The following is a 56776-nucleotide window of genomic DNA, read 5'->3' on the forward strand; positions in this document are numbered from 1 at the left end:
AGGTGTCGGCGCTCCAGCTGACGGCGGACGGCGCCGAGGGACCGCTGCTGCTGGCGGATCTGGGCGAGTTGACGCCGGCGCGGCTGACGCACGGCGCGCCGGGGGTGGCGGGCGACGGCGGGTCGTTGAGCACGACGCGGGAGGCGTGGGCGCCGTTGGCGTGCCATCTGCCGTCGATCGGCGGTGGCGGGGTGCGCGCGGTGAACGCGTGGGAGTTCGCCGAGCAGTCGCTGCCGGGTGACGGCGGCACGGCGCGGTGGGTGTGCGGGCGGGCGGAGACCTGGCGTGGGACGGGCGTGCGGGCGTGGACACACTTCCTCGACCCGTCGCGCGGGGAGGAGGAGCCGGCGGTGGTGACGGCGTCGGCGCAGGACACGGCGTCGTGCGGGGAGCGGCTTCCGGGCGTGGTGAGCGGGGTGTTGTGGCGTGCGCCGGACGCCGGCTGGTATCTGCTGGCGGCCGGCAGCGAGGAGGTCGAGGGGATCGCGGCCGGGGGCGGGGTCACCGGCAGGGGCGAGGGGCGGACGTTGGCGCTGCCGGCCGAGGAGGGGGCGCAGGCGCGGCTGACGGCGACGTTGAAGGACGGGGGCGAGCTGGCGATGCTGGGCGACTGAGGCGGGGCGGCGGTCCGGATCGCCGGGCCGCTTCGCAAACTCTTTCGCAAGTACTTGCGGGCTGCTACGTTGCCCGCGGAGCCCCGACCGGGCGGAGGGCCTTCACGGCCTCACGCGCCCGCCCGGTCGGGGCCGTTCGCTGCCCTGGAAAGCCGTCCGGGCACCGGGGGTTGACGGGGCCTCACGTCCGGTGATGCGCTCAACTACCAACGGATTCAAACGCGTTGGCTAGGCAGGAACGCGATCCTCCGTTACCTTCTGGGGCGTTTCCCCGGTCCTGTCCGGCTCTCGTCCCCGCTTCTCCGGTGTGGGACCACGGGAAGCGCTAGCGATTCTGTGTGACTCTGTCGCCTCGGTCGCCTCCGTTCACGAAGGAGTCGAGCACGGGAAGCCCTCGGGAGACCCCCGGGGTCCGGGCTCGGCCGCTCCCCCCGTCCGCATCCCACACAGGAGTTCACCCATGCCCCTGTCTGTGACCAGAGCCGCCAGACGGCTCGTGGGAGCGCTGCTCGCGCTTCTGCTGCCCGTCTCGTTGGCGGTCGCGCTGGCGCCCTCGGCGTCCGGCGCGCCCGTCTGGGAGCCCAAGGACCCCCCGCTGACCACCCCGTGGACCGACCAGGTCGGCCCGGACAACGCGCTGCCGGAGTACCCGCGCCCGCAGCTGACCCGCCCGGACTGGCTGAACCTCAACGGCGTCTGGGAGTTCACCGGGGCCGAGGACCTCGACGCCCCGCCCGTCGGCGAGACGCTCGACGAGGCGGTGCTGGTGCCCTACCCGATCGAGTCGGCGCTCTCCGGCGTCCAGCGCCACGAGGACACCATGTTCTACCGGCGCGACTTCACCGTCCCCGAGGAGTGGGCGGGCGACCGGGTCAAGCTGAACTTCGGCGCCGTCACCTGGGAGGCCAGGGTCTGGGTCAACGGCACGGAGGTCGGCCGGCACACCGGCGGCTTCGACCCGTTCTCCTTCGACGTCACCGACGCGCTGGTGCCGGGCGGGAACGAGATCGTGGTGGGCGCCCACTCGCCCGTGGACGCCGGCGACTTCCCGATCGGCAAGCAGCGACTGGAGCCGGACGGCATCTTCTACACCGCCAACTCCGGCATCTGGCAGACCGTGTGGCTGGAGCCGGTGCGGGCCGCGCACATCACCCACCTGGACACCACGCCCGACGTGCCGGGCGGCGCGCTGGACCTGGTGGTGCGGGCGGAGGGCGCCGAGGGGCACGGGGTGCGGGCCGAGGTGCTCGACGGGCAGACGGTGGTGGGCAGCGCCACCGGCGAGGTCGGCGGCACGCTGTCGGTGCCGGTGCCCGACGCGCGGCTGTGGTCGCCCGACGACCCGTTCCTCTACGACCTGCGGGTCACGCTCACCGGGCCGGACGGGCAGGCGTCCGGGGACAGCGTCGGCGGCTACTTCGGGATGCGCTCGCTGGGCATGGCCGAGGTCGGCGGGGTGATGCGCCCGCTGCTCAACGGGGAGTTCGTCTTCCAGCTCGGCACCCTCGACCAGGGCTACTGGCCGGACGGGCTGTACACGGCGCCCACGGACGAGGCGCTGGCCTGGGACCTGGAGCGGCAGAAGGAGCTGGGCTTCAACATGGTCCGCAAGCACATCAAGGTGGAGCCGGCGCGCTGGTTCTACCACGCGGACCGGCTGGGCCTGATGGTCTGGCAGGACATGCCCTCGCCCGACACCGTCGACGAGCCGAGCGCCGAGGGCAAGGCCCACTACGAGGCCGAGCTGGACCGGATGGTCGAGAACCTGCGGGGCATCACCTCCATCGTGCAGTGGGTCCCGTTCAACGAGGGCTGGGGCGAGTACGACGCGGGGCGGATCGTGGAACGGGTGCGGGAGCTGGACGACACCCGGCCGATCAACCACAACTCGGGCTCCAACTGCTGCCTGTCGGACCCCGATCCGGGCAACGGCGACGTGATCGACGACCACGCGTACCAGATGTCGCCCGGCACCCGGCCGCCGGACGGGAACCGGATCGCGGTGCTCGGCGAGTACGGGGGCCTGGGCCGGGCCGTCGAGGGCCACGAGTGGGAGCCGGGCGCCGGCTTCGCCTACGGCGAGCTGTACCCGGACGAGGCGTCGTTGACCACCCGCTACGTCACCCTCACCGAGGAGGTCGCGCGGTTCGTCCACTCAAGGGGCCTGTCGGGTTCGGTCTACACCGAGCCCTACGACCTGGAGAACGAGGTCAACGGCCTGTGGACGTATGACCGCCAGGTGCTGAAGGTCGACGCCGAGCGGGTGCGCGCGGTCAACGAGAGCGTGCTGGCGCAGGCCGCCGGCACCGAGGTGCGCACCGGCGAGCCGGTCTCGCTGCGGGTCACGACGGACGGCTTCGACGACCGCTTCCTGCGGCACGCGGACGGGGTGGCGCGCACCGACGCGATCGACGAGGACTCCCCCGACGAGGACCGGCGGGACGCGGTCTTCCTCGGCCGGCCCGGGCTCGCCGACGAGGAGTGCGTCTCGTTCGAGGCGAGCGGCAGGCCGGGCCACTATCTGCGCCACGACGGCGAGGGGCGGGTGCTGCTGGGCGAGGAGTCGGAGGGCGACCTGGCCGGTGCCGCCACGTTCTGCGCCACGGCGGGGCTCGGGGGCGGCGGCGGATCGCTGGAGTCCTTCGACGAACCCGGCTCGTTCCTACGCCACTTCGCGGAGGGCGTCCATCTGGCGCGGGAGGGCGGCGACCGGCCGTGGGACACCCCCGAGTCCTTCGCCGCCGACGCCACCTGGGCCGTCACCCTCCCGCTGTGGCGCAGCGGCGCCGAGCTGCCCGTGGACGAGCGGATCACGCTCGGCGTCACCACGGACGGCTACACCGACCGGGTGCTGCGGCACAGCGAGTCGCTGGCCAGGACCGACGTGATCGGCGCCGGCAGCGGGTCGCCCGACCGGGAGGACGCCACGTTCGTGGTGCGCCGCGGCCTGGCCGACTCGTCCTGCTACTCGCTGGAGGCGGCGAACGAGCCGGGCAGCTATCTGCGCCACTCCTCGTTCCGGGTGCGGCTGGACGCCGACGACGGCAGCGAGCTGTTCGACCGGGACGCCACCTTCTGCGCCCAGCCGGGCGCGGAGGGCGGCAGCGTGCGGCTCGCCTCGGTCAACGAACTCGACGCCAACGTCAGGCACTACGCCGAGGAGGTGTGGGCCGCGGTCGACGGCGGCCCGCACGCCTACGACCGGCCCGAGTCCTACGCGGCGGACGTGAGCTGGCGGGTGCTGCCGGCGCTGGCCCCGTAGGAACGCGCGGAAGCGCACGGGCGGCGCCGCCGGTTCAGCCGACGGTGCCGTCCGGGCGGCGGCGCAGGGCGCGCCCCGGCAGGGCGCCGGTGGGGCGGCCGTCGTCGATCACCGGGACGCCGCCGACCAGCGTGAACGGGATGCCGCTCGGCGGCAGCCTGGGCTCGTCGAAGGTGGCGTTGTCGGCGACCGTGTCCGGGTCGAAGAGCACCAGGTCGGCGCGGTAGCCGACCCGCACCAGGCCCCGGTCGGCCAGCCCAAGCCGCCGCGCCGGGGTGCCGGCCAGGTGCGCCACGCACTCGGCCAGCCCCAGCACCCCCAACTCCCGCACATAGCGCCCCAGATAGCGCGGGAAGGTGCCGTGGCCGCGCGGGTGCGGCCGGGCCGTCGCCAGCAGCCCGTCGCTGCCGCCGGTGTGCGCCGGGTGCCGCATCAGCGCGCGGACGTTCTCCTCGTTGCCGACCAGCTGGAGGATGGCGGTGGAGAGCGCGTCGCCGAGCAGCAGCGCGACACACACCTCGAACGGCTCCCGGCCGCCCCGGGCCGCCAGCTCGGCGACGGTGGCGCCGAGCGCGGAGCGGTCGCGGGAGCCGGCGATCCGGATCGTCTCCCACTCCACGGGCACCCCGTGGCAGCCGTCGGAGCCGACCACCTCCAGGTCGTGGCGCATCCGGGCCAGGGCCGCCGGGTCGCGCAGCCGCGCCAGCGTCGCTTCGGGACCGCCCTCGGCCGCCCAGCTGGGCAGCAGCGCGGCCAGCGTCGTGGAGCCCGGCAGATAGGGGTAGCTGTCCAGCGTCAGGTCGACGCCGTCCCGCTCGGCCGCGGCCAGCAGCGCCAGCAGCTCGCCCGCGCGCCCGGCGTTGACGGAGAAGTTGAGGGTGGCGTGCGCCAGGTGCAGCGGGCAGCCCGAGCGGCGCGCCACGTCGACCATCTCGGCGTAGGCGTCCAACGCGCCCGCGCCGTAGGAGCGGTGGTGCGGGGCGAAGAACCCGCCGTGCGCGGCGACGACCCGGCAGAGCGCGACCAGCTCGTCCGTCGGCGCGTACATCCCGGGCGCGTAGGTCAGCCCGGCCGACAGGCCCACGGCGCCCTGCCGCAGCCCCTCGGCGAGCAGGGCGCGTTGGGCGTCCAGCTCGGCTTCGGTCGCGGGTCTGGCCGCCCAGCCCATGGCCATCATCCGCACCGAGCCGTGCGGCACGAGATAGCAGGCGTTGACCGCGACGCCCCGGTCCAGCCGGTCCAGATAGCCGGCCACGTCGCGCCAGTCGAAGTCGAGGCCGGGCGGGTCGCCGTTCCAGCCGGCGACGGCCTGCCGCACCTGCGGCAGCGTGGTGTCGTCGACCGGCGCGTAGGACAGGCCGTCCTGCCCCAGCACCTCGCAGGTCACGCCCTGCGCGACCTTGGCGGTGTGCGCCGGCTCCGTGAGCAGGGACAGGTCCGAGTGGGCGTGCATGTCGACGAAGCCGGGGGCGAGCGCCAACCCGTCGGCGTCCAGCACCCTCCGGCCGGTCAGCCCCGCGCCGCCGACCGCCGTGATCCGGCCGCCGTCCACGGCGACGTCGGCCCGTTCCGGCGTCCGGCCGCTGCCGTCCACCACCAGCGCGCCCCTGATCAGCAGCTCCGCCATCGTCCGCTCCTCTGCTCGGGCCGCCCCGCCGTTCCACCGGCGGGTCCGCGTGGTCTACCCTGCCGCCGGCACCCACCCCTGCGGAAGGCGACGCGATGTCCGAGACCCCCGAGCAGCACCCCGCGACCGGCACGGCGAAGACGGCGGTGCGCACCGAGGACGCGCCGGCGCCGGCGTGGAACTTCTCGCAGGGCCTGCGGAAGGGCCCGCTGCTCCAGGTCTCGGGCCAGGGCCCGCAGGACCCGGCGACCGGTGCCTACGTGCACGAGGGCGACGTCCACGCCCAGACCGCGCGCACCTTGGAGAACGTGCGCGCGGTCCTCGCGGCGGGCGGCGCGGGCGTGGAGGACGTGCTGATGTTCCGCGTCTACCTCACCCGCCGGGAGGACTTCGCCGCGATGAACGAGGCGTACGGCGCCTTCGTCCGCGCGCACTGCCCCAGCGGGGTGCTGCCCTGCCGCACCACCGTCTTCGTCGAACTCCCGCGCCCCGAGATGCTGGTGGAGATCGACGCGCTGGCCGCCGTCTGAGCGCGGCGACGCACTGACGGGGCGTCAGCCGGGCGCCGCCGCCGTCGAGCCGCGCACCACCAGCTCGGGTTGGAAGACGAACTCGGTGTGCCGCACCGGGTTCCCCTGGACCTCCTCCAGCAGGGCGTGGACGGCGGCGCTGGCCATGGCGGCGACGGGCTGGCGCACCGTGGTCAGCGGCGGGTCGGTGAACGCGATCAGCTGCGAGTCGTCGAAGCCGATCACCGACACGTCGCCCGGCACGGTCAGCCCGCGCTGCCGCACCGCGCGGACCGCGCCCAGCGCCATCATGTCGCTGCCGCAGACCAGCCCGGTGCAGCCGGCGTCCAGCAGCGCGGCGGTGGCGGCCTGCCCGCCCTCCACGCTGAAGAGGGTGTGGCGCACCACGCCCTCCACCGGCCGCGCGCCGTCCTCGGCGACGGCCGCCTCGAACCCGCTGACCTTGCGCCGCACCGGGACGAACCGGTCGGGGCCGACGGCCAGACCGATCCTGCGGTGCCCCAGCTGGCGCAGGTGCGCCACCGCCATCCGGCTGGCCGCCGCGTCGTCGGGCGAGACGAACGGGGCGCCGATCCGCTCGTTGAAGCCGTTGATCAGCACGAACGGCACGCCCCTGCCCGCCAGCCTGGTGTAGCGGGCGGGGTCGGCCGAGGTGTCGGCGTGCAGCCCCGACATGAAGACGATGCCGGTGACGCCGCGCTCCACGAGCTGCTCCACCAGCTCGTCCTCGGTGGCGCCGCCCGGCGTCTGGGTGCACAGCACGGGCGTGTAGCCGTAGCCGGCCAGCGCCTGCTCGATGACCTGGGCGAACGCGGGGAAGATCGGGTTGGTCAACTCCGGGATGACCAGCCCGACCAGCCCCGCGCTGCGTTGCCGCAGCCGCACCGGACGCTCGTAGCCAAGGATGTCCAGCGCGGCCAGCACCCGCTGCCTGGTGGCCGCCGCCACGCCTGACTTGCCGTTGAGCACCCGGCTGACGGTGGCCTCGCTGACGCGGGCCTGCTGCGCGATGTCGGCGAGCCTGGCCGGCTGGGGAAGGGCGGGTCCCCGCTGGCTCACTCCCGCCACCAGGCGGTGGTGTCCGCCGGCAGCGGCCCTTCCGCCCGGCAGGGCCCGCTCGCGAGCAGCAGCCGCGCGCCGGCGCACGCGCCGGGCAACGCGACCGGCGCCTCGGTGGTGTTGGCCACCACGAGGACCGCGCGGCCCTCGGCGTCGGTGCGGCGGAACGCCAGCACGCCCTCCTCCGCCGGCAGCCACTCCACGCCGTCGCCCGCGCCCAGCGCCGGCTGCTCCCGGCGCGTCGCGAGCGCCGCGCGGTACAGCTCCAGCGTGGAGTCGGGGTCACCGCTCTGCGCGGCGACGGACAGCTCGCCCCAGCCGGCCGGCTGCGGCAGCCAGCCGGCCGCGCCGCCGAAGCCGAACGACTCGCCTTCCCTGGTCCACGGCATCGGCACCCGGCAGCCGTCGCGCAGCCCGTCCTGCCCCTCCTGCCCGTCGCCGCCGCTGCCGCGCCGGAAGAACGCCGGGTCCTGGCGCACCTCGTCCGGCAGGTCGGTGACCTCCGGGAGGCCCAGCTCCTCGCCCTGGTAGACGTAGGCGGAGCCGGGCAGGCCCAGCATCAGCAGCGTCGCCGCCCGCGCCCGCGCCAGGCCGCCGCCGAGCCGGGTGCGGTGGCGGACCACGTCGTGGTTGGAGAGCACCCAGGTCGTCGGCGCGCCGACCGGGCGCATCGAGTCGAGCGAGGAGTCGATGACCCGCCGCAGCTCGGCGGCGTTCCACCGGGTGTTGAGGTAGTGGAAGTTGAACGCCTGGTGCAGCTCGTCGGGGCGCACGTACAGCGCGGTCCTGCTCTCGTGCGGCGTCCACGCCTCGGCCACGCCGATCCGGTGGCCCGGGTACTCGTCGAGGATCTGCCGCCAGGCGCGGTAGATCTCGTGGACCCCGTCCTGGTCGAAGAACGGCAGCACCTGGGTGCCGAGCATCCGCAGCTGGCCGGCGTGGCCCATGTCGGGCAGCCCGGCGGCCTTCACCAGGCCGTGGGCCACGTCGATGCGGAAGCCGTCCACGCCCATGTCGAGCCAGAACCGCAGCACGGAGCGGAACTCGTCCCGCACGGCCCGGTTCTCCCAGTTGAAGTCGGGCTGCTCGGGCGCGAAGAGGTGCAGGTACCACTCGCCGTCCGGCTCCGGCAGCCGCGTCCAGGCGGGGCCGCCGAAGATGGACTCCCAGTCGTTGGGCGGCAGTTCGCCGTCCGAGCCGCGTCCGGGGCGGAAGTGGTAGCGGTCCCGCAGCGGTGAGCCGGGGCCCTCGCGCAGCGCGCGGCGGAACCACTCGTGGCGGTCCGACGAGTGGTTGGGCACGAGGTCGACGATGACGCGCAGGCCCAGGTCGTGGGCGTCGCGGATCAGCGCGTCGGCGTCGTGCAGGTCGCCGAACATGGGGTCGATGGCCCGGTAGTCGGCGACGTCGTAGCCGGCGTCGGCCTGGGGTGAGGCGTAGAACGGGCTGAGCCAGACGGCGTCGACGCCGAGCTGCGCCAGATAGGGCAGCCGGGCCCTGACGCCGGCCAGGTCGCCCATGCCGTCGCCGTTTCCGTCGGCGAAGGAACGCGGGTACACCTGGTAGATCACGGCGTCCCGCCACCACTCCGGCGGGCGGGGCGCCTCCGAGGGCGCGGCTTCGGGGCGGGGGGCGCCGGCTTCGCTGGTCGGCCGGGTGCGGTCAGCGAGGTGCTGGGTCATGACATCCCTGGTTTCGGACGGGAGACGGGAGAGGGGCGGCGTGGGGGGCTGGGCTTGGTCGGTCCCGTTGCTTTCAGGACTTGGTGGCGCCGGCGGTCAGTCCGGACTGGAGATGTCGTTGGGCGTAGCCGAAGACCAGCGTCGCCGGCACGGCGATCAGAACGGCGGCGGCGGTCATCAGGTGCCAGTCCTGGGTGTGCTGGTTGACGAAGGTCTGGAGGCCGCCGGCGAGGGTGAGGTTGTCCTCGCCGGTCATGAAGGCGGTCGCGTAGGCCACCTCGGCCCAGGCCGTGACGAAGGTGTAGAAGCCGGTGACGGCCAGCCCGGGCTTGGCCAGCGGCATGATGAGCCGCCAGAAGGTGCCGAACGGGTTGAGCCCGTCGACCCGGCCCGACTCGTCGATGGAGACGGGGATGGTGTCGAAGAAGCCCTTCATCATCCAGGCGCAGAACGGCACCGCGATGGTGAGGTAGGTGACGATCAGCGCGACCGGCTGGTTGAGCAGGCCGTAGCGCGACATCAGGTTGTACAGCGGCACGATCAGCACCGCCATGGGGAACATCTGGGTGATCAGCAGCGTCCACATCAGCGGGCGCATCCCGGGGAACCGGAAGCGGCTGAGGGCGTAGCCGGTCGTCGAGGAGATCAGCACGCCGATCACGGTGGTGACCAGCACGATCAGCACGGAGTTCCCGAACCAGGTCAGGAACGCGGTGTCGTTGACGACGTGGTCGTAGTTGTCGAGCGTGAAGTCGGCGACCAGCGAGAGCGAGAAGGTCTCGCTCTTCGGCTTGAACGAGGTCACCAGCAGCCACAGCGGCGGGAGGAGCGCGATGAACGCCGCCGCGAGCAGCGTGAGGTGGAGCCCGAACGAGGCCAGCGGTCCGCGCTCGCCGCGCCGCCGCACCCGCCGGCGGGGGGACGGCGCGCCGGGGCGCGTGGGGCCGGGGACCGGCAGCGGCTCGGTCCCGTCGACGCGGGTGGTTCCGGTCGCCATGGTCACCACACCTCTCCCTGTCGGCGCAGCGCCCTGCGGTAGGCGATGGCGAACAGCACGAGCAGCAGCAGGATCAGCACGCCCCAGGTCGCCGAGCCGGCGAAGTCGCGGGGGCTGTTGACGAAGGCCAGCCGGAACGCCTCGGTGACCAGGATGTCGGTGGAGCCGGCCGGGCCTCCCCTGGTGAGCAGGAAGATCACCGGGAACATGTTGAACGTCCAGATGGTGGAGAGCAGCACCACCGTCATGCTGACCGAACGCACCCCGGGCAGCGTGATGTTGACGAAGCGCTGCCAGGCGTTGGCACCGTCCATCTCGGCCGCCTCGTACTGCTCGGCGGGGATGGACTGGAGCGCGCCCAGCATGGCGATCAGCATGAAGGGGACGCCGAGCCAGACGTTGACCGCGATCACGGAGACCTTGGCCCAGGTCGGGTCGGAGAGCCAGGCGATCCCCTCGACGCCGCCGGAGTCGAGGACGCCGTTGAGGATGCCGTTGCGCTCGTTGAAGAGCATCCGCCAGGCGAAGATCGACACGAAGGCCGGGATGGCCCAGGGCAGGATCAGTGCCATCCGGTAGAGGGTGCGGCCCCGGAAGACGCGGTTGAGCATGTTGGCCAGGCCGAGGCCGACGAGGAACGTGATGCCGACGCAGGCCACCGTCCACAGCACGGTCCAGCCGAGCCGGTCCCAGAAGACGTCGTCGGTGAGGACGTCGCGGTAGTTCTCCAGGCCGACGAAGTCGTAGGTGGCCTCGATGGTGTTGACGCCGATGGTGCGCTCGACGTTGGCCTCGTCGGCGTCGGTCAGCGACAGGTAGACGCCGCGGACCAGGGGGTAGCCGATGATCACGGTGATGACCGCGACGACGGGCGTGATCATCGCCCAGGCGTACCAGTAGTCGGCGAGCCGCTGCCGCAGCGAGCGGCCTGTGCGGCGGGGGCCCGGCCGCCCGTCCCCGGCGTCGGCCGGGGTCGGGGGCGCGGTGGCGGTCCCGCCGCCGGGGGTGGTGTCGACGGGGTGAGTCGCGTCGGCCATGTCTCGTGCCCTCCGTCCCGTGGGGCCCGTGCTCACTGCCAGTCTTCGAGCAGGTCGCGGTAGGCGTCGCCGGTGTCCCGCGCGGCCTGCTCCGGGGAGGCGGAGCCGGTGAGCATGGCCTCGACGGAGGTGCGCAGCGGGTCGAAGAGCGACTGCGCCTGGGGGATCCAGGGGCGCTCGTGGGCGACGTCCACGGCGGGCTTGAAGAACCGCACCATCTCGTCGCCCTCGACCGTCGGCTCCGCGTAGACGGACTCGCGGGTGGGCAGGAGGCTCAGCTCCTCGGTGACGCGGGTCTGGGTCTCGGCGGAGCTCATGTGCCTGACGAACTCGTAGGAGGCGTCGAGGTCGGGGCTGCCGGCGTAGACGCCGTAGTTCCAGCCGCCGAGCGGGGAGCCCTGCCGGGCGTCGCCGCCGGGGACGGGGGCCACGCCCAGGTCGTCGCCGAGGGCGGCCTGCGCGTCGGCGATGGCCCAGGGGCCGTTGATCATCATGGCGAGGGAGCCGTCGGCGAAGCCCGACATCATGTTCTCCCAGCCGTCGCTGGTGTCGGTGATCGCGACCCCGGACTCGACCAGGTCGTTCATCTGCTCGAAGGCGGCCACGCCGGCCTCGTCGTCGATGGTGACCCGCTGGTCCTCGGCGTCCACCAGGTCGCCGCCCTCGCCGTAGAGGAACGGCAGGAACCAGTAGGGGTCGTCGCCGCGCACGTAGAGCGGGGTGGTGCCGATCTCCTCGAAGGCGTCGGCGTCCTCGCGGATCTGGTCGAGGGTCTCGGGCACCTCGACGCCGGCCTCCTCCAGCAGCGCCTTGTTGTAGAAGAGCGCGAGGGTGTCGGTGACCTGCGGGACGGCGTAGGTCTGGCCGTCGTACTGGGTGCTCGCCCAGGGCTCGGCCAGGAAGTCCTCCTGGTCCTGGAGGGCGGGGGTGTCGTCCAGCGGGGCGAGGTAGGAGAGGCTTGCGAAGTCCGCGACCCAGGCGACCTCGGTGCGCATCACGTCGGGGGCCTCGTTGGCGCCGGCGGCGTTCTTGAAGCGGTTCTGCGCGTCGTCGAAGCCGACGTTGACGTACTCGACGGTGACGCCCGGGTGCAGGTCCTCGAACTCCTTGGCGACGGCCTCGAAGACCGCGGCCTCGGTCTCGTTGGAGGTGTCCCAGTAGGTGACGGTCCCGGACAGCTCGCCGTCCGCCCCGCCGCCGTTCCCGCCGTCGTCCCCGCCGCAAGCTGTTGCCGCAACAGCCAGTGCTGCCAGCACGGCCGTGGTCCCTATGCTGCGCCGCATGTGAACTCCTTCAACCGTTCGCCCGATATGGGGCGGTATGACCACCCTATGCGCCGCGCCACTGCGGCGCCGGGCCGAGCAGGAACGTAACAGTGGCGCCAGACTTTGGAAAGACCTTGCCGCAACTTTCTGCAAAAGTGCGCTGGACAAGTCTTTTCCCACCACGGAGCGCACATGCGACCGCCGGGCGGTCGAAACCGATCCGGAACGCTTCGCGCTGTTTCCGTCCGGAACCGCGGGGGTCGCCAGGGGCGCGAATAGGCGCTGTCAGCGGTGGGCGGTAGGGTCGCGAACTGTGACCGCGCGGCTAGCCGACATCGCAGCCCAGGCGGGGGTCAGTGAGGCGACCGTCAGCCGGGTGTTGAACGGCAAGCCGGGTGTCGCCTCGGCCACCCGCGAGTCCGTCCTTGCCGCCCTCGACCTGCTCGGGTACGAACGCCCCGCCCGGCTGGCCAAGCGCAGCGCCGGCCTCGTCGGGTTGATCACCCCCGAGCTGGAGAACCCGATCTTCCCCGCCTTCGCGCAGGTCATCTGCCAGGCACTGACCCGTCAGGGCTACACCCCGGTGCTGGCCACCCAGACCCCGGGCGGCTCCACCGAGGACGAGCTGACGGGGATGCTGGTGGAGCGCGGCGTCTCCGGGATCATCTTCGTCTCCGGGCTGCACGCCGACACCTCGGCCGACATGGAGCGCTACGACCGGCTCCGCGCCAGCGGCGTCCCCTTCGTGCTGATCAACGGCTACGCGCCGAGCGTGCGCGCCCCCTTCGTGTCGCCGGACGACCGGGCGGCGATGCGGCTGGCGGTGACCCATCTGGCCTCCCTCGGCCACCGGCAGATCGGGTTGGCGCTGGGGCCGACCCGATTCGTTCCGGTCCAGCGGAAGATGACCGGATTCGTCGAGGGGATGACCGCCGAGTTGGGGCTGGCCGCCGAGCGGGCCGAGGAGTTGATCGAGCACTCGCTCTTCACCCTGGAGGGCGGGCAGGCCGCGGCCTCCGCCCTGCTGGACCGGGGGTGCACGGCGGTCATCTGCGCCAGCGACATGATGGCCCTGGGCGCGATCCGCGCGGCCCGCCAGCGCGGGCTGGCCGTTCCCACCGACTGCTCCGTGATCGGCTTCGACGACTCGCCGCTGATCGCGTTCACCGACCCGCCGTTGACCACCATCCGGCAGCCGGTGCCGGCGATGGGGCAGGCCGCCGTGCGGGCGCTGCTGGAGGAGCTGGGCGGCACGCCGGCGCCTCCCAGCGAGTTCGTCTTCCTTCCCGAGCTGGTGGTGCGCGGCTCCACGGCCGCCGCGCCCGCCCGCGGCTGAGCGCCCGCGCACGCCCCCTCACGCCCTCCCCCTCCGGGCTCTCCCGGAGGCGTTCCCCGGGGGCGCCATCCCCCGGACGACGGAGGCGCACCGGGCCGAAGACCAGACCGGAGGATGATCGGGCGGACGCCATCGCTCTGGCAGACTAGTGGCCCATGGGGGCAACCAGCGTCAGTCCGAGTGAGGAACGAGTGGAAGCGGCCGTGTCCGTGACCGACCGACAAGACACGACCACGCCCGCCCCCCGCAGACCCCTGGCGGGACTGCGTCTCCCGAGCCGCCCGCGGCTCTGGTTCGAGCTGCTGCTGATCGCCGTCAGCTACGCGGTCTACTCCGCGATCCGCAACGCCGCGCCCGCCCGCGTCGAGGACGCGCAGCGGCACGCCCGTTGGATCTGGGACTTCCAGGACCAGATGGGCCTGGCCTTCGAGCGCTCGGTCAACCACGGCGTCGAGGGCGTGACCTGGCTGGTCGTGTCGATGAACTACTACTACGCGACGCTGCACTTCGTGGTCACCATCGGCGTGCTGGTCTGGCTCTTCCGCAGCCACCCCGGGCGGTACGGGCCGACGAGGCTGGTGCTCTTCGTCACCACCGGCGTCGCCCTCATCGGCTACTACTTCTTCCCGCTGGCGCCGCCGAGGCTGATGGAGGGCATGGACTTCATCGACACGGCCCGCGTCCACCACACCTGGGGCTCGCTCTCCACCGAGGACAGCGCGATGGCCTCGGTCTCCAACCAGTACGCGGCGATGCCGTCCATGCACATCGGCTGGTCCCTGTGGTGCGGGCTGACCATAGCCGTGCTGGCCAAACCGCTGTGGGTCAAGATCCTCGGAGCCCTCTACCCGGCGGTCACCCTGCTGGTGATCGTGGCCACCGCCAACCACTTCTGGCTGGACGCGGTCGGCGGGATGATCTGCCTCGCCGTGGGCTTCCTGGTCGCCCACCTCTGGTACGGCAGGGTCTGCTACCGGCTGCCGCGGGACGTCGCCGGGCCCGGGAGCCCGTCGACGGCCACGGCCGTCCGGCTCGGCAAGGCGCGGCCCGCCGGCTCGACGCCCGCCGCCGCGCCGCCCACCGCCTCGGCGACGGCGGTCTCCGGCGGGTCCTCCACCGCCCCGGTGTCCAGGGCGTCCGCGGCGTCCACCGCCTCCACGGCGCCGCACGGCCCGCCGCCCAAGGCCGGGCCGCCCCCCGGTCAGCCCGGTCAGCCCTCGTAGAAGACGCGCTCCACCACGCCGCGCGCCCGCCGGGTCACCCGGCGGTAGTCGTCCAACATCATGCCGGCGGTGCCCGGTTCGTACCCCAGGTAGCGCGCCACGGCCGCCGTCTCCCTGGTGTCCGTGGGGAAGCTGTCCAACGGCCGGCCGCGCACCAGCATCACCGCGTTCCGCACCCGGGAGGCCAGCACCCACGCCTCGTCGAGCACCGCCGCGTCCTCCTCCGTCAGCAGCCCGGCCGCCCGCGCCGCCACCAGCGCCGGGCGGGTGCCGGTGGTGCGCAGCTCCGGCAGCTGGGCGCCGTGCCGCAGCTGGAGGAGCTGAACGGTCCACTCGATGTCCGAGAGGCCGCCCCGGCCCAGCTTGGTGTGGGTGGTCGGGTCGGCGCCGCGCGGCAGGCGCTCGGCCTCCATCCGGGCCTTGAGCTTGCGGATCTCCAGCACCGCCCGCTCGGGCAGCCCGTCCGCCGGGTAGCGCAGCGGGTCGATCAGCTCGACGAAGCGCCGCCCCAGCTCCTCGTCGCCGGCGACCGGCTCGGCGCGCAGCAGCGCCTGGCTCTCCCACACCAGCGACCAGCGCCGGTAGTACGCCGCGTAGCTGGCGAGCGAACGGACCAGCGGCCCGTTGCGCCCCTCCGGCCGCAGATCGGTGTCGACCAGCAGCGGCGGGTCGACGCTCGGTAGTTGGAGCAGCCGGATCATCTCGTTGGCCCAGGCCCTGGCCTGGTCGGCCGCGGCCGACTCGTCCGCGCCCGGCAGCGGCTCGTGGACCAGCAGCACGTCCGCGTCCGAGCCGTAGCTCAGCTCGCGTCCGCCGAAGCGCCCCATCGCGATCACCGCGAACCGGGTCAGCGGCTCCCCGCCCCCGGCGGCGCGGGCGGCCTCCAGCGCGCCGACGAGGGTGGCCGCGTTGATGTCGGTGAGCGCGCCGCCGACCAGGTCGAGGGCCGCGCCCTCGTCCGTGGTGGCGTCCGGGCTGTCCTCGGGGGCGTAGGCGCCGATGATGTCGGCCGCCGCCGTGCGGAACAGCTCGCGCCGGCGCACGCCCCGCGCCGCCGTCGCCGCGGCCTCCGGGCCGCCGGCGCGGCCGACGGCGGCGCGCGTCTCCTGGGTGAGGGCCGCCCGGCCGCGCGGGCGCAGCCCGACGGGGTCGCCCAGCAGCGCGACCGCCTCGGGGGCGCGCAGCAGCAGGTCGGGGGCGAGCCGGCCGGCGGAGAGCACCCGGGCGAGGTTCTCGGCCGCGGCGCCCTCGTCGCGCAGCAGCCGCAGGTACCAGGGGGTGGTGCCCAGCGCGTCGGAGACCTTGCGGAAGCCGAGGAGCCCCGCGTCGGGGTCGGCCGAGTCGGCGAACCTGTCCAGCAGCACCGGCAGCAGCGTGCGCTGGATGGCGGCCTTGCGGCTGACGCCGGAGGCCAGCGCGGTCAGATGGCGCAGCGCGGCGGCCGGGTCGGTGTAGCCCAGCGCCTCCAGGCGCTCCTTCGCCGCGCCCTCGCCCAGCCTGACCTGGCCGGCCTCCAGCCGGGCGACGGCGTCCAGCAGCGGGCGGTAGAAGAGCTTCTCGTGCAGCCGGCGCACCCCCGAGGTGTGGCGGCGCCAGGCCGCGTTCAGCTCGCGGACCGGGTCGACGGTGAAGCCGAGGGAGCGGCCGAGCCGGCGCAGCTCGGGCTCCTCCGTCGGCATCAGATGCGTGCGGCGCAGCCGGTGGAGCTGTATGCGGTGCTCGACGGTGCGCAGAAAGCGGTAGGAGCGGTCCAGCTCGGCGGCGTCGGCGCGGCCGACGTACCCGCCGTCGGCGAGCGCCGCCAGCGCGTCGAGCGTCGGCGCGCCCCGCAGCGCGGGGTCCGTTCTGCCGTGCACCAGCTGGAGGAGCTGGACGGCGAACTCGACGTCGCGCAGCCCGCCCGGGCCGAGCTTCAGCTCGCGGTCCAGCTGCGCGGCGGGGATGGAACGTTCGACGCGGCGGCGCATCCGCTGCACGTCGGGCACGAAGTTCTCCCGCTCGGCGGCCCGCCACACCAGGGGTGCGACGGCCGCCCGGTACTCCTCGCCGAGGCGGGCGTCGCCGGCGATCGGCCTGGCCTTCAGCAGCGCCTGGAACTCCCAGGTCTTGGCCCAGCGCTGGTAGTAGGCGAGATGGCTGCTCAGGGTGCGCACCAGCGGTCCGTTGCGGCCCTCGGGCCTGAGGTTGGCGTCGACGGGCCAGATGGTGCCCTCGGCTGTGCGCTCGGAGCAGATCCGCATCATGGCGGAGGCCAGCCGGGTCGCGGCGCGCAGCGCGGTCTCCTCGGGGACGCCCTCGACGGGCTCGGCGACGAAGATGACGTCGACGTCGGAGACGTAGTTCAGCTCGTGCCCGCCGCACTTCCCCATGCCGATGACGGCCAGCCGGCACTGGGCCGCGTCGCCTGGCGCCCCGGCCTCGGCGATCCGCAGGGCGGCGCGGAGCGTGGCGGTGGCGAGGTCGGCCAGCTCGGCCGCGGTCTGGGCGAGGTCGCTGCTGCCGGTGAGGTCGCGGGCGGCGATGGTGAGCAGCGCGCGGTGGTAGTGGACGCGCAGCGCGTCCCGGTCGTGGGCGTCGGCGAGCGCGGCCGTGAACTCCTCGGTACCGGGGTGGAGGTCGCTGGTGTCGAACGCGACGAGCGCCTGCCAGGTCGCGGGGTGGCGGACCAGTTCGTCGGCGAGGCCCTCGGAGGCGCCGAGCACGGCCAGCAGCCGGTCGCGCAGCGGCTTGGCGGCCAGCAGGGTGTCCAGGAGCCTGGCCCGCTCAGGCTCCGGCTGCGCCTCGACGAGCCGGCCCAGGGCGTGCAGCGCCTGGTCGGGGTCGGCGACGGCGCCGAGCGCGTCCAGCAGCGTCGGCTGCTGCGCGACGGGGCGCAGCTCCGGGGTGTCCAGCAGCGCGCCGGCGGCGGACGGGTCGGTGAACCCCCTGCGCAGCAGCTGCCCGAAACGGCTGTCCCGTCGCCCTCCCACCGACACCGTGGTCGTCCCCTCTCGGTCACTGACCTGGCGACCGGCCGCCGCGTCCGAGCGCGGCCGGTCCTGTAGGGGTAGAGCGTAACCATGCCCCGACGGGGGTGGGCGCTCAGACGCCGCCTGCCCCGGAGGGGGTCACGTTGTGGTTGAAGCGGAACATGTTGTCCGGGTCGAACCGCCGCTTCAGCTCGGCCAGCCGGGGGACGTCGGCGGGGTCGTGGATGTCGGGGGCGGCGGCGACGGCCAGCGGGCCGGTGAGGAAGTTGACGTAGGAGCGGCCGGTCGACCAGGGGACCATGCGCTTCATCAGGGCGTCCGCGTAGGAGCCCGTCGAGTCGGGCGGCGAGATGATCATCAGGCTGAAGACGGCGTCCCTGTTGCCCACGGCGCTGGGCGCCTCCGGGGAGCGGCCGGCGGCCCCGCCGAGGTGGCGCAGCTCCAGCATGTAGGCGGGGCACTGGGAGACCTCGGGCCCCACCAGGGTGAGCACCTGGTCGACGGCGGCGGCGTCGAGGCCGCGCAGCATCACCGAGTGGGCGTGGTGGTCCAGCGGCTCGACGGGGTCGTCGTGGACCCGGGCGATCTCCAGGTACGGGCGTTCCGTGACGGTGTCCAGCAGCGGGGCGGTGACGGCGCGCAGCGGGGCGAGCAGCGCCTCGCCCTCGGCGACGGGCCCGGTGTGCGCGACCCGCAGGTGCAGCACGTGGGCGCCGCGCAGGGGTTCGGGGAACGGGGGGGTGTCGGGGAAGCGCACCAGCGCCAGCGAGGTGGTCATCGTCTCGGGCAGGGTGGCCGTCCACTCCCTCCAGGTGTGGGTGACCTCCGCCGCCGCCCATCCGGGGAAGAAGAGCCCGCCGCCGTAGAACCGGTCGACCGGCACGAGGCCGAACTCCATCTCGGTGACCACGCCCAGGTTGTCCTTGCTGCCGCGCAGCCCCCAGTAGAGGTCGGGTTCGCCGCGCGCGCTGACCCGTCGCAGGTCGCCGTCGGCGGTGACCACCTCCAGCCGGGTGACGAGGTCGGCGGCGTAGCCGAACCGTCTTGCCAGCGGCCCGAGCCCGCCCCCGAGGGTGTAGCCGACGACGCCCACCTGGGGGGACGAGCCGTTGAGCGGCGCGAGGCCGTGCGCCCAGGCGGCCCTGATCACCTGCTCCCAGCGCGCGCCGGCGCCGACCGTCGCGGTGCGGCGCTCGGGGTCGACGGTGACCCGGGTCATCCGGTGGGTGCTGACCAGCAGCCCGCCGTCGGCGGGGCGGGTGATGCCGTGCCCGGTGGCGCGGACGGCGACCGGCAGGCCCCGCTCGGCGGCGTGGGCGATGGCGGTGCGCACGTCGTCGCTGTCCGCGGCGGCGACGGTCAGCTCCGGCTCGTGCCGGGCGATCCCGTTGAACGAGGCGGGCGGGGCGGCCGGTTCCGCGGCGGCGCCGCGCGCGTCGCCGGGGTCGAAGACGGCGCCGCGCAGGTGCCGGGCGAGCTGCCGGGCGAGCGGGTGGGCGGGCACGTGGGGGGTCCTCTCGGAAGTGCGCTGGGAAGCACACAGTCTTGAGGTCCGAGAGCCCTTCTTACATCCCTCGTATGAGGGGCACCGGATCACCCGGGGGCGCGCGACGCTCCGCGCGCGCCCCCATTCACCACCATCCGCCTGGGGAGCGACCCTTTAGAGAACGGGCAGGTTCTTGCGCAGCTCGAAGGCGGTCACCTCGGAGCGGTACTCCTCCCACTCCTGACGCTTGTTGCGGAGGAAGAAATCAAAGACGTGTTCGCCGAGGGTCTCCGCGACCAGTTCGCTGCGCTGCATCAGCTGAATGGCTTCCCCCAGGTTCTGCGGCAGCGGCTCGATGCCCAGCGCGCTGCGCTCCCTGTCGGTCAGCGCCCACACGTCGTCCTCGGCGCCCGGCGGCAGCTCGTACCCCTCCTCGACGCCCTTGAGCCCGGCGGCCAGCAGCACCGCGTAGGCGAGGTAGGGGTTGGCGCCGGAGTCCAGCGAGCGGACCTCGACCCGGGTGGAGACGGTCTTGCCCGGCTTGTACATCGGGACCCTGATCAGCGCCGAGCGGTTGTTGTGCCCCCAGCAGATGTACGAGGGCGCCTCTCCCCCGGCGCCCGCGGGGCGCTCGGCGCCGCCCCAGATGCGCTTGTAGGAGTTGACCCACTGGTTGGTGACGGCCGAGATCTCCCCGGCGTGCCGCAGCAGCCCGGCGATGAACGAGCGGCCGACCTTGGAGAGTTGGTACTCGGCGCCGGTCTCGTGGAAGGCGTTGCGGTCCCCCTCGAAGAGCGAGAGGTGGGTGTGCATCCCGGAGCCCGGGTACTCGGAGAACGGCTTGGGCATGAACGTCGCCTGCACGCCCTGCTCCAGCGCGACCTGCTTCATCACCAGCCGGAACGTCATGATGTTGTCGGCCGTGGAGAGCGCGTCCGCGTACCGCAGGTCGATCTCCTGCTGGCCGGGGGCGCCCTCGTGGTGGGAGAACTCGACGGAGATCCCCATCGACTCCAGCATGGTGATGGCCTGGCGGCGGAAGTCCATGCCCACGTTCTGCGGGGTGTGGTCGAAGTAGCCCGAGGAGTCGGCGGGCGTGGGGCGGCTGCCGTCGACGGGCTTCGCGTTGAGCAGGAAGAACTCGATCTCGGGGTGGGTGTAGAAGGTGAAACCGAGGTCGGAGCTCTTGGCCAGGGCCCGCTTCAGCACGTAGCGGGGGTCGGCGTAGGAGGGGGAGCCGTCCGGCATCAGGATGTCGCAGAACATCCGCGCGGTGCCGGGGGACTCGGCCCGCCAGGGCAGGATCTGGAAGGTGCCGGGCGAGGGCTTGGCGATCATGTCCGACTCGTGCACCCGGGCGAAGCCCTCGATGGCCGAGCCGTCGAAGCCGATGCCCTCCTCGAAGGCCTGTTCCAGCTCGGCGGGAGCGACGGCGACGGACTTCAGGAAGCCCAACACGTCGGTGAACCACAGCCGCACGAACCGGATGTCCCGCTCCTCCAGCGTGCGGAGCACGAACTCCTGCTGCTTCTCCATCTCCACCCAATCCTCGCTGGTCAGACGGCTCCGGTCCCCGGCCGCGCGGCGACGCGACTCCCGAGCATCCCATCACAGGATTTCCGACGCGTTGCCGTTCGGCGACCGGGACGCCCCGGAGTCGTTGGGTCCATTGTGGGGCACCGGGCCCGACCGGGAGCCGACCAGTCCTTGGCCATGGCTTCACGGAGCGCCAGCGATGCGTGGCGAACGGCGAACGCGCAGGTCACCGGGGGCGCTGCCGCGGCGGAACGGGGCCGAAACCGGCCGCGGGCCCCTCGTTCGGGGGAGCTTTCCGCAAGTGCCTGCGGCATCCGCCGGCGGCCCTCTACTCTCCTGTTTCACATAGCGAGTTGTGACGGCTACGGCTAGTCGCGACCGTTCAGGTCAGGGGCATGGGACACCGTCCCGTGCCGACCCGCCGTCAGGACCGAAGGAAGACCGCCGGACCAGCCGAACCAGCCGGCCCCCGACCGGGGACCGACCGCCCCTCGACCCGCCGTCCACAGTCGTCAACGCGTCGGACGCCCGTCCGTCACACGCCGCCGACCCCCGTCCGCCGCAAGCCAGTGAGGAAGCCCATGGTGCACGTCGGTTCATTAGAGCGAACCAGCCGACCGGTCCTGCCGAGCGGACGGTGGTTCCTTCCGCCGGCCCTGGTGGCGCTCGGGGCGCTGGGCGCCGTGTTCCTGGTGCCCGCCGACGCCCGCCTCGCCGTGGTCTGGTGCGGCGCCCTGGCCACGCTCGCCGTGCTGCTGATGGCGGGCGAGACGGCGCGGCGCGGACGGGTCGTCCGACTGCTGCGCGAGCGCGTCCACCAACAGGTCGGGGACGCCGACCTGATGGCCTACGACCTGCTGCCCGTCGCCCTCGACCGGATGAAGAACGGCGACCTGGAGGACGACGTCATCCCCTCGCTCCCCGAGGAGACCGCCTCCGACCCCCAGCTCGTCGCCGCCTTCGAGGGGATGGCCTTCGGCATCCTGGACGTACTGCGCGAGAAGGAGTTGCAGCGCGACTCGGCGAAGCGCGCGATCGTCAACATCGCGCACCGCATCCAGTCCGAGATCCACCGCCTCCAGGACGACATCGCCAAGATGCAGTTCCGGCACGGCACCCCCGAGGTGCTGAGCGACCTGATGCACCTGGAGCACCGCATCAACGTCACCGGCCGCTTCGCCACCAGCCTGGCCGTGGTCGGCGGCGGTGCCCCGGTGCGGCGCTGGGCCAGGCCCATCTCGCTGCACGACGTGATGCGCGCCGGCTCGGGCCCGATCAACGAGTACCTGCGGGTCGAGCAGCACCGGGTCATCGAGACGGCGGTGGTCGGCCACGCCGTCGAGCCGCTGATCATGATCATGGGCGAGCTGCTGGACAACGCGACCCGCTACTCCCCGCCCAGCAGCACCGTGGTGATGAACACCGAGGAGGTCGCCTCGGGCGTCGAGGTCTCCATCGAGGACAAGGGCGCGGGGCTGACGGAGGAGTCGCGGCGGCGCGCGGAGTTCCTGCTCCAGCAGGGTGTGGACGGCCTCGACCTGGAGGACCTGGGCGAGACGGCCAGGATCGGGCTGCGGGTGGCGGGCATCCTCGCCAGCCACCACGGCGTCAAGATCTCGTTGCGCCCCTCCACCTGCGAGGGCGTGCGGGCCGTCGTCTTCCTCCCCGACGACCTGCTGACGGCCGTTCCGCCACCCAAGTACCCGGTGCCGGCGATCCGTCCGACACCGCAGTGGCACCTGCCGATCGGCGAGCTGGACGAGGAGGCCCCCGCGTACGAGCGCAACGCCAACGGCCTGCCGCAGCGCCGCAGGCGGCGTTCGGCCGCCGGGGCGCACGCGCCGGCGCCCCGGGCCGCGGTCGAGCCGGCGGCGGCCCGGCGGGCGTCGCCCGAGCGGCGCGAGTCGGGCCTGTGGGTGGACGCCTTCTTCGCCGGGATCAGGTCGGAGCCCGAGGAGCCGCCACCCGGCGAGGGGTCCGGCGAGGCCAGGCGCCCAGGCCCCTGAGCGGGCCGCGCCCCCACACACCCGCCCCGCGAGCCCCCGCACAGACCCTCGGACGAACTCGGAAACAAGGTGAGAAGCACGTGACACAGCGTCGGTTCAAGGACATGGACTGGATGCTCAGGGACCTGGCCGCCTCCGTCCCGTGTATCCGGCACATCGTGGTGCTGTCGGCTGACGGGCTGTGCATGGCACAGCACGGCGACGAGCGTGACAGCGGCGACCGGTTGGCCGCCGCGGCCTCCGGCATCAAGAGCCTGGCCCAGTCCATCGCGTCCGAACTCCCGGGCGACGAGGGCGACGTGAAGATGGTGCTGCTGGAGCTGACCGGCGGCTTCTTCTATCTGATGTCGGCGGGCGAGCGCTCGTATCTCGCGGTGACCGCGGACGCCGAGGTGGACCCGGGGCTGATCAGCCAGCGGATGCGGGACCTGGTGCTGCGGATCGGCGAGCATCTGTCCACCGGCTCCCGGACGCCCGAACGGGCCGTGCCGTGACCGTGCCCGAGGAGGCTGAGGACGAGCCGGCGCGCCGGAAGCCGGACGACGACCAGCCCGTTCCGCTCTACGTGGTCACCGGTGGCCGCAGCGAGTCGGCCGACGCGATGGCGCTCGACCTGGTCACGCTGGTGGTGGCCAGGGCCGACCCGCACTCCGGACAGTCCCCCGAGCACACCGCGCTGCTGCGGATGTGCCGCTACCCGATCTCGGTCGCGGAGATCTCGGCCTATCTCGGGCTCCCGTTCAGCGCGGTGACCGTGCTGCTCACGGACCTGCTGGACAGCTCCCAGGTGGAGGTCAGGCAGACCAGGGTGGAGCAGCGTCAGGCCGCCGCCGATCCCGATCTCGACACTCTGAGGGCACTGATCGATGGCCTACAACGACTCTGATTCCGCCGGGCGGCACGCCGCGTACGCCGGGGGTCCCCGCGAGGAGGACCTGCTGCCCAGCTCGGCCGAGCAGTCCGTCAAGGTGGTGGTGGTCGGCGGGTTCGGCGTGGGTAAGACCACGATGGTCGGCTCGGTCAGCGAGATCCGGCCGTTGACCACCGAGGAGACCATGACCCAGGCCGGCGCGGGCGTCGACGACCTGGCGGGCGTCGAGCGCAAGACCGAGACGACCGTGGCGATGGACTTCGGTCGGATCACCCTCGACGAGCGGCTGGTGCTCTATCTCTTCGGCACCCCCGGCCAGCAGCGGTTCTGGTTCCTGTGGAACGGCGTGATCGAGGGCGCGCTCGGCGCCGTGGTGCTGGTGGACACCCGCCGGCTGGAGGACAGCTTCCAGGCGATGGACCGGCTGGAGGAGAGCGGGGTCCCGTTCGTGGTGGCGGTCAACACCTTCCCCGACGCTCCGCTGCACCCCGTCCCCGAGCTGCGGGCCGCCCTCGACCTGTCGGCCGGAGTGCCGGTGGTCACCTGCGACGCGCGGGGCTTCGACTCCAGCCGCGAGGTGCTGCTGACGCTGCTGCGCCATCTGTACGCCCGAGCGACCGAGGGCGGTCCCCCCTCCCCGGCCGTCACCGCATCCCCGTCCCCCTCGGAGGCACCGTGACCACCCCATCCGAACCCTCCCATGCGCTCACCTCGTTGGGCACCCCGCCGCCCGGCTGCCCGGCCCACGCCGCCGGCGGCCCCGACGGGGTGCAGCGGCTCTACGGCCCCGGCGCCTCCGCCGACCCGATGGGCCTGTACGAGCGGCTGCGCAACGAGCACGGCGCGGTCGCCCCCGTGCTGCTGGAGGGCGACGTGCCCGCCTGGCTGGTGCTCGGGTACAACGAGATCCTCCAGGTGACGCGGAACCCGCGCCGCTTCCGCAGGGACGGCCGCGCCTGGTCGCCGTGGCAGCGCGGCGAGATCGGCACCGACTCCCCCATCGCGCCCGTGCTGCGCTGGGGCCCCGACTGCACCCACCAGGACGGTGGCACCCACCAGCGGCTGCGCGGCGCGGTCAACGAGTCGCTGGAGCGGTTCGACCGGCGCGGGCTGCGGCGGTACGTGCAGCTGTACGGGCACCAGTTGATCGACAGGTTCGCCGCCGAGGGGCGCGCGGAGATCCTGGCGCAGTACGCGCAGCAGCTGCCGATGCTGGTGCTGACGGTGGTGCTGGGGCTGCCGGAGGAGGAGGGGCCCCGGCTGGTGGAGGCGAGCCGGCAGCTGTTGATCGGCACGGAGAAGGCGGTCGCCGCCGACCGCTACATCCAGCAGGCGCTGACGGACCTGGTGGCGACCAAGCACGCGGCGCCGGGGCACGACCTGGCGTCCTGGCTGATCGCGCACCCGGCGGAGCTGACGGACGAGGAGGTGCTGCACCATCTGCGGCTGGTGCTGGTCGCGGCGAACGAGACGACGACCAACCTGATCGTCAACACGCTCCGGGTGGTCTTCACCCATCCCCGCTTCCGCGGCTCGCTGCACGGCGGGCGGATGACGCTGCCGGCGGCGGTGGAGCAGGTGCTCTGGGACGAGCCGCCGATCTCCGTCTGCCCGGGCGGGTTCGCCAGCGACGACGTGGAGTTGGGTGGACAGAACATCCGCAAGGGCGACATCTTACTTCTGGGGCTCGCGGCGGCCAACGCCGATCCGGCGATCCGGCCGGCGCCGGGCGCGCCGATGCACGGCAACCGTTCGCATCTGTCGTTCACCAGCGGCCCGCACGAGTGCCCCGGTCAGGACATCGGGCGGGCGATCACGGTGACCGGGATCGAGGTGCTGCTCTCCCGGCTGCCCGACCTGCGGCTGACGCTGGACCCGGACGAGCTGGACTGGTCGGCGTCGACATGGTCGCGCCATCTGGTGGCGCTGCCCGTGGAGTTCACGCCGCGTACGCGCACCGAGCGGGTCTCGCTGGTGCCGCCGGCGCCCGGCCGCAGGTCGGCGCGCGGGCGCCCGCGCCCGGCGGCGCCGCCGGCGCGGGACGAGCGGGAGAGCGCTACGGCGGATCGGTCCTCGTTCTGGTCGACGCTGCGCCGGCGGTGGAGCCGGCCGGAGGAACGGGCGGCGGAACGGCTGGAGGAACGGGTGGAGGACTCGGAGCGGACGGGCGGGCGCCGGGGGCGCTGAGCGCGCCCGGCCGGCGCGCCGGGGCGGTGAGGTCGCCCACCACGTCCCGGCCGCCCACGCCCCCGGCGTACCGGGCCGAGGTCACGGCCCAGCGCTGGTTGCCCGCCATCCAGCAGCGCAGTCCCGCGACATAGCGCTCGGTGGCCTCCCGGCCGGCCGCGTCGAGGGAGAGGCGCTCGGCGAGCGCGGGCAGCCGGGCGGCGACCCGCTGGAAGAGCTCGACGCGCCCGCGCACCAGCTCCACGACCTGGCGGACCGCGGACTCGCGCGAACAGCCCTGCGCGCGGCGGCGGATGAGCACCAGGTTGTGCGGGTCGCCCTGTTCCTCCTCGCGCTCCAGGGAGTGCACGTCGTTGCAGAGGAAGATGACGTCGCCGGCGCAGCGGGTGAGGATCTGGGCCTCGGCGCTCCAGTAGGCGCGGGTGGGCACCTCGAAGTGCCCGGCGCGTTCGATCAGGTCGAAGCAGGGGCCGGTGCCGACGGCCTCGCGGCGCAGCGCGAGATAGGAGTGCTCGTCGAGGGGGGCGGGCGCGAGGCGGTTGCGCGCCTCACGGACATAGGAGCGGAAGAAGCGGGTGAGGTTGCGCGCGGCGCGCTCCCGCCAGGCCGGTGACATGCCGTCGGCCGCGCGCCGCCACATGTCGGCGTAGGCGCGGGTGAGCGGGAGGTCGAGCGTCGGCGGCTCGCCGGGCGGGCGGTAGGTGACGGTGGCCAGCGCGGTGCTGAGCCGGGCGACGCTCTCCGGGCGGCGGCCCAACTCGCCGTCGAACTGGTCGTCCAGCGGGAAGCCCAGCCCGACGGCGTCGGTGACCAGATCCAGATCCTCGCCGACGGCCTCGGGGTAGGCGTAGGCGGCGAGGTCGGTGAGGCGCCAGTCGGCGTACGCGCGGAGCGCGGGGCCGTCGTCGACCAGCGCGTGGGCGCGCACCCAGTCGAGGTGGTGCGCCCGCGCACGCCCGGCCGAGGGGCTGGTCCGGCTCTCGAACGGCAGGAAGAACCGAACGTCTTGCGGCATGGGCCGCCCCCTGTCTGCTCCGCTGGTCGCCGCGCCTACCAAGCTCTGCCCTGGCTGTCGGGGCGGCAATCGGCCATGCTGCGGCGCACTGGCCGGAACGACGCGCCCCCACGGCCATCACCACTGGTGACACAGGAACCACGGGCAGCCACAACGGCCGGAACGCGACGGTCACCCTCCCCCATCGCGTCAGTTGGACGATTAGACTCGCGACCATGCCTCAGCTACGACTCGCCCTGAACCAGGTCGACGCGACCGTCGGCGACCTGACCGGCAACGCGGAAGCGGTGCTGCGCTGGACCCGGCACAGCGTGGAGCGCGGCGCCCATCTGGTGGCGTTCCCCGAGATGATGCTCACCGGCTACCCGGTGGAGGACCTGGCGCTGCGCTCCTCGTTCGCCGCCGCCAGCCGGGAGGCGCTCGGCGCGCTGGCCGAACGGCTGGCGGCGGAGGGCCTCGGCGAGGTGCCGGTGGTCGTCGGCTATCTGGACCGCGCGGACGACGCGCCGGCGCACCTCGGCCGGCCGGTGGGCGCGCCGCGGAACGCCGCGGCGGTGCTGCACGGCGGCCGGGTGGCGCTGACCTTCGCCAAGCACCATCTGCCGAACTACGGGGTGTTCGACGAGTACCGGTACTTCGTGCCGGGCGACACGCTGCCCGTGGTGCGGGTGCGCGGCGTGGACGTGGCGTTGGCGATCTGCGAGGACCTGTGGCAGGACGGCGGGCGGGTGCCGGCGGCCAGGGCGGCGGGCGCGGGGCTGCTGCTGGCGATCAACGCCTCGCCCTACGAGGTGGCCAAGGACGACACCCGGCTGGAGCTGGTCCGCGGGCGGGCGCGCGAGGCGGGGTGCGCGCTGGCGTATCTGGCGATGGTCGGCGGCCAGGACGAGCTGGTCTTCGACGGCGACTCGCTGGTGGTGGACCGGGACGGCACGGTGCTGGCCCGCGGGCCGCAGTTCGAGGAGGAGTGCCTGCTGCTGGACGTCGAGCTGCCGGCGGCAGCCGCCGAGCCGCCGGGGGGCACGGTCGACGACGGGCTGAGGGTCGACCGGCTGACGCTGTCGGCCGAGCCGGCGCCGGCGTACGCGCCGGAGTACACCGGCGGCGAGGCGCGGCGGCTGGACGACGCGGAGGAGATGTACGGGGCGCTGGTCACCGGGGTGCGGGCGTACACGGAGAAGAACGGTTTCCGTTCGGTGCTGCTGGGGCTCTCCGGCGGGATCGACTCGGCGCTCTGCGCGGCGATCGCCTGTGACGCGCTGGGGCCCGAGCGGGTCTTCGGGGTGGCGATGCCGTCGCGTTACTCCTCGGAGCACTCGGTGGACGACGCGCGGGAGTTGGCCCGCAGGACGGGTCTGAACCTGCGGACGGTGCCGATCGGCGGGATGTTCGACGCCTACCAGGAGCAGGTGGGGCTGACGGGGCTCGCCGAGGAGAACCTCCAGTCCCGGCTGCGCGGCACGCTGCTGATGGCGCTCTCCAACCAGGAGGGCCACATCGTGCTGGCCCCGGGGAACAAGAGCGAGCTGGCGGTCGGGTACTCCACGCTCTACGGCGACTCGGTCGGCGCCTACGGGCCGATCAAGGACCTGTACAAGACGGGCGTCTACCGGCTGGCGCGCTGGCGGAACGAGGCGGCGGCCACCCGCGGGGAGACCCCGCCGATCCCGGAGAACTCGATCGCCAAGCCGCCGAGCGCGGAGCTGCGCCCGGGGCAGGTGGACACGGACTCGCTGCCGGACTACGACACGTTGGACGCGGTGCTGGAGCGGTATGTGGACCGGGACCAGGGCTGGTCGGCGATCGTGGCCGAGGGCTTCGCGCCCGAGCTGGTGACCGAGGTGCTGCGGCTGGTGGACCGCGCGGAGTACAAGCGGCGGCAGTATCCGCCGGGGACCAAGATCTCGCCGAAGGGTTTCGGAAAGGACCGCAGGCTGCCCATCACCAGCGGTTGGCGCGAGGGGAGTTGACCGTTTCGGCGCGGCCTGGCGACGTTTCGGCGCGGCCTGGCGACGGCCCCGGCGCCCGGGCCGGTGACCGTTCGGGCCGCGCCGATGCCCGTTTCCCCCTTGGTCTAGACATGTACATGCCGTGACCGTACGCTCTCCTCCGCAGAGGTGAGAGCGCTCCCGCCCTTTGCTGTTCCACCCCCTCACAGGTAGAGCAACAAAGGAGTACCCCACAGATGAGACGTAACTCCGGCATTCGCATCGGCATGTCCGCGCTGCTGGTCGCGGGCGCCCTCGCCGGCACGGCCGCGGCCAGCGCCTCGGCCTCGTCCTCCCCCTCCTCCGAACCGGTCGCCTCCGAGGCCCTGCTGGCCGCGCTCCAGAGCGACTTCGGCCTCACCGAGGCGGAGGCCGTCGAGCGGCTCGCCGCCGAGGAGACGGCCATCGCGGTCGAGCCCGACGCCCGCCAGGCGGCCGGCTCCACCTTCGGCGGCAGCTGGTTCGACCCGGCCAGCGGCGACCTGGTCGTCGCGGTCACCGACGACACCCGGGTCTCCCGGGTCGAGGCGACGGGCGCCGAGACCACCCTCGTCCAGCACGGCGAGGCCGCGCTGGACGCCACCCTCGCCTCCGTCGACGCGCTGGCCGAGGAGGTCGGCGCACCCGCGGGCGTCGCCAGCTGGCGGGTCGACCCGCGCGTCAACAGCGTGGTCATCGACCTCGTCGAGGGCCAGGAGTCCTCGGCCGCGGTCGCCGAGTTCGTCGCCGCCGCCGAGGAGACCGGCCCCGTCACGGTCGGCAGCATCCCCGAGGCCCCCTCCACGTTCGCCGCCGGTACCGTGGGCGGCGACCCGTACTACACCGGCAACGTGCGCTGTTCCATCGGCTTCTCGGTGCACGGCGGCTTCGTCACCGCCGGCCACTGCGGGCCGCAGGGCCAGGCCGTCTCCGGCTGGGACCGCACCCACATCGGCACCTTCCAGGGCTCCTCGTTCCCCGGCAACGACTACGCCTGGGTGAGCGTCGGCAGCGGCTGGTGGACCGAGCCCGTCGTGCTCGGCTGGGGCGCCACCTCCGACCAGCTGGTGCGCGGCTCGAACGAGGCCCCGATCGGCGCCTCCATCTGCCGCTCCGGCTCCACCACCGGCTGGCACTGCGGCTCGGTGCTGGCCAAGAACGAGACGGTCAACTACAGCGACGGCACCCAGGTGCGCGAGATGACCAAGACCAGCGTCTGCGCCGAGGGCGGCGACTCCGGCGGCTCCTACATCAGCGGCGACCAGGCCCAGGGCGTCACCTCCGGCGGCTGGGGCAACTGCTCCAGCGGCGGCGAGACCTGGTACCAGCCGCTCAACGAGATCCTCAACGCCTACGGGCTCACCCTGCACACCGCCTGACCCGCGGACGGCGGCCCGGCCACACCACGCGGCCGGGCCCGCCCCTCCCGCTCACAGCCCGGGCGCGCCCCAGACCGGGAACCAGCGGCCGAGGTCCTCCTCCACCCGCAGGTCGTCGGCGAGCAGGGCGCGCACCCGCAGCTCCAGCCCGTTGTCCCGGCGCTCCGCGGCGCCGGGCAGCGGCGCGAACGGGTAGAAGGTGCCGCGCTTGTAGAGGTAGACCAGCGCCAGCGAACGGCCCTCGGCGTCCCGGAACCCCACCAGCGAGCACAGCAGTTGGGGCCCGAAGCCGCCGTCCCGCATCAGGGTGTTGACCGCGTGCAGGTCGTTGACCAGCGCGGTCAGCTCCTCCGCCGGGTGGCGGGCGAGCAGCCAGCTGTAGCCGTAGTCGTCCCGGGAGAACTCCACCGGGTGTCCGCCCCCGCCGCCCGGGTCGAGGTCGGCGTCGAGCAGCTCGTGCACCTCGTCCCGCAGCCGGGCGAACGCGCCGCCCTCCACGCTGGCGAAGCAGACCGAGCCCGCGCCGGTCGGCGTGAAGCCGCCGCCCGCCGCCAGGGTGACGGCCGCCGAGGGGACCGCGAAGAGCTGGTCCAGATCCGGCTTGACCGGCTTGCGCCGCCCCAGGATCGCGTCGAGAAAGCCCACCGAAAGTCTCCCGTCCGTCTCCGCACCGTTCCGTCACGATCCCCCGCCGCGCCCGGCGGCGTCAGGGCTGGCCCAGCTCCCTGGAGAGCCTGCCGAGCCGGTCCAGCCGCTGCTCCAGCGTCGGGTGCGAGGAGAAGAGCCGGCTGAGCCCGTCCCCGGAGAGCGCGGGGGCGAAGTAGAACGCGTTGAACGGCTCCGCCTGCCGCAGATCCCTGGTGGGGATGCGCCCCATCTGCCCCGAGACCTTGGTGAGCGCCGAGGCCAACGCGGAGGGCCGGCCGGTCAGCAGCGCGCCGGTGCGGTCGGCGGACAGCTCGCGGTAGCGCGAGAGCACCCGGGTGAGCAGAAAGCTGATCACGTAGACCACGGCGCTGACCAGCGGGATCAGCAGCAGCAGCGCGTTGTTGTTCCGGCCGCCGCGGCTGAGTCCCGTCCACAGGGCGATCCGGGTGATCAGCCCGGCCAGCACCCCGAGGAACGCGGCGACCGTCATCACCGCCACGTCGCGGTGCGCCACGTGCGACAGCTCGTGCGCCAGCACGCCCTCCAGCTCGTCGCGCTCCAGCCGGCGCAGCAGCCCCGTGGTGGCGCAGACCATGGCCTTCTTCTGGCTGCGCCCGGTGGCGAACGCGTTCGGCACGTCGGTGTCGGCGATGGCCACCTTGGGCTTGGGCATGTCCGCCAGCGCGCACAGCCGGTCCACGGCCCCGTGCAGCTCGGGCGCCTGCTCCGGGGTGACCTCGCGCGCGCCCATGCTGTAGGCGGCGATGCGGTCGCTGAACCAGAACTGCGCGAACAGGAACCCGCCGGCCAGAAGCACGATGAACGGCCACGCGTTACCGAAGGCGGCGATCAGCACCCCGACGAAGACCACGTAGAGCAACCCGATCAGAAACATGGTGAGCCCCATGCGTCGGGTCAGCCCTCGGTCGGGCGCGTACCGGGTGCGTGCCATGCGGGGGCCCTCCAGGCGTCGGGATCTCCCTCAAAAGTAAATCAATCGGAGAAAGAACGACGAAAAGAAGGCGAGAACGGGCGAAGACGATCACCCGCACCGCGAGCACGCCCCGGCGGCCCGTGGCGGCCCCCGGCGGCCCGCGGCGGCCCGCCCTAGAAGTTCACCCGGGCCGCGACCGGCAGATGATCACTTCCGGTCGCGGAGAGTGTCCATGAGGACACCGGCTCCAGGGTGCGCACCAGGATCTGGTCGATCCTGGCCATCGGAAACCCCGCCGGCCAGCTGAAGCCGAACCCGGCCCCCGCCGCGCCCTGGGTGGAGCGCAGCTGCGAGGTCAACGGCGCCAGCGCCCGGTCGTTCATGGTCCCGTTGAGGTCGCCCAGCAGCACCGCGTGGTCCACCGGCTCGGCCGCGATCGCCTCACCCAGCAGCTCGGCCGACCGGTCCCGCTGCTCGGCGGTGAAGCCCGCCCTGAACTGCACCCGCACGGACGGCAGATGCGCCACGTAGACGGCGACCGGGCCGTGCTCCGCCCGGACCGTGCCGCGCAGCGCCCGCGTCCAGCCCATCCCCGTGTCGACCGGCGCCACGTCGTCCATCGGGTAGCGGCTCCACAGCCCGATGGTGCCCTCGACCGCGTGGTGCGGGTACGCCTCGCGCAGCTCGGACTCGTAGACCTCCCGCTGGGGCTGCGGCACCTCCTGGAGCGCGACGACGTCGGCGCCGCTCTCCGCGATCTGCCGGGCGGTGCCGGCATGGTCGCCGTTGTCCGCGTCCACGTTGTGGCTGACCACCATCAACTCGCCGCCGTCGCCGGTCTTGTCCAGCAGCAGCCCGCCGAACAGGTTGGTCCACACCAGCACCGGCACCAGCAGCGCGACCAGCGCGGTCGCCGAGCGACGGACCACCGCGCAGACCGCGAGCACCGGGAAGAGCAGGCCGCACCAGGGAAGGAACGTCTCCAGCAGGCTGCCGACGTTCCCTATGCGGTTGGGCATCCGCGCGTGGAGACTGACCAGCAGCGCCAGCGCCAGCGCGATCCCCGCAGGCCACAGCCCGCGCCGCCAGCGCCCGACCCGGTCGCTCCAGCGGGGCCTGGGGGCACCCGCCTCACCGGGAGCACCCTCCGGACCGCCCTCCGGCGCCCCCTCCCGAGCGTCCGAGGTGTCCAGCTGTGCCATTCGCGCCCTCGCTGACCGATCGTGCCGTTGTCCGGGCTCTCGCGCACCCAAAGCTCCGCGAGCTCCGCGCGTGACCTCGACGGGGAGGACGGTCGGGGTGGGGCGCGGGGTTCCCGTTATATCACCGCGATCCCCGCCCCCCACTTCCCGCCCGCGCCGGTCGGTGGGATGCTGGAAGGAGTCCGGGGACGCCGTTTCAGGCGCTTCGAGATCACGAGAACAGGAGCAGCGTGATGACGCAGCACACTCCTGCCCAGGCGCCGGCGGCTTCCGAGCGCACAGGGCTCTACGGCGGCAAGAGCAGCCGCCGGATCACGGTCAGGGACATCGCGGCGGCCAAGCGGCGCGGCGAGCGGTGGCCGATGCTCACCGCCTACGACGCGATGACCGCCTCCGTCTTCGACGAGGCCGGCATCCCCGTGATGCTGGTGGGCGACTCGATGGGGAACACGGCGCTCGGCTACGACTCCACGGTGCCGGTCACCCTGGAGCAGATGACCATGCTGTCGGCGGCCGTGGTGCGGGGCACCAGCCGGGCGCTGATCGTGGGCGACCTGCCGTTCGGCTCCTTCCAGGAGGGGCCTGGCCAGGCGCTGCGCAGCGCGACACACCTGGTCAAGGAGGCCGGGGTCGGCGCGGTGAAGCTGGAGGGCGGCGAGCGTTCCGCCGACCAGATAAGGCTGCTGGTCGAGTCCGGCATCCCGGTCATGGCGCACGTGGGCCTGACCCCGCAGTCGGTGCACGCGTACGGCGGCCACCCGGTGCAGGGCAGGGGCGAGGAGGCGGCGGCGCAGCTGCTGCGGGACGCCAAGGCCGTGCAGGACGCGGGCGCCTTCGCCGTGGTGCTCGAACTGGTGACGGCGGAGCTGGCCGCCGAGGTGACCCGCGGCCTCTACATCCCGACGGTGGGCATCGGCTCGGGCCCCGAGTGCGACGCGCAGGTGCTGGTCTGGACGGACATGGCGGGCATGACCGACTGGCCGGGCGGCCGGCTGCCGCGCTTCGTCAAGCAGTACGGGCAGCTCCGGACCGCGCTGGGCGACGCGGCGAGGGCCTTCGCCGAGGACGTGGTCGGCGGCGCCTACCCGGCGGAGGAGCACAGCTTCCACTGAGGCGGTCCCCCGGGTTCAGCGGAGGCGGCCTGCCTAGGCCCTCGCCTTGCGGGCGTAGTACCAGGCCATGTTGGAGGAGAGGCCGGCGAGCAGCACCCAGATGATGCCGAACCAGTTGCCCTGGACGAACGAGAGCACGGCGGCGGCCACGGTCAGCAGGCAGAGCGCCAGAGCATAGAGGCTGAGCCTGCGCGCGGTGGTGGGCGAGGTCGGGGCTGCCATCGGTTGGCCTTCCGGAAGCGCGGGTGAACGGCGGTCGCGCGCCGAGCGGAGAGCGGGCGCGACCGCCATTGTCCCCCGGCGGCTCAGATGTCGGTCAGCCGGATGCCCGCGTGGGCGCGGTAGCGGCGGTTGACGGAGATCAGGTTGGCGACCAGCGCCTCGACCTGGTGGGCGTTGCGCAGCCGGCCGGCGAAGACGCCGCGCATCCCGGGGATCAGCTGGGCGATGGCCTGGACCGTGGCGCAGTCCTCGCGCGACTCGCCGAGCACCATCACGTCCGTTTCGATCCGTTCGCGCTCCGGGTCCTTCAGCAGGACGGCCGAGAGGTGGTGGAAGGCGGCGGTGACGCGGGAGTCGGGCAGGAGCGCCTGGGCCTGCTCGGCGGCGCTTCCCTCCTCGGGAACGAGGGCGTAGGCGCCGCGCTTGTCGAAGCCGAGCGGGTTGACGCAGTCGACGACGAGCTTGCCGGCGAGTTCGGCGGTGAGCGAGGAGAGGGTGCGGGCGTGCCCCTCCCAGGGGACGGCCACGATCACCACGTCGCCGCGGCGGGCGCACTCGGCGTTGTCGGCGCCCTCGACGCCGTGGCCGATCTCGTCGGCGACGGCGGCGGCGCGGTCGGCGGCGCGGGAGCCGATGACGACCCGTTGGCCGGCGCGGGCCAGCCGGTAGGCGAGGCCGCGGCCCTGGTCGCCGGTGCCGCCGAGCACGCCGATCACCAGGTCGGAGACGTCGGGCAGCTCCCAGGGGTCGGGGCGCTGGGGTGAGGGGGCATCGTGTGTGGTCATGCGCTCGATCCTGCCACCGGAGGCGGTGGTTTCCGGGCGGGCGTCGCGTTGTTCACGGCGGGCTGACGGTCACCAGGGGCCGGGGTCGTCGCCCTCGGGGCGGCCCCGGCGGTCGGGGGCGTCGTTCCAGCGGGGGTCCTCGCGCCAGTGCTCGTCCCGGTCGCGTGCGGTCTCCAGCGCCCGGGCGGCCTCCTCGCGGGTGGCGTAGGGGCCCATCCGGTCCTTCCCCGGGCACTGGAGGCCCTGTTCGACCGTCTGGTGTCGCAGGCAGTAGTACCACTGGTCGTCGTCCGCCGTGGTGTCGGCCTTGCGCTTGAAGAGAGCCATGTTCCTTATCCTGCCCGGCCGTAGACTCTGACGCATGTCTGGCCAGTCACTTCTTCAGCCCGGCAGGGTCTCGCCTCGGCGTTCCGTGCCCTCCGCCATCGTCCGGCCCGCGTATGTGGGGCAGCCGGCGCCCGCCCGTTACGAGGGGCCCGACGCGCAGGACGCGGAGACCGTCGCGCGGATGCGCGTCGCGGGTCGGATCGCGGCCCAGGCGTTGGCCGAGACCGCGCGGCACATCGAACCCGGCGTCACCACCGACGCGTTGGACGCGGTGGCGCACGCGTTCCTCTGCGACCACGGCGCCTATCCGTCGACGCTGGGGTACCGGGGTTTCCCCAAGTCGCTGTGCAGCTCGGTGAACGAGGTGATCTGCCACGGCATCCCGGACTCGACGGTGCTGCGCGAGGGCGACATCGTCAACCTGGACATCACCGCGTTCGTCGGCGGGGTGCACGGGGACACCAACGCGACGTACCTGGTAGGCGATCCGGAGTCGGTGGACGAGGAGTCACGGCTGCTGGTGGAGCGGACCAGGGAGGCGCTGGACCGGGCGATCCGGGCGGTGCGGCCCGGTCGGCGACTGAACGTGATCGGGCGGGTGATCGAGTCCTACGCGAAGCGTTTCGGGTATGGCGTGGTGCGGGACTTCACCGGTCACGGGGTGCACAGCGCGTTCCACTCCGGGCTGATCGTTCCGCACTACGACGACCCGGGCGCCGACACGGTGCTGGTGCCGGGGATGACGTTCACGATCGAGCCGATGCTGAATCTGGGCACCCACGAGTGGGAGATGTGGGACGACGAGTGGACGGTCGTGACCAGGGACGGGCGGCGTTCGGCGCAGTTCGAGCACACGCTGGTGGTGACCGAGGGCGGTGCCGAGGTGTTGACGCTGCCCTGACGGGGAAGGGCGTCGCGGGGTGACGCGGTTTTACCGACGGACCGTCGGCAACTCCTTGACTTAGGTAAGCCTAAGTAGCGAGTATGGCGGGGCGCGGCGGGCTGTCGCGCCCCGCCCCCCGAGGCTCTGGAGGTCACGCGTGACCGTGCTCGACGCCACCCCCGCCCCGTTCTCCGCCCTGATCCGGCGGGCCTCGCACGCCCAGCACGAGGCGGCGCACGACTCCTCGTTCATGGACGACCTGCTGGGTGGCCGGCTGGGGGTCGGGAGCTACCGCCGCTACACCGAGCAACTCTGGTTCGTCTACCGAGCGTTGGAGCGGCCGGCCGACGCGCTGACCGGGGACCCGGTGGCGGGGCCCTTCGTCCGGCCGGAACTGTTCCGCGTCCCCCCGCTGGAGCGGGACCTGGACTACCTGCACGACGGCACCGGCTGGCGCGCGGCGGTGGCGCCGCTGCCGTCCACCGCGCGGTACGCGGAGCGGATCGCCGAGGTCGCCGACGGCTGGCCGGGCGGCTATGTCGCGCACCACTACACCCGCTACCTGGGCGATCTCTCCGGCGGCCAGGTGGTGCGGAACGTGGCGGAGAAGACCTGGGGCCTGGCGCGGCGCGGCGACGGGGTGCGGTTCTACGTCTTCGAGGCGATCCCCAATCCGGCGGCCTTCAAGCGGGAGTACCGGGCGGCGCTGGACGCGATCGCCGTGGACCAGGCGGAGCGGGAGCGGATCGTCGAGGAGTGCCGGCTGGCCTTCGAGCTGAACATCACGCTGCTGCGCGAGCTGGCGGCCTCCGAGGGGTAGCGGACCGGCCGGCGCGCGCTCCGGGGACGGCCACCCTCGGGACCTTTCCGGTGAATATTTCCGATTAACGCGTTTTTAGCTTGGTCTGCGCTGACGGAAACGGGACTCTGAGGCCCTTGGAACGCGGGTCTTCTCAAGGAGCACGTCCTGAGTACGTCGATCAGCAGCAGCGCAAGGGCGTTCTGGGCCGTGTCCGCTCTGCTGGCCTCCGCCGCCTGTGGATCGGCCGGTGCCGACGCGGCATCGGTCGACCCCGAGCGGGTGGGCGCGGCCAGCGGGGACATCACCTGGTACGCCATCAACTTCGGCCCCGAGGGCTTCCCCGAGCAGTTGGTCGCGGCCTTCGAGGAGGCCCATCCCGAGATCAACGTGGACTTCCAGCCGGCCCCCAACAACACCGACACGATGCGGGCCACGCTGACCACGGAGATCACCGGCGGCTCCAGCGCCGTCGACGTCTACAACGGCGACCTGGTCTGGCCCGCGCAGTTCGGCGACGCCCAGCTGGCGATGCCGCTGGACGAGCACCTCCCCGACGACTTCTGGGACCGCTACCCCGAGGAGCGCGCCCGGCTCACCGAGTACGACGGCAACCATCTCGCCGCGCCGCTCTACGTCGACTCCGGCTTCCTCTACTACCGGAAGGACCTGCTGGAGAAGTACGACCTGGAGGAGCCGGCGACCTGGCAGGAGCTGGCCGAGTCGGCCAAGCGGCTCCAGGACGAGGGCGAGGTCGACTTCGGCTATGTCGGGCAGTGGGCCAACTACGAGGGCCTGACCGTCAACTGGACGGAGCTCTCGGCCGCGGCCGGCGGCCGGAGCGTCTCCGAGGACGGTTCCGAGGCCGCCATCGACTCCCCGGAGAACCGCGCGGTGCTGGACTTCATGCGGGAGATGCTGGACAGCGAGGTGGTGCCCTCGGCCACCACCAGCTTTCAGGAGCAGCAGTCGCTCCAGACCTTCGTCGACGGCGAGGCCGCGTTCCACCGCAACTGGTCCCACGGCTGGGGCATGGCCAACGACCCGCTCGCCTCGGGGATCGTCGACAAGGTCGGCGTGATGCCGATGCCCGGCTTCGAGGGCGGCGAGAAGAAGGGCCGCTCGGCCGCCGGTGGCTGGAACCTGATGGTCAACCCGCACAGCGAGCGGATCGGCGCGGTGCTCGTCTTCATCGACTGGATGACCGGCCCCGAGGCCCAGCGGCTGATGGCCGAGAACTCGGTGCTGCCGGCCAACGAGGAGGTGCTCCACGACGAGGACCTCCAGAAGGACAACCCGGTCCTGGAGGTCGCCGCCGACCTCGACCTCGTCGCCCGGCCGGCTCAGACGCCCCGTTACCCGCAGATCAGCCACGGCATCTACACCAACATCAACGGCTCCCTGGCCGGCTCGTCCCCGACCGCGAACGCGCTGCGGGCGGCGGAGGACGACATCAGACGCGCGCTGGAGGACCGAGCCCTATGAGCGGTGGCAGAGCGCGGACGGAGTCCCCCAGGACCGAACCCAGGCGGGCGAGGCCCCAGGAGTCGGGACGCTCGGAGCTGGACCGGAAGTTCGCGCGCCTCGGCTGGGCCTTCACCGTGCCGGCGATGCTGGTGGTGCTCGCCGTCACGCTCTTCCCCATCGCCTTCTCCGTCGCGATGAGCCTGAGCCATGTCACGGTCTCCGCCGACGGCTTCGAGCTGTCCGGCTTCACCGGCGAGCACTACAAGCTGCTGCTCCAGTCCGACCGTTGGCGCCACGCGGTGGTCTTCACCGTGCTCTACACCATCGGGACCGTCGTCGCCGAGCTGGTCCTGGGCACCCTGATCGCGCTGGTCCTGGAGCAGCTCTCCGGCGGGCGCGGCTGGATGATGGCGCTGCTGCTGCTCCCCTGGGCCATGATCACGGTGGTCTCGGCGCAGCTGTGGGCGTACATGTACAACGGCGTCTACGGGGTGCTGACCGCGATGACCGAGGGGCTGACGGGGACGCCGTTCCAGTTCCTCGGCACCCCGCTGCCCGCGGTGCTGTCGATGGCGGCGGCGGACGTCTGGAAGACCACGCCGTTCGTGGCGATCATCGTGCTGGCCGGGCTGATGATGCTGCCCAGCGACGTGGTGGAGGCCGCCCGGGTGGACGGCGCCGGGGCCTGGACCGCGTTCTGGAAGGTGCGGCTGCCGCTGCTGCGGCCCGCGCTGGTGATCGCGGTGCTCTTCCGGGTCCTCCAGGCGTTCGGCATCTTCGACCTGCCCTTCGTACTGACCGGCGGTGGGCCAGGCGACGCGACGGAGTCGCTGGCGCTGCTGGGCTGGCACGTGATGTTCACCAACCTGGACTTCGGCCCGGGCGCCGCCGTGGCGGCCAGCACCGCGGCACTGGTGCTGGTGGGCTGTCTGATCTTCCTACGGGCCTTCAAGGCGCGGGTGGGCGACGAGGAGACGCAGTGACCGATCGACCCAGAATGGGCTTCCACTTCCGCTGGGCGCACCTGTGGGCGCTGCTGGTCGCGCTCTTCGTGGCCGCGCCGCTGTACTGGATGGCCGTCAGCTCCCTCAAGCCGCTGGAGGAGGTGGGTGCCAACCCGCCGACCGCGTGGCCGGAGACGCTGACCTTCGAGAACTACCGGCAGGCGTTCACCGACAACAACTTCGGCCGCTACCTGCTGAACTCGGCCGCCGTCTCGCTGCTGGCCACCGGTCTGGTGCTGGCGCTCAGCGCGTTCGCCGGCTACGCGCTGGCGCGGCTGCCGCTGCGCGGCAAGTCGCCGATCATGGTGGCGCTGCTGATGATCTCGCTCTTCCCGACGATCGCGCTGGCCGCGCCGCTGTTCCTGCTGATGCGGGAGGTCGGCTGGCTCAACAGCTACCAGGGCCTGATCCTGGTCTACACGGCGCTGAACATCCCGTTCGCGATCTGGATCCTGCGGAACTTCTTCCTCCAGATCCCCAAGGAGATGGAGGAGGTCGCCTGGGTGGACGGCGCCTCCCCCGTGCGGACCGTGCTGCGGGTGATCCTGCCGCAGGCGCTGCCCGGGATGTTCACGGCCGCGATCTTCACGTTCACCGCCTGCTGGACCGAGTTCCTGATCGGCCTCACGCTCAACACCGCCGACGACTACCGGACGATGCCGGTCGGTGTGGCGCTCTTCGGCTCGACGTTCACCGTTCCCTACGGCACGATCTTCGCCGCCGCGACGGTCTCGGTGCTGCCCATCGCGCTGCTGGTGCTGGTCTTCCGCCGGGCCGTGGTCTCGGGGCTGACCTCGGGCGCGGTGAAGGGGTAGCGGGCGCGGGGCCGTCGTTCGGGAAACCCCGGTGCACGGCGGAGAATCCCTCGGATAGCGTGGGCGTTGTCCGAAGGGGGAGTTGTGGCGAAGCTCAATCAGATCATCGCCGTCGAGAAGGGCGTCAAGGGCAGGACGGCCCAGGACGTCGCGGCGGCCCATCGCGAGGTGCAGAAGCCGGCGTCGCTGGCCGGCATCTCGCGCACCTACCAGCCGAAGGACGAGGAGGGCGAGCAGCTGCCGCCCGAGTCGACCCGCGTGCAGGTCAGCGCCGAGACCGTGCTCAGAGACATGACCGCCTCGCTGACCCGGCTCTTCGACGTGACCGCGACCAAGGACTGGGCGAACTGCGTGGCCCGCGCCGACGTCGTCGTCGACGGCCGCACCCTCGTGCCCGACGTGCCGGTCAGCTACCTGCTCTTCCTGGAGAAGCAGCTCACCGAGGTGCAGGCGTTCCTCAGGAAGCTGCCGGTGCTCGACGCGGCCGAGACCTGGTCCCGCGACCCGTCCACCGACTGGTGGAAGACCGAGCCGGTGCGCACCATCCGCACCCGGAAGGTCCCGCGCAACCACGTCAAGGCCGAGGCCACGGAGAAGCACCCGGCGCAGGTCGAGGTGTACTACGAGGACGTGGCGATCGGCTACTGGTCCACGGTGAAGTTCTCCGGCAGCCTCTCGGCCCGCCGGCTGAACGAGCTGCTGGAGCGCGTCGAGAAGCTCCAGAACGCGGTGAAGTTCGCCCGTGAGGAGGCCAACGCGGCGGAGGTCGACGACCGCCGGGTCGGCGACGCGGTCTTCGGCTACCTCCTCGGCTGAACAGCCCCCAGACTCCTCCGCGGTGGCGACACGGTGGAGGGTGGCGCGACTCGGGTTGAGGTCCCGGGAATCGCGTGAGCACAAGCTGAAACTGAACGTTCAGGCTGATGGACGCGGCCGTAAACCGCGTGGAAGCTCAGACTCTCGCTCAAGATTCAGCATCGCCGCCGATCGCCGGAGCGACCGGGGACGGACACGCCGTCGTATGCGAGTTCGACTCTCGCCTGCACCTCTCTCATGGTGCGGTAGTTCAAAGGTAGAACGCGACGGCATGACCCTGATCCGTCCTCTCTTCAACAGCTCGGGCGTGCGCATCAGGCGGTACCCCGGGGACCTGGGAGAGGGCAAAACTCCCGGGTCCCCCCTTTTTTCGCCTTGCCTCGGGTGCGCGGGGAACCCCCTGGCCAACGGCCCGGCCGGTGGTCGACGCTGGGAGGATGACGAGCATGTTGCGGATCATCGCGGGGGATGCCACCGAGCCGCAGGCGAAGGGGGCGAAGATCGTCGCCCATGTCTGCAACGACCGTGGCGGCTGGGGCAAGGGCTTCGTGCTGGCGCTGTCGAAGCGGTGGGCGGAGCCGGAACGGGACTACCGGCTCTGGTACCGGGGGCGGGCGGGGAACGACTTCGGGCTGGGCGCGGTGCGGCTGGTGCGGGTGCGGCCGGATCTCCAGGTGGCGAACATGATCGGTCAGCACGGGACGAAGACCGGCAGCAACGGGCCGCCGATCCGTTACGAGGCGGTCGAACGTTGTCTGACCGTCGTCGCCGAGCGGGCGCTCGCCGAGGGGGCCTCCGTGCACATGCCCCGGATCGGCTGCGGCCTGGCCGGCGGGAAGTGGGAGCGGATCGAGCCGATCATCCAACGCACGCTGTGCGGGCGCGGGGTGCCGACCACCGTCTACGACCGGCCGTGAGCGCGTGAGCCGGCACTAGGCCGGGCGGGGGGTGATCGGCGATGATCGTCCGGATTGGGTCGCACGTCTGAGACCGTGTCGCACATCCGAGACCGCCGCGCGACGCGGCCCGCACCCCGCACGAAAGGTCCCGCATGTCGCCCTTCCGCCCCGCCCCCAGCTGGCTGGCCGACGCCGTCCTGTACCAGATCTATCCGCAGAGCTTCGCCGACTCCGACGGTGACGGCATCGGCGACTTCGCCGGGGTCACCGCGCGTCTGGACCATCTGGCCTGGCTCGGGGTGAACACGGTCTGGCTCAACCCCTGCTTCGCCTCCCCGTTCAACGACGCCGGCTACGACGTCTCGGACTACCTGCGGGTGGCGCCGCGCTACGGGACGCAGGATCAGCTGGCGGAGCTGGTGGAGGCCGCCGCGCGGCGTTCGATCCGGGTGATGCTCGACCTGGTGGCCGGGCACACCTCCGACCAACACGCCTGGTTCCAGGCGGCCGTCGACGACCCGGACGACGACCGCTACATCTGGACGGACCGGGCGGACGACGCGCTGCCGCCGGGGTTCGTCGCCTCGCCGGGGAGCCGGCCCGGCGGCTATCTGCCCAACTTCTTCGACAGCCAGCCCGCGTTGAACTTCGGCTACGCCCGCCCGCACCCCGACGAGCCCTGGCGGCTTCCGGTGGACGCGCCCGGGCCCAGGGCCAACCGGGAGGCGCTGCGCGAGGTGATGGACCACTGGCTCGGCCTGGGGCTGGCCGGCTTCCGGGTCGACATGGCGCACTCGCTGGTCAAGGACGACCCCGGCATGGTGGCGACCGGCGCGCTCTGGAGCGAGCTGCGCGGCTGGCTGGACGAGGCGCACCCGCACGCCGCGCTGCTGGCGGAGTGGGGCGACCCGTCGACCTCGGTGCCGGCCGGCTTCCACTCGGACTTCTTCCTCCAGTTCGGCGGGCCGTCGGACGGGCTGCCGCTGCGTTCGCTGTGGAACAACGGGCAGGGCACCGTCGCCGAGCACTGGACGCAGGAGCACTGCTACTTCGACGCGGCGGGGCAGGCCTCGGCCGGCACGTTCGTCCAGGCCTGGGAGTCGGTGAGCGGTGCCGTCGGCGACAAGGGGTTCATCACGCTGCCCAGCGCCAACCACGACTTCTCGCGGCTGGCGACCGGCGACCGCACCGCCGAGCAGCTGCCGGCGGCGTTCGCCTTCCAGCTGACCTGGCCGACGCTGCCGGCGATCTACTACGGCGACGAGATCGGGATGCGCTACGTGCCCGACCTGCCGGACCACGAGGGCAGCCGGCTCGGCCCCCGCTACAACCGGGCCGGGTCCCGCACCCCGATGCAGTGGGACGGCTCCCCCAACGCCGGCTTCTCGACCGCGCCGGCCGACCGGTTGTATCTGCCGATCGACCCGGACCCGCAGCGGCCCACGGTGGCGGCCCAACGGGCGGACGAGACGTCGCTGTTGCATCTGGTGCGGCGGCTGATCGCGCTGCGGCGCTCGCATCCGGAGCTGGGCGCGCGGTGCGCGACGGAGGTCTTCCACACCGGCTACCCGCTGGTCTATCTGCGGGGTGACCGCTTTCTCGTGGTGGTCAACCCCCGTCGGGAGCGCGCCGAGTTCCCGCTGCCGAGGCCGGACATGGCGACCGCGCGGCCGGTGCTGGGCGAGGGCGTCACGGTGGACGGGAGCGGCGTCGCGGCGGCCGGCTTCGGCTACGCGGTGCTCGACCTGCGCGGCTGAGCCTCCCCGGCGGGCCGGGCCACGGCCCGCCGGACGACGGAGGAGCAGAACGGGAACGGGAAGAGGAGCACGGTGGGCGGGACCGGGGAGGCCGAACGGACGGCGCTGGCGTTGACCTTGGCGCTCACCTTCGTCACCGGCGTGGTGGACGCGGTGGGCTACCTCGGCCTGGACCGGGTTTTCACGGGCAACATGACGGGGAACATCGTGATCCTCGGCATGGGCGCGGCGGGTTCCGACGAACTGCCGGTGCTCGGGCCGGCGTTGGCGCTGCTGGCGTTCGCGGGCGGGGCGCTGGTCGCGGGGGTGTCGCTGCGGGGCGCGCCGAGCGGTTGGGGGGCGCGGGTGACGGCGCTGCTGGGGGCGCAGACCGTGGTGTTGGGGGCGCTCGCCGTGGGGTTGGCGCTGGCCGGCGGGGAGCCCGACGGCGCGGCGCGGCCGGCGGTCGCGGCGGCGACGGCGGCGGCGATGGGCTGTCAGGCGGCCGTCGCCCGCCGGCTCGGGGTGGCGGGGATGACCACGGTGGTGGTCACCTCGACGCTGACCGGCTGGGCGGCCGAGTCGCTGCCGAGGGGCGGCCGGGGCGCGTTCGCCAACCGGGGGACGGCCGCGATCCTGGCGATCTTCCTGGGCGCGGTGGCGGGCGCCGTGCTGCTGAGGGCCACCGAACTCGCCGTGCCGATGGGGCTGGCCGCCGCGCTGTGCGGCGTGGTGGCGTGGGTGGGGCACCGCCGGGTGCGGGCCGTCTGACCGCGCGCCCGGCGGGCTTAGGTCGCGCGGCGGAACGGGGTCGGGTCCCTGGCACGTGGTGCGGGTGGGGGGCGGCTGCCAGCCTGGGCGGATGAACGACGCATGGCCGACACACCTGGCCGTCGGGGCGCTGCGCTTCGCCCGTCCGACCGCCGGGTTCGACGAGACCCTGACCTTCTACCGCGACGACCTGGGGCTGCCGGTGCTCGCCGAGTGGCGGGGCAAGGAGGGTTGGGACGGCGCGGTGCTGGGCCTGCCCGGGGCCCCCGTGCACCTGGAGATCACCCACCACCCCGACTCGCCCCCGCCGCCGGCACCGCACCCGGAGAACCAGCTGGTGCTCTATCTGCGCGGCCCCGAGGCGCGGGACGCGGCGGCGGCGCGGCTGACCGCACGCGGCCACCGGCCGGTGGCCGGCCCGGACGACTACTGGCGCGCACGCGGCGCGGTGCTCTTCACCGACCCGGACGGCTGGCGGGTCGTGCTGGCGCCCTGGGTCTTCGGCGTCGACCCGGTGCCCCGACCGGCGTCCCGGGCGGTGCCCCGACCGGCGTCCCGAGCGGTGTCCGACTGAGAACGGTCCGGTGGGGTAACCGACCCCGCACACCGGGGCGTTGGCCGGCGGCCACGTCGCGGGGGGCGGGGTGGGACGTTTGGGCGGGGCGGAAACGGTCAGGCGATTGTCATGGCCACACAAAGAGTAAAGACCGCTCCCCTGGCCCTGGGAATCGCCGTCGTCGCCAATGTCGCCGCCGGCATCATCGGCCTGTGGATACTGCTCTACCTCCTGGACGCCAACCCGCGGAACGACCTGGTCACCGTCTCCCACGACGTGTCACGGGCGCTGGCGTTCTGGTCGTACGACCTGTTCACCTTCGACAAGGAGTGGGTCCGGGTGGTCAGCGGCTACGGCGTGGCGGCCGTGACCTATCTGATCATCGGCAACCTGCTCGCCTCCCGGGTGCGGCGGATGTGACGCCGGCGCGGCCCCGCCGGGCGCGTTCCGCGTTCCCTCAGGCGGGGCCGGCCAGCCGCAGCTGGCCCCTGAGCTCACGCTCACTGGCGTTGGCGCCGGTGCAGACCACGCCGACCCGCCGCCCGGCGAAACGTTCCGGGTGGGCCAGCAGCGCCGCGAGACCGGCCGCGCCCGCGCCCTCGGCGAGGGTGTGCGCGTCGCGCATCAGGACCCACTGGGCCTCGCTGATCCGCTCGTCGTCGACCAGCAGGAAGTCCGCCAACCTGGGCCCCATCAGCGCCTGGGTCAGGGCGAAGCCCGCGCCGGTCGCGAGCCCCTCGGCGCGGGTGCCGCTGGGCCGGGTCAGCAGCCGGCCGGCGCGCCACGAGTCGTGGGCGGCCGGGGACGCCGCCGCCTGCACGGCGATCACCTCGCAGCGCGGGGCGAGCGCCTCGGCCACCAGGCACGCGGCGGCGGCGCCACTGCCGCCGCCCACCGGGACCACCACGATCTCCAGGTCGGGCGCCTGCTCGAACATCTCCAGATAGGCCGTGGCGACGCCCGCCACGAGCGCCGGCTCGTCCGCCGCGCTGACCAGCCGCATCCCGCGTTCCTCGGCCAGGCGCCGCGCGTGCTCGGCGGCCTCGCCCATGTCGGCGCCGGCCTCGATCAACTCGGCGCCCAGCGCGCGCACCGCGTCCGCCTTGCACGGGTTGGGGTCGACGGGCATCACGATCGCACAGGGCACGCCGTGCCTGCGGGCGGCGAAGGCCAGCGACTGGGCGTGGTTGCCCGTCGAGTAGCCGACGATCCCGGTGCGCCGCTCCTCGGCGCCGAGGCCCGCCAGCAGGTTGAGGCCGCCGCGCACCTTGAACGCGCCGGTCGGCTGCACGTTCTCGTGCTTGACCTGCACGGAGGCGCCGGTCGTGGCGTCGAGCGCCGGATAGTTCCACATCGGGGTGGGGGGCAGCTGGCCGGCGAGGACGCGGCGGGCCGCCAGCGCGTCGGAGATGGTCGGCTGGAGCATGTCCGCACTGTCCCACGGGCCGACGCATAGCTCCAATGCCGGTTTTCTTGGCTTTCATCGACGACATCTATGGGTGCTGGTCGCGGGCGGGGCGCGGGTGGTCTACGCTGCGCGGCCATGTGGAACCTCACCAGGTTGCGAGTGCTGGTCGCGGTGGCCAGGGAGGGCTCGGTGACCGGCGCCGCCGAGGCGCTGCACTACGCCCAGCCCTCCGTCAGCCACCATCTGGCGCGTCTTGAGTCCGAGGTCGGGGTGGTGCTGGTGCGCCGGGTGGGGCGCGGGGTGCTGCTGACGGACGCCGGCCGGCTGCTGGTGGCGCGGGCCGAGGAGATCCTCGGCCGGGTGGAGTCGGCGCGCGCGGAGGTGGCGGCGCACGCCGGCCTGCGTACCGGGCGCGTGCGGCTGGCCGCGTTCCCCTCCTCGCTGGCCACCCTGGTGCCGCCGGCCGCGGCCCGGCTGGCGGCCGAACACCCGGGTGTCGACCTGGCGTTGACGGAGGCCGAGCCGCCGGCGGCGCTGACCGCGCTGCGCAACGCGGACGTGGACGCGGCGCTGGTCTTCGCGCACGACGACCCGCCGCCCGGCGACCAGCGGACCGTGACGCTGACGCCCCTGCTGGAGGAGCCGCTGTATCTGGTGACGCGGGCCGGGGAGCCGGGGGCGGAGGCGGCGGCGCCCGCCTCGGCCGGGGAGCTGGCGGAGCACGCCGGGGACAGCTGGATCGCCGGCTGTGAGCGCTGCCGAGCGCATCTGGTGTCGGTCTGCGAACGGGCCGGCTTCTCGCCCAGGATCACCTTCGAGACGGACGACTACGTCGCGGTGCAGGCCCTGGTCGCCGCCGGGCTCGGGGTGAGCGTGGTGCCGGGGCTCGCCCTGGCGGCGCACCGCGACGCGCGGGTGCGGGCCGCGCCGCTGGTCGGCGAGATGCGGCGGGTGGCGCTCGCGGTTTACGGCTCCTCGCCGGCGCCCGAGCCGGTGCGGGCGTTCGCGGAGGTGCTGCGGGAGACGGTGACGGCGCAGCGGTGGCCCGCCGCGGAGTGAGCGCCGCGGCGCGGGCCGCGCCCGGCGGTCGCCCGAGGGGGCGGTCGCCGGGCGCGGGCCCCGGGAGGCGCCGGCGTCAGGCGAGGCGGCGCACCCGCGCGTAACGGACGGCGGCCAGGCCGCCGAGGGCGAGCGCGCCCGCCGCGCCGAGCAGCGCGGCCTCCTGGCTGCCCGCCCCCGTCGCGGCCAACGCGCCCCCGCTCGCGCCCCCCTGGGGGCCGAGCCCGCCGGTCGCGCCGTCCGAGCCGCCGCCGTCGACGCCCCCTTCGCCGTCGGGCAGCCGGGCGTCCTCGCTGAGGGCCAGCGAGATGGAGACCGGGTCCAGCTCCTCCCCCGCCTCGTAGAAGCCGCCGAACGCCTCGGCGCCCTCGGCGGTCAGGGTCGCCGGCACCCCGTCGAGGGCGAGGACGTCGCCCTCCGGGTTCAGCGCGTCGGCGGGGACGTCGAGTGCGGCGACGGTCAGGTCGGTGTACTCGGTGACCTCGCCGGAGTCGCGGTCCTTGGAGGAGACGTCCGCGACCAGGGCGCCCTCGCCGTTCTCCACCTCGACGCCGAACGCACTGAAGCGCAGGTCGAGTTGGCCCTCGTGGCCGGTGAACCGGACGCCTCCGGCGAAGGCGCTGTCCAGCGTGGCGGCCTCGGTGTCCAGGGCGCCGGTGGCGTCGGGGAAGCGGTAGCCGTCGGCCAGCTCGGTGGCACCGCCGGTCAGCGCGACCTCGCCGCCGGCGACGGGACCGGTGACATAGGAGCGGAAGGACTCCTTGACGCCCCAGTCCAGCCGTCCGTCCACGATCGGCCCGGCAAGCGCTTCCGGCTCCTCTGAGCCGCCGGTCCCGCCCGTTCCTCCGGTCCCGCCCGTTCCTCCGGTTCCACCCGTTCCTTCGGAGCCCCCGGCCCCTTCGGTGCCCCCCGTGTCGCCGGGGTTCCCCGTGCCCGGGTCCTCCCCGCCGGCCGCAGGGGTGACGGTGAGGGTGGCCGGGTCCAGTTCCGTGCCCTCGTCGTACATCGGGGAACCGTTGTACGCGAACGCGGTGGCGCCGTCGGCCGTCAGCGTCGCCGGGATGTCGGCGAAGACCATCGCGCCGTCCTCGCCCCGGCCGGGGCTTGTCCCCGTCAGGTCGAGGGTGGCGAACGCGACGTCCTCCGTGGTGGCGCCCGCGACGGTGACGTCGGCCAGGATGCGCCCCTCGGTGCCCTCGGTGACGACCCGGAGATCGGCGAGCTTCAGGTCCAACGCGCCGTGGTGGCCGGTGAAGTGCACCGCCCCGTCGAACGCGGTGGTCACGCCGTGGGTGGCCAGGTCGTAGCTGCCGCTGCCGCCGGTGAAGCGGTAGCCGTTCTCCGTGGTCTCGGCGCCGGCGGAGACCTCGGCGCTGCCGCCGGCGATCGGACCGGTGAGGTAGCGGCGGAAGGACTCCTTGACGCCCCAGTCGAGTTGGCCGTCGGCGATCTCGATGACCTGGGCGGGCGCGCCGTCCTCGGCGACCGCCCGGCCGGCGAACGCGGTGGCGCTCAGCACGGTGGCGCAGGCGACGGCGAGCAGCGAGGCGCCTCGGCGCGCGGCGCGGGCGGGGTGGGTTCGGGTGGTCATGAGCGGGGTGTCTCCTCGTCGTTCACGGAAGGCGTTACCTGGTCGGTCGGTTCGGTCGGCCCCGCGGTGGGGGTGGCGCGGCGCCGGCGGACGAGCGGGAAGGCGGCGGCGAGCGCCAGCAGCGCGCCCGCGCCGATCGCGAGATACAGGGGGGTGCGGTCGTCGTCGGCCGCGGCCTCGGCGGTGGGTGCGTCGTCGGCCGCCGGCTCCGCCGGGGCGGTCGGCTCGGCGCCGAGGTCGGGCAGGGGCGGGAGCGCGGCGTCCTCGGTGACGGCCAGCGCGAGGGTCAGCGGGTCCATCTCCGTGCCCTCGGGGTAGAGGCCGGCGAAGGCGTCCGCGCCCTCCCCGGTCAGCACGGCCGGCACCTCGGCGAGCACGACCAGGCCGTCCTCGGGAGCGAGTTCCTCTTCCTCGGCGGGGAAGGTGACCAGCGGCTGGTCCCGCGCACGCGCCCCGCGCTCGCCGGGGTCGATGTCCGCGAAGAGGGTCCCGGTGCCGTCGGCGACCTCGACGCGCACCGCGCTCAGCGTGAGGTCGAGGTCGTTGCCGGCGAAGCGGACGGCGCCGTGGAACGCGGCCTCGGCCGTGCCGGCCTCCGGGTCGAGGGTGCCCTCGGCGAGCGGGAAGCGGAAGAGCGCGCCGCCGTCCTCCGCGCCGTCGGCCAGCTCCCAGGCGCCCTCCGCCACGGGCCCGGTGACGTACTCGCGGAAGGTGCGGCGCACACCCCAGTCCACGGCGGCGTCGACGAGCGCGCCCGCCTCCTCGGACGCGTCGGCCCCGTGCTGCTCCTCGGCGGGTTCCGGTTCCGGCTCCTCCTCCGCGTCCTCGGGCGCGGAGGGCTCCTGGCTGTCGGCGGTGAAGGAGAGCGGGTCGAGCGGGTCGCCGGCCTGGTAGTAGCCGGCGAAGGCGGTCGCGCCCCGCTCGGTGAGGGTGGTGGGGGCGCCGGTGACGGCGATCTGGGTGCCGCCGCGCAGGTCGACGCCGCTCAGGTCGACCGTGGCCAGCGGCACCTGGCTGCCCTCGGTGACCTGGCCGGTGCCGCGTTCCGTGGAGCGCATGTCGGCGTGGAGGGTGCCGGTACGCCCCGATACCGACAGCGAGGGATTGCTGATGAGGAGGTCGAGTTCATGGCTTCCGTCGTCCTTCCGGTGACCGACGAAGTGCACCCCGCCGCTGTAGCCGGCGTGCAGCGCCCCGGTCTCCGGGTCGTAGCCGCCGGTGGCGGAGTGGAAGCGGAACTGGTTCTCCCCGACGGTGGAGGCACCGCCCGACAGGCTCCAACTTCCTTCGGCTATGGGGCCGGTGACATAGGTCTGGAACGACGCCTTGACGCCCCAGTCCAACCTGCCGCCGGCGACCTGGCGTTCGGCGGCCGGCAGCCGTTCGGGCTGCGCGGCGCGCGCGCCGCCCGGGGCGCCGAGCGGGCCGGCGACCAGGGCCAGGGCCAGCGCGGCGAGCAGCGCCTGGAGGGTGCCGCGGCGCACCGCGGGCAGCCTCCGGGACAGCACTCTGGGCAGCATGAAGGTCCTCCCACGACAGCCGGGATCGCTAAGTCAGGTTAGGCTAACCTAAGCTAACCCGGACCCGGGTGGTACCCCTCGCCAGAAAGGTGGAAGCGCGGTGGCTTCTCGTTCCGGACGGCCGCTCTCCCGACTGACCGCCGCGCTGGCCCTACCGCTGGCGCTCGCGCTGGCGTTGGGCGGCTGCGGCTCCTCGGGGGGCGGCGCTTCGGGGGCCGGCGACGACGCGGAGGCGGCGGGCGGCGGGATCGCCGACCGGGTGGAGCCGCTGGAAGGGCCCGCGCCCGAGCCGGTGTTGCCGACGACGGTCACGTCGGCCGACGGCGAGGAGGTGACGGTCGAGGCGGTGGAGAAGGTTGTCCCGTTGACCGGTTCACTCTCCGAGTTGGTCTTCGGGCTCGGGCTGGGCGACCGCGTCGTCGCCCGGGACGTCTCCGCCACCTTCGAACAGGCGGCGGAGCTGCCGGTGGTGACACGTGGTCACGACGTCTCGGCCGAGGGGGTGCTCTCCTTCCGGCCCGACCTCGTGCTGGCGGAGTCGACCACGGGACCCGACGAGGCGCTCGACCAGATCCGGGCGGCCGGCGTGCCGCTGGTGGTCGTGGAGTCAGCGCGTGAACTGGCCGACATCGAACGGCGGATCACCGCCGTCGCCGAGGTCCTGGGCGTACCGGAGGCGGGCGCGGTGCTGGCGGCACGCACGGCGGAACGGATGGACGCGGTCCGCGCGGACCTGCCGACCGGCGGGGACCGGCCCCGGGTCGCGTTCCTGTACCTGCGGGGCGGCGCCTCGGTCTATCTGCTGGGCGGCGCCGAGTCGGGCGCGGTCTCGCTGATCGAGGCGGCCGGCGGGGTGGACGCGGGCTCGGAGTCGGGGCTGGACAAGGACTTCACGCCGATCACCGGCGAGGCGCTGGCGGCGGCGGCACCGGACGTGATCCTGGTGATGAGCAAGGGGCTGGAATCGGTCGGCGGCGTCGACGGGTTGGTGGAGATCCCCGGCATCGCCCAGACGCCGGCCGGGATGGAGCGCCGGGTCGCCAGCGTGGACGACGGGGTGTTGCTCAACTACGGCCCGCGCACCGACCAGGTGCTGGCCTCGCTGGCCGAGCAGATCCACGCCGGGGAGCCCGCGGCATGACGGCGCCCACCGCGACCGGCCGGGGGACCGCCGCCGCGCCGGGGGCCGGGGAGCCGGCGGCGGGGCGCGAACGGGCGCCGCGTGCGCCGGGACCGGGTCGGATCGCGCTGCTGACGTCGGGGCTGGTCGCGGCGCTGGTGGCCGTCGCACTGGTCTCGGCCGCCACGGGCGCCTACGCCATCCCGCTGGGCGACGTGGTCGGCTCCGTGCTGCACCGCGCGCACCTCGGGGGCGAGCCGCTGGACCGGGTCGGCGAGAGCGTGCTGTGGGACGCGCGGCTGCCGCGCGTGGTGCTGGCGGTGCTGGTGGGGGCGGCGCTGGGGTGCGCCGGCGCGTTGATGCAGGGGGTGTTCGGCAACCCGCTGGCGGAGCCGGGGGTGATCGGGATCTCCTCGGGCGCGGCGGTGGGCGCGGTCGCGGCGATCGCGTTCGGGCTGGACTTCCTGGGCAACTGGACGATCACCGTCTTTGCCTTCGTGGCCGGTCTCGGCACGGTGATGCTGGTCTATGTCCTTTCGCGTTCGGACGGGCGCACGGAAGTGGTCACGCTGATCCTCACGGGGATCGCGGTGAACGCCTTCGCCGGCGCCCTGATCGGCCTGTGCGTCTTCTTCGCCGACAACGCGCAGATCTCCGGCATCACCTTCTGGCAGCTGGGCTCGCTGGCCCAGGCGACCTGGCCGAAGGTGCTGGCGGTGCTGCCCTGCGCGGGGATCGGGCTGCTGGTCGCGCCGTGGTTCGCGCGGCGGCTGGACCTGCTGGCGCTGGGCGAGCGCCCGGCCCGCCACCTGGGCGTCGACGTGGAGCGGCTGCGGGTGGTGCTGATCCTGGTCACGGCGCTGCTGACGGCGTCGGCCGTCGCGATGGCGGGGATCATCACCTTCGTCGGGCTGCTGGTGCCGCACCTGCTGCGGATGGTGGCCGGCCCCGGGCACCGGTTCCTGCTGCCGGGCAGCGCCCTGGGCGGCGCGCTGGTGCTGGTCTCGGCCGACCTGGTGGCGCGGACGGCGGCGCAGCCGGCGGAGCTGCCGCTGGGGGTGCTGACCGCGTTGATCGGCAGCCCGTTCTTCTTCTGGCTGCTGCGCAGGACCCGTCGGCGGCAGGGGGGTTGGGCGTGATCAGGTTCCGGACACGGGTGGCCGAGCCGCCGCGCGGGCCCGAGGCGGGGGCGGAGCTGGCCGGGGCGGCCGGCCTGGCGGTGCGGCTGGGCGGGCGGACGGTGCTGAGCGGGATCGACCTGGCGGTGCGGGCCGGCGAGGTGCTGACGCTGGTCGGGCCGAACGGGGCGGGCAAGTCGACGCTGCTGGCCGCGCTCGCCGCCGACGTGGCGCCCGCCGAGGGACGGCTGCTGGTGGACGGGCGGCCGGCCGGCGAGTGGACGCCGCGCGAACTGGCCTTCCGGCGCGCGGTGCTGCCGCAGGCGGCGACGGTGTCCTTCCCGTTCACGGTCGCCGAGGTGGTCGCGATGGGGCGGGCGCCGTGGGCCGGCACGCGGCGGGAGGACGAGGACGAGGCACGCGTCGCCGAGGCGATGGCGGCGACGGAGGTCGCGGAGTTCGCCGACCGGCCGTTCGGCGCCCTCTCCGGCGGGGAGCGCGCCCGCGTCGCCCTGGCCCGGGTGCTGGCACAGCACACCGCACTGCTGCTGCTGGACGAGCCGACCGCCGCGCTGGACCTGCGCCACCAGGAGCAGGTGATGCGTGTCTGCCGGGAGTGGGCGGAGGCCGGGCGGGGCGTGGTGGTGGTCCTGCACGACCTGGGGTTGGCCGCCGCCTGGGCGGACCGGGTGGCCGTGCTGCGCGGGGGGCGGCTGGCGGCGGTGGGCACGCCCGAAGAGGTGTTCACCGAGGGGCTGTTGGGCGAGGTCTACGGGCACCGGGTGCGGGTGCTGACCGACCCGGAGACGGGTGCGCCGCTGATCGTCCCCCACCGCCCCGGGCGCGGCGGGGCGGCGGGCGCCGACGGCTGAACTGACGGGGCGCCGGGGGTGAACCGCACCCGCGGCGTTCGTTCGGGAGCGGAAAGTTACCGCGAACAGCGGGCAAACGACCGACTGATGCCCTAGCCTTTTCTGCGGCAACGGCGCGCACTCACGGGGAGATGAGGACGCGCCTTCCGCTTTGTCGCGGGCCGCGTTGGTTGCTGTTGGCTGTCGTTCACCGTTGTTCGCCGTCGTTCACCGTCCCCGTTCGCTCGCTCCTGCCCCCCGCTCCTGTCGTTCCACCTGTCGTGTCGGTCCCCGGCGTCCCGTGCCGCGTCGGCCGGGTACTCCCGGTCCGCCCGTTGCTTTCGGTCCTGTCGGCTCTGCCTGTGTGCGGCCCGCCCGCCGGTCCTTCCGGCGTCACTCGCATCCATCACTCGGGGGGAACATGCGTCACCCGGACATCTCACGCTCGGGAAACACCCGAAGACCGCAGGCCACCCGCCGCTGGTCGGCCCTGCCGCCGAACGGGGCGCGCTGGTACGCGCCGACGGCCGTCGCCACCGACGCCGCCGGGGTGTTCGCCCCCGTCCTGGCGGTCTACCAACTCTCCGGCCAGCCGCGCCCCCTGGCCGCCGCCGTGGTGGCGACGGTCTGCTGGCTGACGGTGCGTTCCTGGCACCGGCGGTACCGGCGGGGGCGGTTGGGCGAGAGCCGGGGGCTGCTGGCCTCCTTCCACGACTGGCTGCTGCTGCTCGGGCTGCTGGCGGGGCTCCGGGCGGTCACCGGCGAGAGCTCGCAGGTGTCGGCCGCCGCCCTCGCGCTGCTGCCGGCGCCGCTGGTGGCCGGCGCCACCGCCATGGCGCTCCACCACCACCTCACGGGGCGCCGCCACCGGGCGGAGGCGGTGCGCCGGGTGCTGGTGGTGGGCGAGCCGGAAGGCGTCGACACCGTCACCGCCCGGCTGGCCGCCGGCACCGACCACGCCTATGTGGCGGTCGGCGCCGTCCTCCTCGGCCCCGGCCATCTCACCAGCGGCGTCCCGCCGTTGGCCCGGCTGCCGCTGGAGCGCGGGGACCACTCCCCCGAGGTGCCCGACCTGGTGCCGGTCGGCACCGACGGCTCCGGTGTGCTGGGCGCCGCCCGCCGGCAGGGCGCCGACCTGGTGCTGCTGGTGCCGGGCGGCCGGCTGGGCGGCGAGCGGCTGCGCCGGCTGTGCTGGTCGGTGCAGGACTCCGGCCTGGCGCTCTGCGTCGCCTCGGGGCTGACCGAGGTGGCGCGCCACCGGGTGGCGGTGGCCAGCGTCGCCGGTCTCAACCTCCTCCATGTCGCCCCGCCCCCGCGCCGGGGCGCCCCGCTGGTCTGGAAGTCCGCCACCGACCGGCTGCTCGCCGCCCTCGCCCTCGTGGTGCTCGCCCCGCTGCTGGCACTGCTGGCACTGGCCGTCCGGCTGGACTCGCGCGGGCCCGCGCTCTACCGGCAGACCCGCGTCGGGCACCGGGGCACGCCGTTCACCCTGTGGAAGTTCCGCACGATGGTGCCCGACGCCGAGCGCCGCCGGCCCACCCTGGAGTGCGCCAACGAGCATCGCGCCACGCCGCTGTTCAAGATCCGCTACGACCCGAGGGTCACCCGGGTCGGACGGTGGCTGCGCCGCACCTCGCTCGACGAACTCCCCCAGCTGGTCAACGTGGTGCGCGGCGAGATGGCCCTGGTCGGGCCGCGCCCGCCGCTGCCGGACGAGGTGGCCCGCTACAGCCCGGTCGAGCTGCGCCGGCTGAGCGTGCGGCCGGGGCTGACCGGCCCCTGGCAGGTGAGCGGCAGGTCCGAGCTGTCCTGGGACGAGGGGGTCGCCCTCGACCTCGCCTACGCCGACAACTGGACGCTCACCGGCGACCTGGACGTGCTGGCCAGGACCGTGCGCGCGGTGGTCAGCGGCCGGGGCGCCTACTGAGGAGCCTGCCGTGACGGAACGTTCACCCCTGGGGCCTCCCTTCGGACGGGGCCTGGGCCCGCCACCAGGCGTAGGTGGCGGCCAGCCCCTCCTCCAGCGGCACCGAGGGCGCGAAGCCCAGCGCCCGCAGCCGGGATATGTCCAGCAGCTTGCGCGGGGCGCCGTCCGGCTTGGCGGTGTCCCAGCCGATCCGCCCGCCGAAGCCCACGACGCCGGCGATCCGCCCGGCCAGCTCGGCCACCGACAGGTCCTCGCCACAGCCCACGTTGAGCGCCAGCTCCCCGTCGTAGGACTCCAGCAGGAGCCGGCAGGCCCGCGCCAGGTCCGCGCTGTGCAGGAACTCGCGGCGCGGCCGGCCGCTCCCCCACAGCGTCACCTCCTCGCGCCCCTCTTCGCGCGCCTCGTGGAACCTGCGGATCAGCGCCGGCAGGACATGGGCCGTCCGCGGGTCGAAGTTGTCCCCCGGGCCGTAGAGGTTGGTCGGCATCGCGGCGACATACGCGCGGCCGAACTGCCGCCGGTAGGAACGGACCTGGGCTATCCCCGCGATCTTGGCCAGCGCGTAGGGCTCGTTGGTCGGCTCCAACGGGCCGGTGCCCAGCGCCTCCTCCACCATCGGCTGCGGCGCCTCGCGCGGGTAGATGCAGGAGGAGCCGAGGAAGAGCAGCCGGTCCACGTCCGCCGCGTGCGCCCCGGCGATCACGCTCAGCTGGATGCGGAGGTTCTCCTCAAGAAAGGCCACGGGCTCGCTCGCGTTGGCCATGATCCCGCCGACCCTGGCGGCGGCCAGCACCACGGCGTCCGGGCGCGCGTCGCGCAGGAACGCGGCCGTGGCCTCCGCGTCCCGCAGGTCGAGCCGCTCCCTGGTCCTGGTGATCACCTCGTGTCCGGCGCCGGTCAGCTCCGCCGCGATGGCGGAGCCGGCGAGCCCCCGGTGGCCGGCCACGAAGATCCGCGCGTTCGGCGGCAACAGCGTCGTCATGAACCCGGATTGTGCCAGGGGCGACCGACAGCGACGCGGGGATCGGCCCCGCGCGACGACGGCGACCGACCGTCCACCGTTCGCACCGCCCGGGCCCCGCGACCTTCGGGGCCCGGCCACACCGCCGAGGGAGAACCACGTGCGTCAGACCGGCAAGACCGCGCTGATCAGCGGCA

The 56776-nt window shown here is 73.5% G+C and carries 48 protein-coding genes and 3 pseudogenes (2 of these 51 only partly in view); 31 read left to right on the forward strand and 20 right to left on the reverse strand.

Going from position 1 to position 56776, the window contains the following annotated elements:
* The 3 genes and pseudogenes from FH715_RS10550 to FH715_RS29525 form a co-directional block, all read left to right on the forward strand.
* On the forward strand, positions 1-614 hold the final stretch of the coding sequence (locus tag FH715_RS10550; RefSeq protein ID WP_139643537.1) for a hypothetical protein. It extends 1348 nt beyond the left edge of the window; only the last 614 of its 1962 coding nucleotides appear in the window; its start codon lies beyond the left edge, outside the window; it ends in the stop codon at positions 612-614.
* Positions 615-1074: 460 nt separating this feature from the next.
* Positions 1075-3396: pseudogene (locus tag FH715_RS10555) on the forward strand (AbfB domain-containing protein); the annotation flags it as partial.
* A gap of 51 nt (positions 3397-3447) precedes the next feature.
* Positions 3448-3876, forward strand: a pseudogene (locus FH715_RS29525) (AbfB domain-containing protein); the annotation flags it as partial.
* 34 nt (positions 3877-3910) lie between these two features.
* Here the strand turns inward: FH715_RS29525 and FH715_RS10560 are convergent.
* A complete protein-coding gene (locus FH715_RS10560; protein WP_139643543.1) occupies positions 3911-5503 on the reverse strand; it encodes an N-acyl-D-amino-acid deacylase family protein in 1593 nt (530 codons plus the stop codon).
* A gap of 95 nt (positions 5504-5598) precedes the next feature.
* On the opposite strand from FH715_RS10560, the gene FH715_RS10565 reads away from it, so the two are divergent.
* Positions 5599-6033, forward strand: a complete 435-nt coding sequence (locus FH715_RS10565; protein WP_139643546.1) for a RidA family protein — start codon at positions 5599-5601, stop codon at positions 6031-6033.
* Between the two features lie 24 nt (positions 6034-6057).
* Here the strand turns inward: FH715_RS10565 and FH715_RS10570 are convergent, their stop codons facing one another.
* From FH715_RS10570 to FH715_RS10590, 5 genes are all read right to left on the reverse strand, one after another.
* A complete protein-coding gene (locus FH715_RS10570; RefSeq protein ID WP_139643548.1) occupies positions 6058-7092 on the reverse strand; it encodes a LacI family DNA-binding transcriptional regulator in 1035 nt (344 codons plus the stop codon).
* The gene (locus tag FH715_RS10575; RefSeq protein ID WP_139643551.1) at positions 7089-8774 is read right to left on the reverse strand and encodes a glycoside hydrolase family 13 protein; all 1686 of its coding nucleotides are present in this window, start codon (positions 8772-8774) and stop codon (positions 7089-7091) included. The genes FH715_RS10570 and FH715_RS10575 overlap by 4 nt, the downstream gene beginning before the upstream one ends.
* Positions 8775-8847: 73 nt before the next feature.
* Positions 8848-9771: a sugar ABC transporter permease gene (locus tag FH715_RS10580; RefSeq protein ID WP_139643554.1), complete on the reverse strand. Its 924-nt coding sequence runs from the start codon at positions 9769-9771 to the stop codon at positions 8848-8850.
* 2 nt (positions 9772-9773) lie between these two features.
* Positions 9774-10652 carry a carbohydrate ABC transporter permease gene (locus FH715_RS10585; RefSeq protein WP_246108684.1) on the reverse strand — a complete coding sequence of 293 codons (879 nt, stop codon included), beginning with the start codon at positions 10650-10652 and terminating at the stop codon, positions 9774-9776.
* Between the two features lie 188 nt (positions 10653-10840).
* Entirely contained in the window at positions 10841-12091 is a 1251-nt protein-coding gene (locus FH715_RS10590) for an extracellular solute-binding protein (protein ID WP_139643558.1), read from the reverse strand.
* A gap of 295 nt (positions 12092-12386) precedes the next feature.
* On the opposite strand from FH715_RS10590, the gene FH715_RS10595 reads away from it, so the two are divergent.
* Positions 12387-13409, forward strand: coding sequence for a LacI family DNA-binding transcriptional regulator (locus FH715_RS10595; RefSeq protein WP_139643561.1), 1023 nt, complete (start codon positions 12387-12389; stop codon positions 13407-13409).
* Positions 13410-13618: 209 nt separating this feature from the next.
* Positions 13619-14632 (forward strand): phosphatase PAP2 family protein, encoded by a 1014-nt coding sequence (locus tag FH715_RS10600; RefSeq protein WP_425472700.1) that lies wholly within the window; start codon positions 13619-13621, stop codon positions 14630-14632.
* Here the strand turns inward: FH715_RS10600 and FH715_RS10605 are convergent.
* From FH715_RS10605 to glnA, 3 genes are all read right to left on the reverse strand, one after another.
* Positions 14620-17607, reverse strand: a complete 2988-nt coding sequence (locus tag FH715_RS10605; RefSeq protein WP_139643566.1) for a bifunctional [glutamine synthetase] adenylyltransferase/[glutamine synthetase]-adenylyl-L-tyrosine phosphorylase — start codon at positions 17605-17607, stop codon at positions 14620-14622. The two genes, FH715_RS10600 and FH715_RS10605, sit on opposite strands and share 13 nt — an antisense overlap.
* A gap of 106 nt (positions 17608-17713) precedes the next feature.
* Entirely contained in the window at positions 17714-19105 is a 1392-nt protein-coding gene (locus FH715_RS10610) for an FAD-binding oxidoreductase (RefSeq protein ID WP_139643569.1), read from the reverse strand.
* Positions 19106-19261: 156 nt separating this feature from the next.
* The gene (glnA, locus tag FH715_RS10615; protein WP_139643572.1) at positions 19262-20623 is read right to left on the reverse strand and encodes a type I glutamate--ammonia ligase; all 1362 of its coding nucleotides are present in this window, start codon (positions 20621-20623) and stop codon (positions 19262-19264) included.
* 581 nt (positions 20624-21204) lie between these two features.
* Between glnA and FH715_RS10620 the strand changes: the two genes are divergently transcribed.
* From FH715_RS10620 to FH715_RS10640, 5 genes are all read left to right on the forward strand, one after another.
* Complete coding sequence (locus FH715_RS10620; protein ID WP_139643575.1) at positions 21205-22629, forward strand: ATP-binding protein; 1425 nt, start codon at positions 21205-21207, stop codon at positions 22627-22629.
* A 104-nt stretch (positions 22630-22733) separates the two neighbouring features.
* On the forward strand, positions 22734-23123 hold the full coding sequence (locus tag FH715_RS10625) for a roadblock/LC7 domain-containing protein (RefSeq protein ID WP_097229136.1): 390 nt from the start codon (positions 22734-22736) through the stop codon (positions 23121-23123).
* On the forward strand, positions 23120-23515 hold the full coding sequence (locus FH715_RS10630) for a DUF742 domain-containing protein (RefSeq protein ID WP_246108666.1): 396 nt from the start codon (positions 23120-23122) through the stop codon (positions 23513-23515). The genes FH715_RS10625 and FH715_RS10630 overlap by 4 nt, the downstream gene beginning before the upstream one ends.
* Positions 23496-24179 carry a GTP-binding protein gene (locus tag FH715_RS10635; protein ID WP_139643577.1) on the forward strand — a complete coding sequence of 228 codons (684 nt, stop codon included), beginning with the start codon at positions 23496-23498 and terminating at the stop codon, positions 24177-24179. Before FH715_RS10630 ends, FH715_RS10635 begins: the two co-directional genes overlap by 20 nt.
* Positions 24176-25687 carry a cytochrome P450 gene (locus FH715_RS10640; RefSeq protein ID WP_342782168.1) on the forward strand — a complete coding sequence of 504 codons (1512 nt, stop codon included), beginning with the start codon at positions 24176-24178 and terminating at the stop codon, positions 25685-25687. The genes FH715_RS10635 and FH715_RS10640 overlap by 4 nt, the downstream gene beginning before the upstream one ends.
* A gap of 232 nt (positions 25688-25919) precedes the next feature.
* Here the strand turns inward: FH715_RS10640 and FH715_RS28835 are convergent.
* Positions 25920-26702: pseudogene (locus FH715_RS28835) on the reverse strand (terpene synthase family protein); the annotation flags it as partial.
* A gap of 215 nt (positions 26703-26917) precedes the next feature.
* Between FH715_RS28835 and FH715_RS10650 the strand changes: the two are divergent.
* On the forward strand, positions 26918-28672 hold the full coding sequence (locus tag FH715_RS10650; RefSeq protein WP_139643584.1) for an NAD+ synthase: 1755 nt from the start codon (positions 26918-26920) through the stop codon (positions 28670-28672).
* Positions 28673-28887: 215 nt separating this feature from the next.
* The gene (locus tag FH715_RS10655) at positions 28888-30048 is read left to right on the forward strand and encodes a S1 family peptidase (RefSeq protein ID WP_139643587.1); all 1161 of its coding nucleotides are present in this window, start codon (positions 28888-28890) and stop codon (positions 30046-30048) included.
* 51 nt (positions 30049-30099) lie between these two features.
* Here the strand turns inward: FH715_RS10655 and pspAB are convergent, their stop codons facing one another.
* From pspAB to FH715_RS10670, 3 genes are all read right to left on the reverse strand, one after another.
* Positions 30100-30693: a PspA-associated protein PspAB gene (gene pspAB / locus FH715_RS10660; protein ID WP_139643590.1), complete on the reverse strand. Its 594-nt coding sequence runs from the start codon at positions 30691-30693 to the stop codon at positions 30100-30102.
* Positions 30694-30754: 61 nt separating this feature from the next.
* Positions 30755-31648: a zinc metalloprotease HtpX gene (gene htpX / locus FH715_RS10665; protein ID WP_139643593.1), complete on the reverse strand. Its 894-nt coding sequence runs from the start codon at positions 31646-31648 to the stop codon at positions 30755-30757.
* A 155-nt stretch (positions 31649-31803) separates the two neighbouring features.
* On the reverse strand, positions 31804-32832 hold the full coding sequence (locus FH715_RS10670) for an endonuclease/exonuclease/phosphatase family protein (protein ID WP_139643596.1): 1029 nt from the start codon (positions 32830-32832) through the stop codon (positions 31804-31806).
* A 233-nt stretch (positions 32833-33065) separates the two neighbouring features.
* Between FH715_RS10670 and panB the strand changes: the two genes are divergently transcribed.
* Entirely contained in the window at positions 33066-33944 is an 879-nt protein-coding gene (gene panB, locus FH715_RS10675) for a 3-methyl-2-oxobutanoate hydroxymethyltransferase (RefSeq protein WP_139643599.1), read from the forward strand.
* 33 nt (positions 33945-33977) lie between these two features.
* Here panB and FH715_RS10680 read toward each other — a convergent pair whose 3' ends face one another.
* The 3 genes from FH715_RS10680 to FH715_RS10690 form a co-directional block, all read right to left on the reverse strand.
* On the reverse strand, positions 33978-34166 hold the full coding sequence (locus FH715_RS10680; protein ID WP_139643602.1) for a hypothetical protein: 189 nt from the start codon (positions 34164-34166) through the stop codon (positions 33978-33980).
* A gap of 83 nt (positions 34167-34249) precedes the next feature.
* A complete protein-coding gene (gene npdG, locus FH715_RS10685; protein WP_139643605.1) occupies positions 34250-34951 on the reverse strand; it encodes an NADPH-dependent F420 reductase in 702 nt (233 codons plus the stop codon).
* Between the two features lie 69 nt (positions 34952-35020).
* Positions 35021-35278: a hypothetical protein gene (locus tag FH715_RS10690; RefSeq protein ID WP_139643610.1), complete on the reverse strand. Its 258-nt coding sequence runs from the start codon at positions 35276-35278 to the stop codon at positions 35021-35023.
* A gap of 34 nt (positions 35279-35312) precedes the next feature.
* Here FH715_RS10690 and map point away from each other — a divergent pair, with 34 nt between their 5' ends.
* From map to FH715_RS10745, 11 genes are all read left to right on the forward strand, one after another.
* On the forward strand, positions 35313-36179 hold the full coding sequence (map, locus tag FH715_RS10695; RefSeq protein WP_139643613.1) for a type I methionyl aminopeptidase: 867 nt from the start codon (positions 35313-35315) through the stop codon (positions 36177-36179).
* 139 nt (positions 36180-36318) lie between these two features.
* On the forward strand, positions 36319-36981 hold the full coding sequence (locus tag FH715_RS10700; protein WP_246108667.1) for a biliverdin-producing heme oxygenase: 663 nt from the start codon (positions 36319-36321) through the stop codon (positions 36979-36981).
* A 189-nt stretch (positions 36982-37170) separates the two neighbouring features.
* Entirely contained in the window at positions 37171-38445 is a 1275-nt protein-coding gene (locus FH715_RS10705) for an ABC transporter substrate-binding protein (RefSeq protein ID WP_170184691.1), read from the forward strand.
* Complete coding sequence (locus FH715_RS10710) at positions 38442-39410, forward strand: carbohydrate ABC transporter permease (RefSeq protein ID WP_139643619.1); 969 nt, start codon at positions 38442-38444, stop codon at positions 39408-39410. Before FH715_RS10705 ends, FH715_RS10710 begins: the two co-directional genes overlap by 4 nt.
* A complete protein-coding gene (locus tag FH715_RS10715; protein WP_246108668.1) occupies positions 39407-40246 on the forward strand; it encodes a carbohydrate ABC transporter permease in 840 nt (279 codons plus the stop codon). Before FH715_RS10710 ends, FH715_RS10715 begins: the two co-directional genes overlap by 4 nt.
* Positions 40247-40330: 84 nt before the next feature.
* Positions 40331-41062, forward strand: coding sequence for a DUF7873 family protein (locus tag FH715_RS10720; protein ID WP_139643621.1), 732 nt, complete (start codon positions 40331-40333; stop codon positions 41060-41062).
* Between the two features lie 437 nt (positions 41063-41499).
* Positions 41500-41979, forward strand: coding sequence for a macro domain-containing protein (locus FH715_RS10725; RefSeq protein ID WP_139643623.1), 480 nt, complete (start codon positions 41500-41502; stop codon positions 41977-41979).
* Positions 41980-42113: 134 nt separating this feature from the next.
* Positions 42114-43718 (forward strand): alpha-amylase family glycosyl hydrolase, encoded by a 1605-nt coding sequence (locus FH715_RS10730; protein WP_139643626.1) that lies wholly within the window; start codon positions 42114-42116, stop codon positions 43716-43718.
* 72 nt (positions 43719-43790) lie between these two features.
* On the forward strand, positions 43791-44468 hold the full coding sequence (locus FH715_RS10735; RefSeq protein WP_139643629.1) for a YoaK family protein: 678 nt from the start codon (positions 43791-43793) through the stop codon (positions 44466-44468).
* 91 nt (positions 44469-44559) lie between these two features.
* The gene (locus FH715_RS10740) at positions 44560-45042 is read left to right on the forward strand and encodes a VOC family protein (protein WP_139643632.1); all 483 of its coding nucleotides are present in this window, start codon (positions 44560-44562) and stop codon (positions 45040-45042) included.
* Positions 45043-45153: 111 nt separating this feature from the next.
* A complete protein-coding gene (locus FH715_RS10745) occupies positions 45154-45444 on the forward strand; it encodes a hypothetical protein (protein WP_139643635.1) in 291 nt (96 codons plus the stop codon).
* Positions 45445-45481: 37 nt separating this feature from the next.
* Here the strand turns inward: FH715_RS10745 and FH715_RS10750 are convergent, their stop codons facing one another.
* The gene (locus FH715_RS10750; RefSeq protein ID WP_139643637.1) at positions 45482-46450 is read right to left on the reverse strand and encodes a threonine ammonia-lyase; all 969 of its coding nucleotides are present in this window, start codon (positions 46448-46450) and stop codon (positions 45482-45484) included.
* A gap of 117 nt (positions 46451-46567) precedes the next feature.
* Here FH715_RS10750 and FH715_RS10755 point away from each other — a divergent pair, with 117 nt between their 5' ends.
* A complete protein-coding gene (locus FH715_RS10755) occupies positions 46568-47491 on the forward strand; it encodes a LysR family transcriptional regulator (RefSeq protein WP_139643639.1) in 924 nt (307 codons plus the stop codon).
* Positions 47492-47567: 76 nt separating this feature from the next.
* On the opposite strand, the gene FH715_RS29300 is transcribed toward FH715_RS10755, so the two are convergent.
* Both FH715_RS29300 and FH715_RS10765 read right to left on the reverse strand, forming a co-directional pair.
* Positions 47568-49082, reverse strand: a complete 1515-nt coding sequence (locus tag FH715_RS29300) for an HtaA domain-containing protein (RefSeq protein WP_139643641.1) — start codon at positions 49080-49082, stop codon at positions 47568-47570.
* Entirely contained in the window at positions 49079-50602 is a 1524-nt protein-coding gene (locus FH715_RS10765; protein ID WP_139643645.1) for an HtaA domain-containing protein, read from the reverse strand. The genes FH715_RS29300 and FH715_RS10765 overlap by 4 nt, the downstream gene beginning before the upstream one ends.
* Positions 50603-50702: 100 nt before the next feature.
* On the opposite strand from FH715_RS10765, the gene FH715_RS10770 reads away from it, so the two are divergent.
* The 4 genes from FH715_RS10770 (at position 50703) to FH715_RS10785 (ending at position 55618) form a co-directional block, all read left to right on the forward strand.
* Positions 50703-51743 carry a heme/hemin ABC transporter substrate-binding protein gene (locus tag FH715_RS10770; protein WP_139643648.1) on the forward strand — a complete coding sequence of 347 codons (1041 nt, stop codon included), beginning with the start codon at positions 50703-50705 and terminating at the stop codon, positions 51741-51743.
* Entirely contained in the window at positions 51740-52861 is a 1122-nt protein-coding gene (locus tag FH715_RS10775; protein ID WP_139643650.1) for a FecCD family ABC transporter permease, read from the forward strand. Before FH715_RS10770 ends, FH715_RS10775 begins: the two co-directional genes overlap by 4 nt.
* Positions 52861-53712 (forward strand): heme ABC transporter ATP-binding protein, encoded by an 852-nt coding sequence (locus FH715_RS10780; protein WP_425472703.1) that lies wholly within the window; start codon positions 52861-52863, stop codon positions 53710-53712. Before FH715_RS10775 ends, FH715_RS10780 begins: the two co-directional genes overlap by 1 nt.
* 400 nt (positions 53713-54112) lie before the next feature.
* On the forward strand, positions 54113-55618 hold the full coding sequence (locus FH715_RS10785; RefSeq protein ID WP_139643656.1) for an exopolysaccharide biosynthesis polyprenyl glycosylphosphotransferase: 1506 nt from the start codon (positions 54113-54115) through the stop codon (positions 55616-55618).
* 22 nt (positions 55619-55640) lie between these two features.
* On the opposite strand, the gene FH715_RS10790 is transcribed toward FH715_RS10785, so the two are convergent.
* Positions 55641-56600: a GDP-L-fucose synthase family protein gene (locus FH715_RS10790; RefSeq protein WP_139643659.1), complete on the reverse strand. Its 960-nt coding sequence runs from the start codon at positions 56598-56600 to the stop codon at positions 55641-55643.
* Positions 56601-56739: 139 nt separating this feature from the next.
* On the opposite strand from FH715_RS10790, the gene gmd reads away from it, so the two are divergent.
* Positions 56740-56776 carry the beginning of a GDP-mannose 4,6-dehydratase gene (gmd, locus tag FH715_RS10795; RefSeq protein WP_246108670.1) on the forward strand. It continues 986 nt past the right edge of the window, so only the first 37 of its 1023 coding nucleotides appear in the window; the start codon lies at positions 56740-56742; the stop codon falls past the right edge of the window.

The organism is Streptomyces sedi (assembly GCF_006335015.1).
In the GTDB taxonomy this organism is placed as follows: Bacteria; Actinomycetota; Actinomycetes; order Streptomycetales; family Streptomycetaceae; genus Streptomyces; species Streptomyces sedi.

Excerpts from the sequence above, each read along its gene's own strand:
- FH715_RS10560 (WP_139643543.1), bottom strand. The coding sequence starts at position 5,503 with ATGGCGGAGCTGCTGATCAGGGGCGCGCTGGTGGTGGACGGCAGCGGC.
- FH715_RS10565 (WP_139643546.1), top strand. The coding sequence starts at position 5,599 with ATGTCCGAGACCCCCGAGCAGCACCCCGCGACCGGCACGGCGAAGACG.
- FH715_RS10575 (WP_139643551.1), bottom strand. The coding sequence starts at position 8,774 with ATGACCCAGCACCTCGCTGACCGCACCCGGCCGACCAGCGAAGCCGGC.
- FH715_RS10580 (WP_139643554.1), bottom strand. The coding sequence starts at position 9,771 with ATGGCGACCGGAACCACCCGCGTCGACGGGACCGAGCCGCTGCCGGTC.
- FH715_RS10585 (WP_246108684.1), bottom strand. The coding sequence starts at position 10,652 with ATGATCACGCCCGTCGTCGCGGTCATCACCGTGATCATCGGCTACCCC.
- FH715_RS10590 (WP_139643558.1), bottom strand. The coding sequence starts at position 12,091 with ATGCGGCGCAGCATAGGGACCACGGCCGTGCTGGCAGCACTGGCTGTT.
- glnA (WP_139643572.1), bottom strand. The coding sequence starts at position 20,623 with ATGGAGAAGCAGCAGGAGTTCGTGCTCCGCACGCTGGAGGAGCGGGAC.
- FH715_RS10620 (WP_139643575.1), top strand. The coding sequence starts at position 21,205 with ATGGTGCACGTCGGTTCATTAGAGCGAACCAGCCGACCGGTCCTGCCG.
- FH715_RS10625 (WP_097229136.1), top strand. The coding sequence starts at position 22,734 with ATGGACTGGATGCTCAGGGACCTGGCCGCCTCCGTCCCGTGTATCCGG.
- FH715_RS10635 (WP_139643577.1), top strand. The coding sequence starts at position 23,496 with ATGGCCTACAACGACTCTGATTCCGCCGGGCGGCACGCCGCGTACGCC.
- FH715_RS10650 (WP_139643584.1), top strand. The coding sequence starts at position 26,918 with ATGCCTCAGCTACGACTCGCCCTGAACCAGGTCGACGCGACCGTCGGC.
- FH715_RS10655 (WP_139643587.1), top strand. The coding sequence starts at position 28,888 with ATGAGACGTAACTCCGGCATTCGCATCGGCATGTCCGCGCTGCTGGTC.
- htpX (WP_139643593.1), bottom strand. The coding sequence starts at position 31,648 with ATGGCACGCACCCGGTACGCGCCCGACCGAGGGCTGACCCGACGCATG.
- FH715_RS10670 (WP_139643596.1), bottom strand. The coding sequence starts at position 32,832 with ATGGCACAGCTGGACACCTCGGACGCTCGGGAGGGGGCGCCGGAGGGC.
- panB (WP_139643599.1), top strand. The coding sequence starts at position 33,066 with ATGACGCAGCACACTCCTGCCCAGGCGCCGGCGGCTTCCGAGCGCACA.
- FH715_RS10680 (WP_139643602.1), bottom strand. The coding sequence starts at position 34,166 with ATGGCAGCCCCGACCTCGCCCACCACCGCGCGCAGGCTCAGCCTCTAT.
- npdG (WP_139643605.1), bottom strand. The coding sequence starts at position 34,951 with ATGACCACACACGATGCCCCCTCACCCCAGCGCCCCGACCCCTGGGAG.
- FH715_RS10690 (WP_139643610.1), bottom strand. The coding sequence starts at position 35,278 with ATGGCTCTCTTCAAGCGCAAGGCCGACACCACGGCGGACGACGACCAG.
- map (WP_139643613.1), top strand. The coding sequence starts at position 35,313 with ATGTCTGGCCAGTCACTTCTTCAGCCCGGCAGGGTCTCGCCTCGGCGT.
- FH715_RS10710 (WP_139643619.1), top strand. The coding sequence starts at position 38,442 with ATGAGCGGTGGCAGAGCGCGGACGGAGTCCCCCAGGACCGAACCCAGG.
- FH715_RS10725 (WP_139643623.1), top strand. The coding sequence starts at position 41,500 with ATGACGAGCATGTTGCGGATCATCGCGGGGGATGCCACCGAGCCGCAG.
- FH715_RS10730 (WP_139643626.1), top strand. The coding sequence starts at position 42,114 with ATGTCGCCCTTCCGCCCCGCCCCCAGCTGGCTGGCCGACGCCGTCCTG.
- FH715_RS10740 (WP_139643632.1), top strand. The coding sequence starts at position 44,560 with ATGAACGACGCATGGCCGACACACCTGGCCGTCGGGGCGCTGCGCTTC.
- FH715_RS10745 (WP_139643635.1), top strand. The coding sequence starts at position 45,154 with ATGGCCACACAAAGAGTAAAGACCGCTCCCCTGGCCCTGGGAATCGCC.
- FH715_RS10750 (WP_139643637.1), bottom strand. The coding sequence starts at position 46,450 with ATGCTCCAGCCGACCATCTCCGACGCGCTGGCGGCCCGCCGCGTCCTC.
- FH715_RS10755 (WP_139643639.1), top strand. The coding sequence starts at position 46,568 with ATGTGGAACCTCACCAGGTTGCGAGTGCTGGTCGCGGTGGCCAGGGAG.
- FH715_RS29300 (WP_139643641.1), bottom strand. The coding sequence starts at position 49,082 with ATGACCACCCGAACCCACCCCGCCCGCGCCGCGCGCCGAGGCGCCTCG.
- FH715_RS10765 (WP_139643645.1), bottom strand. The coding sequence starts at position 50,602 with ATGCTGCCCAGAGTGCTGTCCCGGAGGCTGCCCGCGGTGCGCCGCGGC.
- FH715_RS10775 (WP_139643650.1), top strand. The coding sequence starts at position 51,740 with ATGACGGCGCCCACCGCGACCGGCCGGGGGACCGCCGCCGCGCCGGGG.
- FH715_RS10785 (WP_139643656.1), top strand. The coding sequence starts at position 54,113 with ATGCGTCACCCGGACATCTCACGCTCGGGAAACACCCGAAGACCGCAG.
- FH715_RS10790 (WP_139643659.1), bottom strand. The coding sequence starts at position 56,600 with ATGACGACGCTGTTGCCGCCGAACGCGCGGATCTTCGTGGCCGGCCAC.